48 protein-coding genes, 6 pseudogenes and 1 other annotated feature (1 of these 55 running past the window's edge) are annotated in these 57671 nt (G+C 59.3%); of the genes and pseudogenes, 27 read left to right on the plus strand and 27 right to left on the minus strand.

Features of this window, described 5'->3' with window-relative positions:
* From ACM14_RS03995 to ACM14_RS04005, 4 genes are all read left to right on the plus strand, one after another.
* Positions 1 to 1804 (plus strand): RHS repeat-associated core domain-containing protein (locus ACM14_RS03995; RefSeq protein ID WP_254661994.1); only part of this gene is annotated, 1804 nt, incomplete at its 5' end.
* Positions 1805 to 1813: 9 nt separating this feature from the next.
* A complete protein-coding gene (locus ACM14_RS31335; protein WP_139093366.1) occupies positions 1814 to 2167 on the plus strand; it encodes a hypothetical protein in 354 nt (117 codons plus the stop codon).
* Between the two features lie 284 nt (positions 2168 to 2451).
* Positions 2452 to 3105, plus strand: coding sequence for an Imm58 family immunity protein (locus ACM14_RS32605; protein WP_302621846.1), 654 nt, complete (start codon positions 2452 to 2454; stop codon positions 3103 to 3105).
* An 864-nt stretch (positions 3106 to 3969) separates the two neighbouring features.
* Positions 3970 to 4833 carry a DUF4034 domain-containing protein gene (locus ACM14_RS04005; protein ID WP_065345403.1) on the plus strand — a complete coding sequence of 288 codons (864 nt, stop codon included), beginning with the start codon at positions 3970 to 3972 and terminating at the stop codon, positions 4831 to 4833.
* A gap of 68 nt (positions 4834 to 4901) precedes the next feature.
* Here the strand turns inward: ACM14_RS04005 and ACM14_RS04010 are convergent, their stop codons facing one another.
* Positions 4902 to 6230, minus strand: coding sequence for a sulfatase (locus ACM14_RS04010; protein ID WP_065345404.1), 1329 nt, complete (start codon positions 6228 to 6230; stop codon positions 4902 to 4904).
* A gap of 85 nt (positions 6231 to 6315) precedes the next feature.
* Positions 6316 to 7293, minus strand: coding sequence for a tripartite tricarboxylate transporter substrate binding protein (locus ACM14_RS04015; protein ID WP_065345405.1), 978 nt, complete (start codon positions 7291 to 7293; stop codon positions 6316 to 6318).
* Positions 7294 to 7395: 102 nt separating this feature from the next.
* Between ACM14_RS04015 and ACM14_RS04020 the strand changes: the two genes are divergently transcribed.
* Positions 7396 to 7911 (plus strand): MarR family winged helix-turn-helix transcriptional regulator, encoded by a 516-nt coding sequence (locus ACM14_RS04020; RefSeq protein WP_065345406.1) that lies wholly within the window; start codon positions 7396 to 7398, stop codon positions 7909 to 7911.
* A gap of 58 nt (positions 7912 to 7969) precedes the next feature.
* Entirely contained in the window at positions 7970 to 8953 is a 984-nt protein-coding gene (locus ACM14_RS04025; protein ID WP_065345407.1) for an alpha/beta hydrolase, read from the plus strand.
* 13 nt (positions 8954 to 8966) lie between these two features.
* Here ACM14_RS04025 and aldA read toward each other — a convergent pair whose 3' ends face one another.
* From aldA to ACM14_RS04045, 4 genes are read right to left on the minus strand one after another with little or no spacing between them, the layout of a single operon-like run.
* A complete protein-coding gene (gene aldA, locus ACM14_RS04030) occupies positions 8967 to 10400 on the minus strand; it encodes an aldehyde dehydrogenase (RefSeq protein WP_065345408.1) in 1434 nt (477 codons plus the stop codon).
* 16 nt (positions 10401 to 10416) lie between these two features.
* Positions 10417 to 11226 carry an HpcH/HpaI aldolase/citrate lyase family protein gene (locus ACM14_RS04035; protein ID WP_065345409.1) on the minus strand — a complete coding sequence of 270 codons (810 nt, stop codon included), beginning with the start codon at positions 11224 to 11226 and terminating at the stop codon, positions 10417 to 10419.
* An 11-nt stretch (positions 11227 to 11237) separates the two neighbouring features.
* Positions 11238 to 12425, minus strand: coding sequence for an L-rhamnonate dehydratase (gene rhmD / locus ACM14_RS04040; RefSeq protein WP_065345486.1), 1188 nt, complete (start codon positions 12423 to 12425; stop codon positions 11238 to 11240).
* Between the two features lie 29 nt (positions 12426 to 12454).
* Complete coding sequence (locus ACM14_RS04045) at positions 12455 to 13750, minus strand: MFS transporter (protein WP_065345410.1); 1296 nt, start codon at positions 13748 to 13750, stop codon at positions 12455 to 12457.
* 205 nt (positions 13751 to 13955) lie between these two features.
* Between ACM14_RS04045 and ACM14_RS04050 the strand changes: the two genes are divergently transcribed.
* Complete coding sequence (locus ACM14_RS04050; RefSeq protein ID WP_065345411.1) at positions 13956 to 14975, plus strand: LysR family transcriptional regulator; 1020 nt, start codon at positions 13956 to 13958, stop codon at positions 14973 to 14975.
* Here ACM14_RS04050 and ACM14_RS04055 read toward each other — a convergent pair.
* A complete protein-coding gene (locus ACM14_RS04055) occupies positions 14963 to 16369 on the minus strand; it encodes a PLP-dependent aminotransferase family protein (RefSeq protein ID WP_013800164.1) in 1407 nt (468 codons plus the stop codon). The genes ACM14_RS04050 and ACM14_RS04055 overlap by 13 nt on opposite strands.
* A gap of 118 nt (positions 16370 to 16487) precedes the next feature.
* Between ACM14_RS04055 and ACM14_RS04060 the strand changes: the two genes are divergently transcribed.
* The 6 genes and pseudogenes from ACM14_RS04060 (at position 16488) to ACM14_RS04085 (ending at position 22920) form a co-directional block, all read left to right on the plus strand.
* Positions 16488 to 17777, plus strand: a complete 1290-nt coding sequence (locus ACM14_RS04060) for a hydroxymethylglutaryl-CoA reductase, degradative (RefSeq protein ID WP_016448615.1) — start codon at positions 16488 to 16490, stop codon at positions 17775 to 17777.
* Between the two features lie 41 nt (positions 17778 to 17818).
* Positions 17819 to 18244, plus strand: coding sequence for a hypothetical protein (locus ACM14_RS04065; RefSeq protein WP_016448616.1), 426 nt, complete (start codon positions 17819 to 17821; stop codon positions 18242 to 18244).
* Position 18245: 1 nt separating this feature from the next.
* Entirely contained in the window at positions 18246 to 19628 is a 1383-nt protein-coding gene (locus ACM14_RS04070; protein WP_065345412.1) for a tripartite tricarboxylate transporter permease, read from the plus strand.
* A gap of 178 nt (positions 19629 to 19806) precedes the next feature.
* Positions 19807 to 20799 (plus strand): annotated as a pseudogene (locus tag ACM14_RS32360) (YifB family Mg chelatase-like AAA ATPase); the annotation flags it as partial.
* 150 nt (positions 20800 to 20949) lie between these two features.
* A pseudogene (locus tag ACM14_RS31355) lies at positions 20950 to 21311 on the plus strand (IS3 family transposase); the annotation flags it as partial.
* An 88-nt stretch (positions 21312 to 21399) separates the two neighbouring features.
* Entirely contained in the window at positions 21400 to 22920 is a 1521-nt protein-coding gene (locus tag ACM14_RS04085) for a hypothetical protein (RefSeq protein ID WP_065345414.1), read from the plus strand.
* On the opposite strand, the pseudogene ACM14_RS30425 reads toward ACM14_RS04085, so the two are convergent.
* From ACM14_RS30425 to ACM14_RS30430, 4 genes and pseudogenes are all read right to left on the minus strand, one after another.
* A pseudogene (locus ACM14_RS30425) lies at positions 22914 to 23231 on the minus strand (integrase core domain-containing protein); the annotation flags it as partial. The gene ACM14_RS04085 and the pseudogene ACM14_RS30425 sit on opposite strands and share 7 nt — an antisense overlap.
* Before the next feature lie 60 nt (positions 23232 to 23291).
* Positions 23292 to 23678, minus strand: a complete 387-nt coding sequence (locus tag ACM14_RS04095) for a LysR substrate-binding domain-containing protein (RefSeq protein ID WP_065345416.1) — start codon at positions 23676 to 23678, stop codon at positions 23292 to 23294.
* Between the two features lie 40 nt (positions 23679 to 23718).
* Positions 23719 to 24634: pseudogene (locus tag ACM14_RS04100) on the minus strand (IS3 family transposase); the annotation flags it as partial.
* Positions 24533 to 24643, minus strand: a sequence feature (AL1L pseudoknot). (Overlaps the previous pseudogene by 102 nt.)
* 44 nt (positions 24644 to 24687) lie before the next feature.
* On the minus strand, positions 24688 to 25032 hold the full coding sequence (locus ACM14_RS30430; protein WP_084027301.1) for an H-NS family nucleoid-associated regulatory protein: 345 nt from the start codon (positions 25030 to 25032) through the stop codon (positions 24688 to 24690).
* Between the two features lie 372 nt (positions 25033 to 25404).
* Here ACM14_RS30430 and ACM14_RS32000 point away from each other — a divergent pair, with 372 nt between their 5' ends.
* Positions 25405 to 25581 (plus strand): hypothetical protein, encoded by a 177-nt coding sequence (locus ACM14_RS32000; RefSeq protein ID WP_175403238.1) that lies wholly within the window; start codon positions 25405 to 25407, stop codon positions 25579 to 25581.
* Between the two features lie 11 nt (positions 25582 to 25592).
* On the opposite strand, the pseudogene ACM14_RS31360 reads toward ACM14_RS32000, so the two are convergent.
* Positions 25593 to 25766, minus strand: a pseudogene (locus ACM14_RS31360) (IS3 family transposase); the annotation flags it as partial.
* Positions 25767 to 25869: 103 nt separating this feature from the next.
* On the opposite strand from ACM14_RS31360, the gene ACM14_RS04110 reads away from it, so the two are divergent.
* From ACM14_RS04110 to ACM14_RS04130, 5 genes are all read left to right on the plus strand, one after another.
* Complete coding sequence (locus ACM14_RS04110) at positions 25870 to 26502, plus strand: HAD domain-containing protein (RefSeq protein ID WP_254661995.1); 633 nt, start codon at positions 25870 to 25872, stop codon at positions 26500 to 26502.
* A 531-nt stretch (positions 26503 to 27033) separates the two neighbouring features.
* Positions 27034 to 28122, plus strand: coding sequence for an AAA family ATPase (locus ACM14_RS30435; protein WP_175403239.1), 1089 nt, complete (start codon positions 27034 to 27036; stop codon positions 28120 to 28122).
* Positions 28119 to 28892, plus strand: coding sequence for an HNH endonuclease (locus tag ACM14_RS04120; protein WP_065345419.1), 774 nt, complete (start codon positions 28119 to 28121; stop codon positions 28890 to 28892). Before ACM14_RS30435 ends, ACM14_RS04120 begins: the two co-directional genes overlap by 4 nt.
* 238 nt (positions 28893 to 29130) lie before the next feature.
* Positions 29131 to 30903 (plus strand): DUF262 domain-containing protein, encoded by a 1773-nt coding sequence (locus tag ACM14_RS04125; protein ID WP_065345488.1) that lies wholly within the window; start codon positions 29131 to 29133, stop codon positions 30901 to 30903.
* Positions 30900 to 33086 carry a DUF262 domain-containing protein gene (locus ACM14_RS04130; protein ID WP_065345420.1) on the plus strand — a complete coding sequence of 729 codons (2187 nt, stop codon included), beginning with the start codon at positions 30900 to 30902 and terminating at the stop codon, positions 33084 to 33086. The genes ACM14_RS04125 and ACM14_RS04130 overlap by 4 nt, the downstream gene beginning before the upstream one ends.
* 314 nt (positions 33087 to 33400) lie before the next feature.
* On the opposite strand, the pseudogene ACM14_RS30440 reads toward ACM14_RS04130, so the two are convergent.
* Positions 33401 to 33681 (minus strand): annotated as a pseudogene (locus tag ACM14_RS30440) (hypothetical protein); the annotation flags it as partial.
* 722 nt (positions 33682 to 34403) lie between these two features.
* Between ACM14_RS30440 and ACM14_RS04135 the strand changes: the two are divergent.
* The 4 genes from ACM14_RS04135 to ACM14_RS04150 are packed head-to-tail and all read left to right on the plus strand — an operon-like array spanning position 34404 to position 39890.
* Positions 34404 to 35462 (plus strand): hypothetical protein, encoded by a 1059-nt coding sequence (locus tag ACM14_RS04135; protein ID WP_139093368.1) that lies wholly within the window; start codon positions 34404 to 34406, stop codon positions 35460 to 35462.
* Positions 35459 to 35986 carry a hypothetical protein gene (locus tag ACM14_RS04140; RefSeq protein ID WP_065345422.1) on the plus strand — a complete coding sequence of 176 codons (528 nt, stop codon included), beginning with the start codon at positions 35459 to 35461 and terminating at the stop codon, positions 35984 to 35986. Before ACM14_RS04135 ends, ACM14_RS04140 begins: the two co-directional genes overlap by 4 nt.
* A 35-nt stretch (positions 35987 to 36021) precedes the next feature.
* Positions 36022 to 36447 (plus strand): hypothetical protein, encoded by a 426-nt coding sequence (locus ACM14_RS04145; protein WP_065345423.1) that lies wholly within the window; start codon positions 36022 to 36024, stop codon positions 36445 to 36447.
* An 11-nt stretch (positions 36448 to 36458) separates the two neighbouring features.
* The gene (locus ACM14_RS04150) at positions 36459 to 39890 is read left to right on the plus strand and encodes a DEAD/DEAH box helicase (RefSeq protein ID WP_065345424.1); all 3432 of its coding nucleotides are present in this window, start codon (positions 36459 to 36461) and stop codon (positions 39888 to 39890) included.
* A gap of 253 nt (positions 39891 to 40143) precedes the next feature.
* Here the strand turns inward: ACM14_RS04150 and ACM14_RS04155 are convergent, their stop codons facing one another.
* The 6 genes from ACM14_RS04155 to ACM14_RS04180 are packed head-to-tail and all read right to left on the minus strand — an operon-like array spanning position 40144 to position 44613.
* The gene (locus tag ACM14_RS04155) at positions 40144 to 40728 is read right to left on the minus strand and encodes an ATP-binding protein (protein ID WP_084027303.1); all 585 of its coding nucleotides are present in this window, start codon (positions 40726 to 40728) and stop codon (positions 40144 to 40146) included.
* Positions 40725 to 41192, minus strand: coding sequence for an ASCH domain-containing protein (locus tag ACM14_RS04160; protein WP_065345426.1), 468 nt, complete (start codon positions 41190 to 41192; stop codon positions 40725 to 40727). Before ACM14_RS04160 ends, ACM14_RS04155 begins: the two co-directional genes overlap by 4 nt.
* Positions 41167 to 42672, minus strand: coding sequence for a GNAT family N-acetyltransferase (locus tag ACM14_RS04165; RefSeq protein ID WP_217491954.1), 1506 nt, complete (start codon positions 42670 to 42672; stop codon positions 41167 to 41169). The genes ACM14_RS04160 and ACM14_RS04165 overlap by 26 nt, the downstream gene beginning before the upstream one ends.
* Positions 42673 to 42681: 9 nt before the next feature.
* Positions 42682 to 43179 (minus strand): GNAT family N-acetyltransferase, encoded by a 498-nt coding sequence (locus ACM14_RS04170; RefSeq protein ID WP_139093370.1) that lies wholly within the window; start codon positions 43177 to 43179, stop codon positions 42682 to 42684.
* An 11-nt stretch (positions 43180 to 43190) separates the two neighbouring features.
* Positions 43191 to 43574, minus strand: coding sequence for an ASCH domain-containing protein (locus tag ACM14_RS04175; RefSeq protein WP_065345429.1), 384 nt, complete (start codon positions 43572 to 43574; stop codon positions 43191 to 43193).
* On the minus strand, positions 43552 to 44613 hold the full coding sequence (locus tag ACM14_RS04180; protein ID WP_065345489.1) for an acetyltransferase: 1062 nt from the start codon (positions 44611 to 44613) through the stop codon (positions 43552 to 43554). The genes ACM14_RS04175 and ACM14_RS04180 overlap by 23 nt, the downstream gene beginning before the upstream one ends.
* Before the next feature lie 387 nt (positions 44614 to 45000).
* Here ACM14_RS04180 and ACM14_RS31370 point away from each other — a divergent pair, with 387 nt between their 5' ends.
* Positions 45001 to 45225: a hypothetical protein gene (locus ACM14_RS31370; RefSeq protein WP_139093371.1), complete on the plus strand. Its 225-nt coding sequence runs from the start codon at positions 45001 to 45003 to the stop codon at positions 45223 to 45225.
* Complete coding sequence (tcmP, locus tag ACM14_RS30445) at positions 45212 to 46447, plus strand: three-Cys-motif partner protein TcmP (RefSeq protein ID WP_084027304.1); 1236 nt, start codon at positions 45212 to 45214, stop codon at positions 46445 to 46447. Before ACM14_RS31370 ends, tcmP begins: the two co-directional genes overlap by 14 nt.
* Positions 46448 to 46474: 27 nt before the next feature.
* Here tcmP and ACM14_RS30450 read toward each other — a convergent pair whose 3' ends face one another.
* From ACM14_RS30450 to ACM14_RS31375, 4 genes are all read right to left on the minus strand, one after another.
* The gene (locus ACM14_RS30450; protein ID WP_084027305.1) at positions 46475 to 47770 is read right to left on the minus strand and encodes a three-Cys-motif partner protein TcmP; all 1296 of its coding nucleotides are present in this window, start codon (positions 47768 to 47770) and stop codon (positions 46475 to 46477) included.
* A 637-nt stretch (positions 47771 to 48407) separates the two neighbouring features.
* Complete coding sequence (locus ACM14_RS04190) at positions 48408 to 49187, minus strand: DUF5131 family protein (protein WP_065345431.1); 780 nt, start codon at positions 49185 to 49187, stop codon at positions 48408 to 48410.
* Positions 49184 to 49822 carry a LexA family transcriptional regulator gene (locus ACM14_RS04195; protein WP_065345490.1) on the minus strand — a complete coding sequence of 213 codons (639 nt, stop codon included), beginning with the start codon at positions 49820 to 49822 and terminating at the stop codon, positions 49184 to 49186. The genes ACM14_RS04190 and ACM14_RS04195 overlap by 4 nt, the downstream gene beginning before the upstream one ends.
* 151 nt (positions 49823 to 49973) lie before the next feature.
* Positions 49974 to 50384: a hypothetical protein gene (locus tag ACM14_RS31375; RefSeq protein ID WP_139093372.1), complete on the minus strand. Its 411-nt coding sequence runs from the start codon at positions 50382 to 50384 to the stop codon at positions 49974 to 49976.
* Between the two features lie 56 nt (positions 50385 to 50440).
* Here ACM14_RS31375 and ACM14_RS04205 point away from each other — a divergent pair, with 56 nt between their 5' ends.
* Together ACM14_RS04205 and ACM14_RS31380 are read left to right on the plus strand one after the other, a co-directional pair.
* Complete coding sequence (locus ACM14_RS04205) at positions 50441 to 50812, plus strand: hypothetical protein (RefSeq protein WP_065345433.1); 372 nt, start codon at positions 50441 to 50443, stop codon at positions 50810 to 50812.
* A gap of 214 nt (positions 50813 to 51026) precedes the next feature.
* On the plus strand, positions 51027 to 52886 hold the full coding sequence (locus ACM14_RS31380; protein ID WP_139093373.1) for a hypothetical protein: 1860 nt from the start codon (positions 51027 to 51029) through the stop codon (positions 52884 to 52886).
* A gap of 63 nt (positions 52887 to 52949) precedes the next feature.
* On the opposite strand, the gene ACM14_RS04210 is transcribed toward ACM14_RS31380, so the two are convergent.
* From ACM14_RS04210 to ACM14_RS04220, 4 genes are all read right to left on the minus strand, one after another.
* A complete protein-coding gene (locus ACM14_RS04210) occupies positions 52950 to 53828 on the minus strand; it encodes a hypothetical protein (RefSeq protein ID WP_065345434.1) in 879 nt (292 codons plus the stop codon).
* Positions 53829 to 54406: 578 nt separating this feature from the next.
* Entirely contained in the window at positions 54407 to 55360 is a 954-nt protein-coding gene (locus ACM14_RS32710) for a TniQ family protein (RefSeq protein ID WP_084027306.1), read from the minus strand.
* Complete coding sequence (locus tag ACM14_RS04215; protein ID WP_065345435.1) at positions 55357 to 56274, minus strand: TniB family NTP-binding protein; 918 nt, start codon at positions 56272 to 56274, stop codon at positions 55357 to 55359. The genes ACM14_RS32710 and ACM14_RS04215 overlap by 4 nt, the downstream gene beginning before the upstream one ends.
* On the minus strand, positions 56271 to 57671 hold the 3' portion of the coding sequence (locus tag ACM14_RS04220; RefSeq protein ID WP_065345436.1) for a Mu transposase C-terminal domain-containing protein. 570 nt of this gene lie beyond the right edge of the window; only the last 1401 of its 1971 coding nucleotides appear in the window; its start codon lies off the right edge, out of view — the gene reads right to left on this strand; it ends in the stop codon at positions 56271 to 56273. The genes ACM14_RS04215 and ACM14_RS04220 overlap by 4 nt, the downstream gene beginning before the upstream one ends.

A 57671-nucleotide genomic window follows, 5' to 3' on the forward strand; every position in this document is an offset into this window, starting at 1 on the left:
GCAAGCGCTGCAGCCCACTGACCTGACAGACACCGGCGCCCAGGTCCACACCCTCATAGGCCAGATCCTCGGCCGTCGCTACCACTACGACAGCCTGGGCCAGCTCGTCGCCATCGAACAGGCCGGCGCCCCAGGCCAGGCCGCACAACTGCTGCGCTACGGCTACGACAGCGCCGGGCGCCTGAGAGCGGCCACCGACAGCCAGGACCCCCAGATCACCACCCGCTGGCAGATCGACCCTGCCGGCAACCGCCTGCCAGCACCCGGTGCAACGGGTCAGACAGACTCACAAGACAACTGGGCCGCCCAGGTCCACGCCCACTGGCGGCAAACCGACTTCAACCTCATGGGCCTGGGCCACCTCGCAGGCCAGCGGCAAGGCCCCGTGCAGCGCTGGGAAGACAACCGCATCGGCTTCACTGAAGACTGCGTCTGGCGCTACGATCCCTGCGGCAACCGCATCGCGCAAATGCAGGCAGACCACAGCCAGCAGCAACTGCACTACGACGGAGCCCACCAGCTCATCGCCGTGCGCAGCAGCCAGATCCAGGGCAACGCAGAGCAACTGCGCCACCACAGCCGCTACACCTACGACGCCCTGGGCCGCAGGCTCAAGCAGCAAGTGGAAAGCGCAGACGGCAACCCCACCCGCACCCACTACTACGGCTGGGACGGCGACCGCCTCATCCACACCGAACGCCAGCAGCATGGCGACGACACCCGCCACATAGAACACACCATCTACGAACCGGGCAGCTTCACCCCCCTGGTGCGCCTGAGCACCACGGCCAGCGGCGACCCCCAAGACGAGCCTCACTTGCTGGTGCAGGCCATCACCGCAGGCCTGCCCGACCAGGAGGACCCCAACCACACGCCGGCCCTGGCCCTCATGCAAACCATGCTCAGTGCCATGCCGCGCGACATGCAGCAAGACGCCGCCCGCCACCTGCGCCACACCCTGGAGCACGGCCTGCCGCCCGGCGCCCAAGCCATGCTGGGCGAACAGGCCGAGGGCACGGCCCGCATGCTCAGCGGCATGCAGGCCAAGTTGCAGGAACAGGAAAAAGAACAGCACGCCCGCATCGCCATCCACCACTACCACTGCGACCACCTGGGCACGCCCATGGCGCTGACGGACCAAACCGGCCAGGTGGCCTGGGCCGCAAAGCTGGACCCCTGGGGCAATGTGCTGCAGGAGTACAACCCGCAGGGAATCCACCAGGCGATCCGGCTGCCGGGGCAGCACCACGACAGGGAAACGGGGCTGTATTACAACCGGCATCGGTATTACGATCCGGTGGTGGGGAGTTATGTGAATCAGGATCCGATTGGGTTGACTGGAGGTGCAAATATGAGCAGCTACCCAACAAATCCTGTGGATTGGATTGACCCACTGGGATTAAATAAGATGGGGAGAGGTAAAAGTGGTTTTTATGGGCAAAAGCCTAAACCTCCGGTAAAGCCAGATCCAACATCAACGGGGAAAATTGCTGAAGGCTGGAATCAGACGAAACAGAAAGTTTCCGATGTGACGGATTCATTTGCAGAATTGATGAACAAACTCTCAGGCAAGGATGATATGCAGAAGAGGACTGACGAAGCAATTGTTTGCACGAAACAGGAGAATAAAGAAACCAAAGAAGTTTCAATTCCCTCAGACATCATTACCCCGGACTCTAGAGGTGTTGGAGTGATAAGACCTCCATCTCCATCCGAGATCGGAGTTGGGGAAAAATGCATTAGCCAAAGGCTAAGAGTCATGCAGTCAGGGCCACTCCCAGGTTTGTCAGCGCCTGGTCAATAAAATATTTGTATGAGAAAATATATATATAAAGCAACAGTCATTGCTATATCAGTTTATGTAGGATATTGGCTGGGTATCTATAAAAACAATCAATACACTATGGAGTATATGAATTTCTTAAATAGTCAGTATATTGCAATAAGAGCAGCCAATGGAATTCATGGCATATCAAATATGAAAAACCATATTATGAATAAAAATCTTTTACTTTGCGAAATGAAAAAGGAAGTTTCTCGTCTTTCAGAAGATTGGATGGATTGCAAATCTGATAAAGCTTGTTCAAAAGAGGTTGAGGGTGGGTTTTTTTCAAAAATCGATGGAATAATATCTGAATTTAAAAATGAAACCTGCGAAGATAACTAATTACCAAAATACCATCAAATTCAATACTATATTAGCGAGCAGCATGCAATCCTAACTGTAAGCACAATACAAATAACAAGCAGATCATCCCTATCCACTACCAATAAAGCGCCCCCAAAAACAGAGGGGCCAGGTGGCCTGGGCCGCAAAGCTGGATTACTGGTGGCAATGTGCTGCAGGAGTACAACCCGCAAGGCATTCACCAGGCGATCCGGCTGCCGGGGCAGCACCATGACAGGGAAACGGGGCTGTAGTACAACCGGCATCAGTATTACGAGCCGATGGTGGGGAGCTACATCAATCAGGATCCGATTGGGTTGATGGGAGGCAATAATCACTATATCTACCCTGTAAATCCCACGGGGTGGATAGATTCGTTAGGCTTACAGCAAGCGTGCGTTGTTAATTTTCCAGATTATCCGGTTGAGTACGCCGAAGGTAAAAAAAGCACATGGCTTGGTGGGCATAGTGGTGTGTTGACATATGACACTTCAGTGAAAACACAATACTTCGAATACGGTAGATACAACCCAAATGCAAAAGGAATTATTGGCTCTAAACTACCCCAAGACGACGGGCAAGAGATGCCGCCAAAGCAGGTCAATAATTTCATGAAAATAAACAAATCATTTATCTTAATAATTGCCCTAATCTTGGTGATTATTTACTTATCATACTCGGTTGTCGATAAATCAATAACATTATCTTACTCAAATCAAGGGTGTGAATCAGCGCGCGCAGATATTGATAATGTCATTCCGCTCATCGAGCGTGAATGGAGAGGAATGGATATGGAGCAGATTAAATATAAGATAAAAACCGCATCAATAAATAAAAAAGAAATTGATCCTCAAATAAAAATGGAAAATGATTTGATATGGCATGGTGATGTTAGATTTATTTTCTCTTCGGACCGATTGGTAAAAGTTGAATATTGAAAATAATATGAAATTCCCTGGGGTCGACTTCTGATGCAGCAGCATTAGGAAGAGCGACATATGAGGCCCTTTTGGGCAACGACAGCGTTATTACAGGGTCTGCCTGGTGATGAAAGGGCAGATGGAAGCATTACTCTACGGTAAAGGCACAGACGATTTGATGGAGAAACATCCATCGGATATCAAACATGCACATGTTCAACTACATGCACGAAGAATCAATTGTGATGAAAATATACAAAAATGAATATGGAATGTTAGCTATGATAATAGTGTTTTAACGGCTGTCGTCGGTGGTGTTCTGGCTTTTTTATGGTTGCCGCGAGGCGGTGCCGTTGTTGGTTTGATTGGAGCTATTCTTGGAATTTTTGGGTTGATTATTCATTTTTCAACAAACGCCAAAAGCATATTTGGCGGCGATTAATTGAACCCATGGGATTTAATTAATATTGCAAATAGCTCTTGAACCCTTCATTGCTTCAGCGATTGCTTTCCGATTATCTATTCATGAATCAATCTAATTCCATCACTGGGTTTACGGAATAATGACTAGGGTATTTGCAATATTATTTTACATCACGCTATTTCTTCTTATATCTTCTAACTTATACAATTCCAAGTTCAGTCTTATTGGGAATTTATTTCAGACTGCAGTTTTCTTCGCATTCTTGTACGAGCATGGCTACAAGCTCTTCTGGAAGAATGGCGATGCAATAATGTTCCTTGCAGCATATCTTCTTCCATTTTTTATTGTTCTGCTTCTATTTCTCACGGCACTTTGATTTAAACAGGAGTTTGGAGAAATAAATATTGGCTTATTAGTTTTAAATCATTAAATAACACAACCATTTCCAAGAGGGACACATGACCGCAAAACCCACCCAAACCCTGATTCGCATCCTGCTCGCAACCCTGTCTCTCTCCGCAGCCACCGCCACCTACGCCGCGCAGTGCCCGCTGATTCCCGATGGCAATGCCACTCTGGAAGAGTCCGAGAGGGCCGCACTGCTCAGCGAGTTCAAGTTCGAGGCGCTGGACAAAGAGCTGGCCCGCAAGCACAAGAAGAATCTTTCTTCCTCGGGCGGGGACTTGTTGACCATGCGGGATCTGCTGGGACTGCAGCAACTGAGCCTGCAGGAAGAGAACGTGATGCGCATGTGGGCGGATCAGCAGCCCAAGTCGTTCTTTGCCCAGCTCAATGCGGGCCTCTATTACGGCAACAAGGCATTTGGCGCCCGTGGTGAGGCGCCGGCTTCCAGCGTGACGGGCAGCCAGTGGAACAGTGTCAAGCAGCTCAGCGCGAAGGCCCAGCCGTATCTGCAAAAGGCCATGGCGCTGGATGCCCGCTCGGCCTTGCCGCAGACGATGCTGATTGGATTGGCCGCGATGGAAAACCAGGTGGGTGGGCGTACTGCGGCGCAGTGGCTGCAGGCGGCCGATCAGGCCGATCCCAAGAACCTGGCGGCCCGCGTCAATGCCCTCAATTACCTGAGCCCGCGCTGGGGCGGGTCCTTGGAGGGCCTGGACCAAATGGTGTCGCAGGCCGTGAAGTCGCTGCCATCGGCCAGCGCCAGCTATCTCCAATACAACCTGGTGCTTGCCAAGGCCAGCCATTACGAAGTCGTCGACAAGGACAAGAGCAAGGCCCAGGCCCTCTACAAACAGGCCAAGGACATGTGCGACAACTCGGAGGCCGCACGGGCGGGCATGGTCAGGACGTACCAGTAATCAGGAAACAAGGCAGGCCCAAAGGCCTGCCTTGTTTTATCGCCCACAGCCTGCGGGCACACACACCCTCAAAACGTCGCCGAAGGCAGATCCTGCCGGCTGAACACCAGCGACACCTTGGCTTCTTCCGGAATGGGCGGCAATGACGCATCCCATTGCTGCCAAGCCTGGCGCAGCTCGGCCAGGCGCTGGGGCTCGCGGTCGCGCAGGTTGGCGCGTTCGCGCGGGTCCTGGGCCACGTTGAAAAGGTATTCCACGCCTTCGATCTGCAGGTATTTCCAGTCGCCGCGCACCAGGGCGCGCTGGGCGCGGTGCTTCATGCGCCAGCACAGGTCGCGCTCGGGATTCCAGGCGCCATCGTCCATGAGGGGCAGCAGGCTGATGCCGTCCAGCGGGTAGTCGGCGTGGCCGTCCACGCCCGCGGCGGCCAGGAAGGTGGCCGACCAGTCCATGGTCAGGTTGGGCGTGTCGCTGACGGCGCCTGCCGGCATGCGGTCAGGCCAGCGAGCCACCAGGGGCACGCGGATGCCGCCTTCGAGCAGGTCCATCTTCTGGCCGATGAAGGGCCAGTTGTTGGAGAAGCGTTCGCCGCCGTTGTCGCTGGTGAAGACGATGAGCGTGTTCTCGGCCATGCCCTTTTTCTCGAGCGCGTCCAGCACCCAGCCAATGCCTTCGTCCATGTGGTGGATCATGCGCTGGTAGGTCTCGATGGTGCCGCCGTCGGTGTGCTTGCCGAAGCCGCCGATGCGCCGCGACTCCTCCAGGTCGTCGCGCGTGAGCCAGGGCCAGTGCGGGGCGCTGTAGTGCAGGGACAGGTAGAAGGGCTTGTCGGCCGTCTGGCGCTCGACGAAGTCCACGGCGCGGCGGCTCAGCAGGTCGGTGAGGTAGCCCTCTTCCTCGTGCGGCTCCTCGTTGATCCAGAAGTCGGGGCGGCCGCGCGGGTCGCAGTGGGCGAAGTAGTCGGCGCCGCCTGCATGGAAGCCGTAGAACTCTTCATAGCCCGACATGCGCGGGCCGAAATGCGGCGGGTAGCCCAGGTGCCATTTGCCGACCAGGGCGGTGGCGTAGCCGGCGTCGCGCAGCAGCGAGGCCACGGTGGGATGGTCGGGCGGCAGGCCCAGCACCTTGTCGCCGTGGACGCTGGCGATCGGCTCCTCGGCCGCGCCGCGCAGGCGGTACTGCCAGCGGCCCGTGGCCAGGGCAAAGCGCGTGGGCGAGCACACGGCCGAGTTGGAATAGCCACGCGTGAAGCGCATGCCCTGCGCGGCCATGGCGTCCAGGCGAGGCGAGACATCGGTGGCGCGGCTGTGCGCATCGCGCGCGCCCGTGCAGCCGAGGTCGGCATAGCCGAGGTCATCGGCCAAGATGAAGATCAGATTGGGGCGCTGGGTTGCCATGGGAGCCAGAAGACAGTGGATGCGTTGGGAAAGGGAGTATCGCCAAAACGGCGGTGCCTCAGGGCCACAGGCCCTAGTGGCGGCTTCAGTCGTTGGTCAGGTGGATGCGCTTGACCAGGGCGGCCCACTGCGCGGACTGGCCCTTGGCGCGTGCCTGGGCCTCGGCCACGGTGGAGCCGACCATCTCGATGTCCAGGGCCTTGGCGCGTTCCTTTTGCTCGGGCGCGCGGATGGCCTCGTTCATGGCATCGACAAAGCGCTTTTGCACGGCGGGCGGCACGCCCTTGGGCGCGGCCAGCAGGATCCAGAAGGTGCCGTCGAACTCGGGAAAGCCCGATTCGGCAATGGTCGGCAGCTCGGGCGCCAGCGCCGAGCGCGTCTTGCCCGAGGTGGCCAGGGCGATCAGCTTGCCGCTCTGGACCTGGGGGAAGACCGTGGGGCCAGCCAGGAAGCCGCAGTCCACCTGGCCGCCCAGCAGGTCCTGCATGGCCGGCGCCGGTCCCTTGTAGGGTACGTGGACCATCTTGGCGCCCGAAGTGGCCAGCAGCGATTCCATGACCAGGTGGCCCGGCGAGCCCGCGCCGCCCGAGGCATAGGTCAGCTCGCGCGTCTTGCTGGCGGCCACCATGTCCTTGACGGACTTGAAGCCCGTGCCCGGGCCGCAGACCAGGGTCTGCGAGAAGCGCGCGGCCACGACCAGGGTTTCCAGCGCGTCGGCCTTGTAGCCCATGTTCTTGTAGACATGGGGGTTGACGGTGAGCACCGGGTCCATGGCCCACAGCCAGGTGTAGCCATCGGCGGCAGAGCGTGCGACCTCGGCCGCGCCGATGTTGCCGTTGGCGCCGGGCTTGTTGTCCACGACCACGGCCTGGCCCAGCGCGGCCTGCATGGCGGCGGCCACGGGGCGCAGCGAGATGTCGGACGGGCCGGCCGGCGGATTGGGCACGACGATGCGTATGGGCCTGGCCTTGGGCCATTCCTGGGCCAGGGCGGGCGCCGCGCACAGGCCGGCGGCGACCAAAGCCAGGGCGGCACGCGCCAGGGCTGCGAGGGGGCTGGGCATACTTGTCTCCTTGTCGTTGTCTTGCGGCCAATGTACGCAGGCCGCCGACAATGCATCTAATCCATCATCCCTAGCGTAAACCCGAAACCGGCCCGCGAGCCCATGACCGACCTCCACCGCTGGCGCCACCCCGCCGTGCTCGACGACATGTTCCTCTACCACCTGGCGCGGCTGCAGGCGGCCGCTGGCAGCCGCGTGGTGCGCCTGTGCGAGGGCCGCTACGGCATCACGCGGCGCGAGTGGCGCATGGTCTGCCTGCTGGCCGAGGCCGGGCAGCTGCAGCCCTCGCAGCTGGCCGAGCAGGCGCAACTGGACCGCACGCGCACCTCGCGCGCGGTCACGGCGCTGCTGGCCAAGGGGCTGTTGTGGAAAGAAAGCCAGGTGGGCGATGCGCGCCGCGCGCTGCTGCGCCTGAGCGACACGGGCCGCGCCCTGCATGCCGAGCTGTTCCCGCAGGTGCAGGCCATCAACCGCGAGCTCATGGACGCCGTGCCCGAGCCCGAGCTGCAGGCCATGGCCAGCGCCTTTGCCCGCATCCGTACCCGGGCGCGGGAACTGGAGGCAAGCAGCCCGCCGCCCAAGGCGCCGCGCAACCGCAAGCGCACGGCTTCGACCTGACAGGGTCGACAGACAAGCATGCTCCAATGGCACGCAGATCAACTCTGCGGCCTTTCCCATGAAAGCTCTACTCCTCGGCCTGGCGGCCGCCATCTTCGCAAGTACCACCATGGCAGCACCGGCCACGGCCGTCCTTGGCGAAAAGCCGCTGCAGGCAACGGGGCCACTTGACCCACTGCGGGGTGTTCTGCTGACGCCGAGCCAAAGCGCGCCGCCGGTCGTACTGATCGTCCCCGGCTCAGGCCCCACTGACCGCAACGGCAACAGCCCGTTCGGCCTCAAAGCCTCGACCTACCAACTGCTCGCACAGGAACTGGCCACCCAGGGCATTGCCACCGTACGCATCGACAAACGTGGCATGTTCGAAAGCTACAAGGCCGTGGAAGACCCCAATGCCGTGACCATCCAGGCCTATGCCGAAGATGTGCATCACTGGGTGGACGCCATCCGCAGCGAGACCGGTGCCCAATGCGTCTGGGTGCTGGGGCACAGTGAAGGTGGACTGGTCGCCCTGGAGGCTGGCCAGGGCCGCTCCGATATCTGCGGACTGATATTGGTAGCAGCTCCTGGTCGCCCAATGGGGCAGACGCTTCGGGAACAGCTCAAGGAAGACCCCGCCAATGCACCGATCCTGGACCAGGCGTTACCGGTCATCGATGCTCTGGAAGCAGGCAGGCGCGTGGATACCCGCCAGATGGACAGGCCGCTCAACACCATGTTCCATGCCAGCGTACAAGGCTTTCTCATCAACACCTTCGCGCTGGACCCCACTCGCCTGATAGCGGGCTATTCCAAACCCGTGCTCATCATTCAAGGTGAGCGCGACCTGCAGATCAAGCCAAAGGATGCTCAGCGTCTGGCCAAGGCTGCACCGAACGCCAAGCTTGTGCTGTTGCCCGCCACCAACCATGTGCTCAAGAAGGTGGAGACCAACGATCGCGCTGCCAATCTTGCAACCTATGACAAGGAGGGGCTGCCGCTAGTGCCCGGGGTTTCCAGCACCATTGCCCGGTTCATAACGTCAGCCACCGTGAAGCGATAGGCGAACCGTTGGCTCACCCCTGCAGGTACACCACATGCGTGTGCGTGTACTCGTACAGGCCGTGCTTGCCATCAGCCCCGCCCACGCCGGACTTGCGCACGCCCGCATGGAAGCCCTGCATGGCCTCGAAGTTCTCGCGGTTGATGTAGGTCTCGCCGAAGTCGATCTCGCGCATGGCCTGCATGGCCTTGGACAGGTCACGCGTGTACAGCGACGAGGTCAGGCCGTACTCGCAATCATTGGCCAGGGCGATGGCCTCGTCCAGGTCCTCCACCACCTGGATGGGCAGCACGGGGCCGAAGATTTCCTTGCGCATGATCTCCATGCCGGCATGGCAGCCGGCCAGCACCGTGGGCTGGAAGTGAAAGCCCGCGCCCAGGTCTGCGGCCTGCCCGCCCGTGACCAGTTGCGCGCCGTCGGCGATGGCCTGGCGCACCTTGGCCTGTACGCTGTCCAGGCCCTTTTGGTTGATCAGCGGGCCCATTTCCACGTCGGGCCGCGCAATCGGGTCGCCGTAGCGCGTGGCTGCCATGGCCTGGGCGATGCGGGCCGTGAACTCCTCGGCCACCTGGCGCTGCACGTAGACGCGTTCGGCGCAGTTGCAGACCTGCCCGGTGTTGATGATGCGCGAGTCGCGGATGGCGCGCACGGCCAGGTCCAGGTCGGCATCGGCCAGCACGATGGCCGGGGCCTTGCCGCCCAGCTCCAGGTTGAGCTTGGTGATGTGGGGCGCGGCGGCAGCCGCGATGCGCTCGCCCGTGGCCACGCTGCCCGTGAAGCTGACCATGTCCACGCCCGCATGCCCGGCCAGCGCAGCGCCCGTGCCGCCCTGGCCATAGACCACGTTGAACACGCCGGCCGGCAGCTCGCACTGGGCCAGCAGCTCGGTGAAGGCATGGCAGTTGATGGGCGTTTCCTCGCTGGGCTTGATGACGATGGTGTTGCCCGTGAGCAGGGCCGGCGCCATCTTGCGGGCGATCAGGAAGAAGGGGAAGTTCCAGGGCAGGATGCCCGCGACCACGCCCAGTGGCTTGCGCAGCAAAAAGATCTGCTCGTTGGCCCGGTCGCTGGTGATGACCTCGCCCTCGATGCGGCGCGCCCATTCGGCCATGTAGTCCAGATAGTCGGCGGTGAAGTTCACCTCCACCTCGGCCAGGCCCAGGACCTTGCCCTGCTCCTCGGTGATGGTGCGCGCAATGCGCGCGGCGTTGTCGCGGATGCGGGCCGCCACGCGGCGCAGGTACTGCGCGCGCTCCACGGCCGGGCGGCGCGCCCAGGCTTTGTGGGCGCCGCGCGCGGCGGCGATGGCGCGGTCCACATCGGCCTGGCTGGACAGGGGCGAGCGCGCCAGCACCGCGCCCGTGGCGGGGTTGGTCACCTCATGCAGTTCGGCGCTGTCGGTGAAGCTGCCGGCGATGAAATTGCGCAGCACGGGAAGGGATGCCATGGAGTTCTCCTTGGGTTCAGTAGGTGCGGGATGCAGGGGCCGCCTGGTCCGTGGCTTGCGTGGCGCGATAGCGCCCCAGGTTGGCCAGCGCGGCCTGACGCAGCAGGCTGATGTCTATGCCTACGGCGATGAAGCCGCAGCCCCAGTCCGCATAGCGGCGCGCATCTTCCTCGCGCGGCGCGAGGATGCCGCAGGCCTTGCCGGCGGCCAGCGTGGCCTCGACGGTGCGGCGTATGGCCTCCTGCACCTCGCCCTGGCTGGCGTCGCCCGCATGGCCCATGCCCGTGGACAGGTCGGCGGGGCCGATGAAGACGGCGTCCACGCCATCGACGGCCGCAATCTCGGCCGCATTGGCCACGCCCCGGGGCGATTCGATCTGCACGATCAGGCACAGCTGTTCATGCGCCGTGCGGATGTAGTCGGGCACGGCATCCCAGCGCGTGGCCCGCGTCAGGCCGCCGCCCACGCCGCGCACGCCGTGGGGCGGGTAGCGCATGGCGCGCACCAGTTCGCGCGCCTGTTCGGCCGTCTCCACCATGGGCACCATCAGCGTCTGCACGCCCACGTCCAGCAACTGCTTGATGAGCACGGTGTCGCCCTGCACGGCGCGCACCACCGGGTGCGTGCCGTAGGGCGCCACGGCCTGCAGCTGGCCCAGCAGCGTGGGCACGGTGTTGGGGGCATGCTCGCCATCGACCAGCATCCAGTCGTAGCCCGTGGTGGCGATGATCTCGGCCGCATAGGGCGTGGCAAAGCCGGCCCAGATGCCGTACAGCGGCTCGGCGCGCCGCAGCGCGGCCTTGAAGGGGTTGGCAGGCAGTTGCATGGCGGGCTCCTTCAGTGCGTGTACGGGCGGTGCAAGGCGCACTCGGGATTGAGCTCCACGCCGAAGCCAGGCCTGTCCAGCGCCGACAGGCGCATGCGGCCGTTGACGGGCACGGGCTCGCCCAGCAGTTGCGGATGGAACATGGGCACGACCTCGTCGGCCTTGGGGGCCATCATCAGGAACTCGGCAAACGGGCTGTTGTGGCGCGTGGCCACGAAGTGGTAGCTGTAGACGCTGGAGCCATGCGGGATGACCAGGGCCTGGTGGGCATCGGCCAGGGCCGAGATCTTGAGCAGTTCGGTGATGCCGCCGCACCAGCCCACGTCGGGCTGGATGATGTCGCAGCAGCCCATCTCCAGCAGCTGGCGAAAGCCCCAGCGCGCGGCCTCGTGCTCGCCCGTGGTCACCAGCATGCCGGTGGGCACGTTCTTGCGCAGGGCCGCGTAGCCCCAGTAGTCGTCGGGCGGCAGGGCCTCCTCGATCCACTTGAGGCCATGGGCCTGCGCACCCTGGGCCAGGCGCGTGGCGTAGTTCACATCCAGGCTCATCCAGCAGTCCAGCATGAGCCAGAAGTCCGGGCCCACGCGCTCGCGCATGGTGGCCAGCTCCTGCAGGTTGCGGCGCAGGCCCTCCTCCCCTTCGGCCGGGCCGTGGTGCAGCGGCATCTTGCCGCCGATGAAGCCCATCTTCTGCGCCAGGTCGGGCCGCGCGCCCGTGGCGTAGAACTGCAGCTCGTCGCGCACGGCGCCGCCCAGCAGCTGGTGCACGGGCTCGCCGCGCACCTTGCCCAGCAGGTCCCACAGCGCCAGGTCCACGCCGGAGATGGTGTTGATGACGATGCCCTTGCGGCCGTAGTACAGCGTGGACAGGTACATCTGGTCCCAGATGCGCTCGATGTCGGTGACCCGGGCGCCTTCGAGGAAACGCGCCAGGTGCTTTTCGACGATGTAGGCCGCAGGCTCGCCGCCCGTGGTCACGGCAAAGCCCACGCGTCCGGCGCTGTCCTCGATCTCCACCACCAGCGTGCCCAGCACGTTGATGCCGAAGCTGCGGCGGCTTTGCCGGTACTCGGGGTACTTGGCCATGGGCGTGGCGATGTGGTCGTCGATCCAGTGGCCGTCGGACTGGTCGTGGTAGTCGGCACCGCCGCCCTTGAGCGTGAAGGCGCGCACCTGCTTGATGGTGGGGATCTGTGTCATGGGATGGTTCTGCTCCGTGTGCAAGGGGTTCAGGCGGCCGACGGTGCGGCCAGGGCCGGCGCCAGGCGTGCGCGCACGCCCAGCACCAGGGCCGCAGCCAGCAGCGTGGTGCCGGCCAGCAGGTACAGGCCGGCCGCCGGGGAGTGGAAAAAGCCCTCGGCCCAGTTCTTGACGATGGGGGCGACGAAGCCGCCCACGGCGCCGAGGGAGTTGATGAAGGCGATGCCGCCAGCGGCCGCAGCGCCGGCCAGCGTGTTGGCGGGAAAGGTCCAGAACACGGGCTGCACGGCGATGAAACCGGCCGCCGCCAGGCACAGCGCGGCCACACCCAGCAGGGGGCTGGAGAAACTCACCGATGCAGCCATGCCCACGGCAGCCATCACCAGCGTCAGGCTGGCGATGCCGCGCGGCTGGCCTGTTCGCTCGGCATGGCCCGGAATCCACCAGGCAGCCAGCAGCGCGCACAGCCAGGGAATGGCCGAGACCACGCCCACCAGCAGGCCCACCTTGGTGCCCAGCAGGCCCGCCACCTGGCTGGGCAGGTAGAACACCACGCCATAGACGCTGGCCTGGATCAGCAGGTAGATCAGCGCCAGGTAGAGCACGCGCGGCTGGCACAGCGCGGCCAGCAGGCTGTGGCCGTGGCCGCCCTTGGCGCGCTCTTCGCTGTCGAGGATGTCCTGCAGCAGCGCCTTGTCCTCGCGGCTGAGCCAGGTGGCGTCGGCGGGGCGGTTGTCCAGGTGGAAATATGCCCAGATGCCCACGGCCACGGCCATCAGCCCCTCCACCGAGAACAGCCACTGCCAGCCGTGCCAGCCGCCCATGCCGTCCAGCTCCAGCAGCAGGCCCGACAGCGGGCTGCCGAAGATGAAGGCCAGCGGCGCGCCGAAGTAGAAAAAGCCCATGGCCTGCGCGCGGTGCGCTGCCGGGAACCAGTAGGTCAGGTACAGGATGACGCCGGGGAAGAACCCCGCCTCGGCCACGCCCAGCAAAAAGCGCAGCACGTAGAACGTGGTCTGGTCGTGGGCGAACATCATGGCCGCCGACACCAGGCCCCAGGTGACCATGATCCGGCACATCCACATGCGTGCACCCACGCGGTGCATGATCAGGTTGCTGGGCACTTCCAGCAGCGCATAGCCCGCGAAGAACACGCCCGCGCCAAAGGCGAAGGCCGCATCGCTGATGCCGGTATCGGCCTGGAAGGCCACCTTGGCAAAGCCCACGTTGGCCCGGTCCAGGAAGGCCATGATGTACATGAGCAGAAGAAAGGGCAGCAGGCGCCAGGAGATCCTGGCGAGCAGGGGAGCGGGGAGTTTTTTCATGACGGTCCTGAAGGCGATGGAGAGCCATCACGCCCACAAAAATGGGGGCGATGAAGGCGTGCTTTTTCGGAAGGCGAGAGGCGGCTGCGGCTTGAGTGCCGGTCGCATCAGCGCGTCATGAAACAGGCGATGGGCTGTGCATGTCTTGTCTCCTGGATTGGGTCTGTTTTTTCTTGTCGCAGGGCCAATGTACGGCGCATGATCGATGCTCAACAAATCGAATTTCGGTCACATCCGATACCTTGCGCTTATGCCTGACAAGCCGCCCGAATCCACCCCGCCCGTGCTGCACCGCAGCCTGCTCAACCGTCTGCGCTACAAGCACCTGCACATGCTGGTGGCGCTGGGATCGAGCCTGAACCTGCACCGCGCATCGCTGAGCTTGGCCATGTCCCAGCCTGCGGCCACGCGCATGCTGCGCGAGATCGAGGACATGTTCGGCTGCCAGCTGTTCGAGCGCCTGCCGCGCGGTATGCGGCCCACGGCGCTGGGCGCGCAGCTGGTGCGCTTTGCCGAGGCTTCGCTCAACAGCCTGGACCGCTGCGCCGAGGACCTGGCCGCGCGCCGCCAGGGCGGCTACGGCTACCTGTCCATCGGCACCATCATGGGCGCAGCACCCGACCTGGTGATGACGGCCGTGGCCCGCATGAAGGCGCAAAGCCCGCAGCTGCGGTTGCGCATCATGGGCGACACCAGCGACCAGGTGCTGCGCCTGCTGGACCAGCGCCGCATCGACATGGCCATTGCGCGGCGCAGCCCTGCGGCCCACAGCAGCAGCTACAGCTTCGAGGAACTGGGCAACGAGCGGCTGCTGGTCGTCGTGCGCAGCGGCCATCCGCTGACACGCCGGCGCAAGCTCGGCTGGCAAGAGCTTGTCGGCGACTGGCCCTGGATCCTGCAGCCGGCAACCAGCCCCGCGCGCATCGCGCTCGACCAGCTGCTGCAGCGCCTGGAACTGCCCGCGCCGGCCGACATCATCGAATGCAGCTCGGTGTACTCCATGCAGCAACTGGTGCAGCTGACCGACGCCGTGATGCTGCTGTCCGAATCAGCGCTCAAGGACTATCTGCGCATGGGCCTGGTCAGGGCGCTGCCGGTCTGCATCGACGTGCCCATGGCGCCCTTCGGCATCCTCACCCGCACCGACGACGCGCCCACGCAGGAGCAGCAGCGCTTCATCGCGCTGCTGCGTGCGCAGGCCCGGGGGCTGGCTCAGGCGGGTTGAGCCAGCACCTGCCCCATCGCGGCCTGGAACCTCGGATCCAGCATGGCGCTGACGTTGCACCGCGACCAGCGCGAGACGGCCGAGGGATCGACATGGAAGACACGGCCCGGCGCCATGCTGAGCTTGCGCGGCACCAGTTGCTCGGCCAGCCGCAGCGAGTCCTGCACACCGGGGAAGGCCACCCACAGGTACAGGCTTTGCGGGCTGCGCGCAAAGACCTCGCAGCCGTGGGCATCGAGCCAGCCCAGCGCCTGGGCCGTGGCCTGGCCCAGCTTGTGGCGCAGGCGCACCAGGTGGCGCTCGTAGTGGCCCTCGCGCAGCATCACGTCCACCATGCGCTCGCAGTACTCGGAGCCGCTGACGTGGATCAGCGCCTTGAGGTCGGCCAGGTCGCTGGCCAGCGCGTCGTTGCAGGCGATGAAGCCCACGCGCAGCGCGGCCGAGAAGGATTTGGAGAAGCTGCCGATGTAGATGGTGCGCTCCAGCTGGTCCAGCGTGGACAGGCGCACGGCCGAGGTGGGCTTGAAGTCGGCCAGCGGATCGTCCTCGACGATGAGCAGGTTGTGGCGCTCGGCCAGCTGCAGCACCTTGTAGGCCTTGGCGGCCGAGATGTCCGAGCCCGTGGGATTGTGGGCCAGCGACTGCGTGAAGAACAGGCGCGGCCGGTGCTGGGCCAGCAGTGATTCGAGCGCGGCCACGTCGGGCCCGTCGGCCAGACGCGGCACGCCGACCACATGGGCGCCGGCCAGCCTGAGCTTGCCGAACAGCGGGTAGTAGCCGGGCTCGTCCACGAGCACGGTGGCCCCCGGCGGCACGAAGTAGCGGATGACCAGGTCCATGGCCTCATTGGCGCCATGGGTCAGCACCAGCTGGCCCGGCGTGGCCTGCAGGCCGAAGTCACCCAGCTTGCGCACCAGGCTGTCGCGCAGCGGCGCATAGCCGTAGCGGCTGCCGTAGCGGAACAGCGATCCCAGCCCCGTGCGCACCACCTTCTGGTGGTAGCGGTCCAGCCGCATGTCGGCCAGCCATTCCACGGGCGGAAAGCCGTCGCCCACGCCCACGCAGTCGGGCTGGGTCTTGAGCTGCTCGCGCATCAGCCAGACGATGTCCATGGCGCGGCCCAGCTGGCCCGCGTCCTCATCGGTGCGCTGGGCACCGCGCCCCGTGCCCAGCACGTAAAAGCCCGAGCCCCGGCGCGGCTCCACGATGCCGCGCGAGACCAGCAGGTCAAAGGCCGAGACCACGGTGTTCTTGGCATAGCGGTGCAGCTGCGCCAGCTCGCGCAGCGAGGGCAGCTTGTCGCCAGGGCGGTACACGCCGTCGGCGATCTGCTGGCCGATCAGGTCGGCCAGCTTCTCGGCAATGGGGGCCGAGCGCCCTCTGGTGTCTGCCATGCGCCCTCCGTTCATGTTGCAGTGCGATGGTACTGTTCCCCGAAACTGTACCTTTTGAAAGCGGTACAGTTTTCCTACAGTCCGGCGACCAGAGTTTTGATTCGAGGAGATGTCTTCCATGGTTGCCGATTCGCGCCTGCCCAATTTCCGTGCCCTCACACCGGCCCAGCGCCGGGATTTCCTGGCCGATGCCTGCGGCCTGTCCGATGCCGAGCGCGCCCTGCTCGCCGCCCCCGGCGCCCTGCCCCTGGCACTGGCCGACGGCATGATCGAGAACGTGTTCGGCAGCTTCGAGCTGCCGCTGGGCGTGGCGGGCAACTTCCGCGTCAACGGCCGCGACGTGCTGGTGCCCATGGCGGTGGAGGAGCCCTCGGTGGTGGCCGCCGCCTCGTACATGGCCAAGCTGGCGCGCGAGGACGGGGGCTTTCAGACCTCCAGCACGCTGCCGCTGATGCGCGCCCAGGTCCAGGTGCTGGGCGTGACCGATCCGCACGGCGCACGCCTGGCCGTGCTGCAGGCACGTGCGCAGATCATCGAGCGCGCCAACAGCCGCGACAAGGTGCTGATCGGCCTGGGCGGCGGCTGCAAGGACATCGAGGTCCATGTCTTCCCCGACACGCCGCGCGGCCCCATGCTGGTGGTCCACCTGATCGTGGACGTGCGCGACGCCATGGGCGCCAACACCGTCAACACCATGGCCGAATCGGTGGCGCCGCTGGTCGAGCAGATCACGGGCGGCAGCGTGCGGCTGCGCATCCTGTCCAACCTGGCCGACCTGCGGCTGGCCCGCGCCCGCGTGCGGCTCACGCCGCAGACCCTGGCCACGCAGGAGCGCAGCGGCGAGGAGATCATCGAAGGCGTGCTGGACGCCTATACCTTCGCGGCCATCGACCCCTACCGCGCGGCCACGCACAACAAGGGAATCATGAACGGCATCGACCCCGTCATCGTCGCCACGGGCAACGACTGGCGCGCGGTCGAGGCCGGCGCCCATGCCTATGCCAGCCGCAGCGGCAGCTACACCTCGCTCACGCGCTGGGAAAAGGATGCCGGCGGCGCCCTGGTCGGCAGCATCGAGCTGCCCATGCCAGTGGGCCTTGTCGGCGGCGCCACCAAGACCCATCCGCTGGCACGCCTGGCGTTGAAGATCATGGACCTGCAGTCCGCCCAGCAGCTGGGCGAGATCGCCGCCGCCGTGGGCCTGGCGCAGAACCTGGGCGCCCTGCGCGCCCTGGCCACCGAAGGCATTCAGCGCGGCCACATGGCCCTGCACGCCCGCAACATCGCCCTGGTGGCCGGTGCCACGGGCGACGAGGTGGATGCCGTGGCGCGCCAACTGGCCGCCGAGCACGATGTACGCACCGACCGCGCACTGGAAGTGCTGGCCGCGCTGCGCGCCAGGGCCTGACCAGCGCGCGGCCCCACAAACAAAAACCCAAGGAGACACACATGACAAGCAAGGATCCCGCCGACTGGCGGCTGGCCGAGGTCTGGGGCGACACCGTGGACCTGCGCCACCTGGCCTGGGCGATTGCCATCGGCACCGGCATCAGCGTGCTGGGCTTCTACCTGGCCAGCCGCTGGCTGGCCACGGTGGTCGAGTCGCGCCAGCTGGCCCACGCCTACGCCATGCTCGCGGGCCTTGCCGGCTGCGTGATCGCCGGCGTGATCTGCGCACGCGCCTTTCCGCCCAAGCGGGAAGTGACCGAGCTGGACACCTCGAACGACCCCGAATGGCGCCGCGAAGTGCTGGAGGAGCTGGCGCGCCAGCCCGGAGGCCTGGGCACGGTGCAGGACCTGCCGCCCGCCGTGGTGCAGGAACTCAAGGAGCTCAAGCTCTACGAACTGTTCGCCGACAAGGCCGGGAGGGCATGAGATGGAAACCCTGCTGACCAATGACATCGCCGTCGCAGCCGCGATGGGACTGATAGGCGCCGTGGTGTTCGCCGCCATCGGCCTGGTCTCCGGCACGGACGAGACCACCACGCTGGCCCCGCTCACCCTGCTGGTGGTGCTGCTGGGCGTGCCGCCCGCCGGCGTGTTCACCTTCTTCCTGGCCGGCGCCGTGGCCAAGCACATGACGCATGCCGTGCCCACGGCGCTGCTGGGCATTCCCGGCGACACGCTGGCCACGCCGCTGCTGCAGGACGCCAACATGCTGCGCAAGCTGGGCGTGCCCCACATCGCGCTGCGCAAAATGGTCTCGGGCGGCATCGTCGCGGCCTTTGTCGCCGTGCCGCTGGCCGTGCTGTTCGCCGTGATGCTGGCGCCCTTCGGCAGCATGATCACCAAGACGGCGCCCTGGATCTTCCTGGCCGCCGCCCTCCTCATCGCCTACTTCTCGGCGGGGCGCTGGGCCTCGGTGATGCTGCTGATTCCGTTCGTGGTGGTCATCATTGCGCTGCAAAGCCTCACCGCCAAATACGAGGTCAAGCTCAGCATCAGCTACTTCCTGGGCATTGCCATCGGGCCGCTGATCGCCGACCTGTTCACCGTGATCTCGCCGGCCGGCCGCCAGCGCATGCTGCGCGACAAGGTGCGCCAGTTCAACCTGGCGCCCGACGTGAAGGGCTGGTCAGGCTACTTCCCCAACCCGCTCAAGGTGCTGGACCGCGTGCAGACGCGCTGGACCCTGGCCACGGCCACCATCTCCAGCGCCACCTTCGTCTTCAGCCCCGTGGCCATGACCGTGGTGCTGGGCGAGCTGGTGGGCTCGCGCATCAAGCATGCCTACCACCGCCTGACCACGGTGCTGAGCGCGCGCAACGGCGTGACCGAGGCCACCTACATCGCCGAGGCGCTGATCCCGCTGATCGCCTTCGGCCTGCCGCTGAGCCCGGTGGCCGCCGGCCCCGCCGCGCCGCTGTTCAACGCGCCGCCGCGCTTCACCGTCGATGCCGCCACGGGCCAGGTGAACAACCTGCACAACCTGCTCAGCCACTGGGAGTTCCTGGGCTACGGCATGCTGGCCGTGCTGCTGGCGGCCATCGTGTCCTACCCCTTCGCCATGAACTTCGCGCGCAGCGCGGCGCTGTTCGTCTCGCGCCGGGTCAGCCACGAGGCCATCATCGCCACCTTCGTGGGCCTGATCATCGTCATCAGCGTCTGGGAAGGCCAGTTGCTGGGCCTGCTCGTGATCCTGACCATGGGCCTGCTCGGCGGCCTGCTGTCACGCGGCTTCGGCTTCAACACCGGCGTGCAGTTCATGGGCTACTACACGGCCGTGCTGAGTGTGCCGGCGCTGGTGAAGCTGTTCTGATTTTTGCGCCGCAAGGGTCAGAACATTCTGAGATTTGGGGGCAGCGCCGCACCCGCCGCCCACAAGGTCCAAGGCCGTTGCCATACTGGGTCACCGAGGCCGCCGCACCGCTGGCGGCCTCTTCCTTTGTGTCTGGCTTTGTGTCTGTCTTTGTGTCTGTCGTTTCTGCGAGGTGCCCATGGGTCTGGCCCTGGTTCAAAGTCGTGCGCTGCTGGGGCTGGCCGCCCCGCGTGTCACCGTGGAAGTGCATCTGGCCAACGGCCTGCCGTCGTTCACGCTGGTGGGTCTGGCCGATGTCGAGGTCAAGGAAGCGCGTGAACGCGTGCGCTCGGCACTGCTGAATTCCGGGCTGGAGTTCCCGAGCAACAAACGCATCATCGTCAACCTGGCGCCCGCCGACCTGCCCAAGGATTCGGGGCGCTTCGACCTGCCCATTGCGCTGGGCATTCTCGCGGCCAGCGGCCAGATCAATGGCGATGCACTGGCCGAGTATGAATTCGCAGGCGAGCTGTCGCTGTCGGGCGCGCTGCGGCCCGTGCGCGGCGCGCTGGCCACGGCCCTGGCCCTGCACCGCCAGCAGGACGGCGCCCGCCTGGTCCTGCCGCCGGGCAGCGCGCAGGAGGCGGCCTTTGTGCCGTCGGCCCAGGTGTTCTGCGCGCACCACCTGCTGGACGTGGTGCGCCGCTTCATCACTCGCTCGGCCAATGCCCTGGTGCAGACGGAGCAGGACACGGACTGTGCCTGCTGCAGCGACGAAAGCGAGGACACCGGCGAGACCGACGAAACCGACGAAACCGACGCCTTGCCGGCAGCAGGCGACACCCAGACATGCTCCGGCCCGGGCTGGCATGCGGTGCAACCACAGCCCGCTGCCCCAGTGCGCAGCAGCCTGGACCTGGCCGAGGTGCGTGGCCAGGCACAGGCGCGGCGCGCGCTGGAAATTGCGGCGGCCGGAGGCCACGGCCTGCTGCTGGTGGGGCCGCCGGGTTCGGGCAAATCCATGCTGGCCCAGCGCTTTGCCGACCTGCTGCCGCCCATGAGTGACGACGAGGCACTGGAAGCCGCCGCCATCGCCAGCCTGGCCGGCCGCTTCACGCCGGAGCGCTGGCGCCAGCGCCCCACGGCCAGTCCGCATCACACGGCCAGTGCCGTGGCCCTGGTCGGAGGCGGCTGTGAGATATCAAATTAGTTGAGACAACACATAAATAGATGAGACTAGATCACATCTAAACATTCATGCTCCATAAGATCGTTTGCCGGCTATGAACCCCGAACGTAGAGCGTGGGGGCGCCCCGAGGGGCAATGCCCAACACGTCTATCGCGCCATGCCGGGGCCAGCCTCTCCGCTCGCATGAAGGCTGGGAGGCGGTCTCCGCAGCGACCTGCGACGGTGCTCCGATGGTCTGGAAATCAAGTGCTACTCAGGCCTGGCCATAACGACCACCTTCACGAAGGATTGCTGCGACCATGAGGTGATGGCTTGGCGCGCATGAGAGAGCAAGGGGCTGCCATGCGAGCCGGTGCGCGATATGCTCATCGAGGCTGTGGAGCGCCGCTTCGGTTCAGTCGATGCAGTCCAAGCGGACCATGCACTGGAATTCTTGCGTGACAACGACGGTACCTACATCGCCGCCGAAACGAGGACACTGACACGCGTGCTGGGCCTGAAACTTGCACACACATTCAAGCTCCCCTTGCTTCTGCGCAAATCCCGAAGCTGTACCTGCAACGGCCGAATAAATGTTGACGCCCACAAACCCTAAACGGATCATGGGCGCCGAACTTCACCTGGAGGGGATGATGGGAACCAAGTTGCATCAGCTCGTCGCATCGCACGCTCAGACGGACCCAGCAATAGTGATCAGCGACCGCCTGCTGATTGATCTCCTGACGCGGCGCCTGGTCGTCGCGCTGTCGCGGTTTGTTGGCCAGTACCAGCAGTACCCGGATGTTCCGGTCGTTCAGATAGGGTTGGTGGGTTGCAGCTACCAGCCCAAACAGGTGAATTGGAAGGTGACATTGCCTCCAGATGGTGGCACCACCGGCAGATTTCTGATCGAGAGCACAGCCTCTTTTTCTGCCCGCTTCGGGGTCACCAAGGCTGGGGATACGTCAGTGGGCTTGTTCGAGGTAGATCTGGAGGTCGTTCGGGTGAGCACCACGGGCACAGCGAGCAAGAACACGCTGGCGCTGGGCGAGGTTCACCTGGATTTCCGGACCACCATCGATACGGACCCCAACGCGGCTGCGAATGCCACCGCACTAGGCTTGAGCGACAGAGAAATTGCTCGGCTGGAAGGGCTAGTGGCTGGGTCCGTCGCCCCTACGGCAGTGCGCAAAATCTTCACGGGCGCCCCCAAGATTGACCTGCAGAAGATCTTTCCGACCGTTCAGTTCACAGGGGCTGGAGAGCTTGTGGTCATCCCGGATGGCCTGCTCATCATCGCGAAGAACGGATGGACCCTCGATGAGGGCCAGCGTTGCGAATGTGGTGCGACCGCCCCCGAGATAGTCATCACCCCGCCTGATCGCGTGGAAGGGGAGTACGACGGAGCCCCTCTTCCCGTCAATGTCAGTATTCCCCCTCCCCGCAATCCGCCCTGGCCAGTAGACACGCCCGTTGCGGCCGACGTGGGGCTCTACATCCCCCAGGCGACCGTCAATGCATTGACAGCAGGCCCCTACCCAGCCATCAACGACTACGAAGAGGACAATGGCTTCTTTGGGTGGACATTCGACTATTCGATTGGCTTTTCGAACGTCAAGGCGAGCCTGAAGGACCCCCGGGCGACGATTGTGCTCACCATCGATTTCTACGTCACTGGCACAGGCAGCGTGAACGTGGATATCCCCTGCGTGGGTAGAGCAACGGCGGGGATCTTCTGGGCGCACAACCGTAAAACTGGCCCGTCATCGATCAGTTTCGGCATCACGCCACGCCTGCAGCCAGACGGGAAAATCGTACTGATGCCTGAGCTGCTGAACCTGGACATCACACCGTTCAGCTGCGAGTGCGTGATCGGGGCGCTCTCAGCCCTGTCCTACTTTGGCACCGTGGGAACCATTGCGGCCTTTGTCATCAACGAAATAATCCGGCGAGTAATTGCCCATAACCTGCCCAGCCTGATCTCTTCCAGCGTCAAGGAATCGATGGGCAAGCAGATGTGGACGCTGCTGGACCTCACAAAACTCGACGTCGGGGCGATATACGGTCACAACTTCGGGGTGCGTGAGGCTTTCAGCCGCGAACCCGACTCGCTACTGGTTGGCCTGGCACCGCGCGACTACTGATGGAGGTGCCGCTGGTGAGTCGTTTTCCCGGGGGCCAACCGGTTGATGTTGCCCCCGCATTCCCGACCCCACCCTATTAGCTCGTCAGCCCCTGCAGCCTGTTGTCGCCTTAACTCCCGAGGCGACCGCATTTTTAGCGAAGAATGCGGATGCACCTCGTTGAAGTGCTCGAAGGCCGCTGGCGGTTGTGCCAGTACCGTCTGCGCGTCACTTAGGTCCATGCGCGCCACATAGTCGCGCTTGAAGGTGTTGACGAAGCTCTCGGCCATGCCGTTGCTCTGCGGGCTGCAGACGGGCGTGTTGAGGGCTTCATGTGAGATATCAAATTAGCTGAGACGCGGCGTGTGTCAAGGTAGTTCTTGCGTCAGTCGTCAGGCCGCTCGCTTGCTCATCTCGTGTTGCGCACGCTCCGGATTTCGCAATGCACTTGGTGACCAGACCAAGTGATAGCTCAGCGTTGTTCGACTAACCGGTGAAGGGATTTCAACCACGGTCCTGCGCTGCAGAACATCTGCACACAGGTACATCGGCAACACAGACCATCCGAAGCCGCCGATGATCAGATTGCGCAAGGTTCTCAGATCCTGACCGATCAGCGCAGGGCTCAGCGGATTGCGCTGAAGATCATTGGCCAGCAGCCACTGCTCAATCGGCGGCAGCTCGAAGCTGTAGGCCAGCATCGGCTCGGAGGAAAGGGCCTGGTCAAGGCTTCTTGCGGCTTGCAGCCGCTGTGCCACGTCGGGTGCAACGACGGCCAAGTGAATCGCCCCGGGCTCTGCGGAGGCCAGGTGGTTTAAGTCAGACGGTCACGGCCTTATCAGCGCGTTGTCGATGGTAGTTGGCTTCGAACTCGGCAGGCGGGACGTGGCCCAGCGGCCCCATCAGCCGATGATGATTGAACCAAGCCACCCATTCCAGCGTCGCCAGTTCCACCGCCTGTTTGGCCTTCCACGGCCCGCGCCGATGAATGACCTCGGCCTTGTAGAGCCCGTTAATGGCCTCGGCCAACGCGTTATCATAGCTTTCGCCCTTGGAGCCCACTGAGGGCTCGATCCGGCCTCGGCCAAGCGTTCGCTGTAGCGGATGGACACTTATTGCGAACCCTGTCAGAGTGGTCGTCAGACGGTTTGCGGTCGTACAGCGCCTGCTCCAGCTCGTCGAGCACGAACTCGGTGTGCATCGAGCTGCTCTGCCGCCAGCCCACAACGCGCCGGCTGAACACGTCCACCACGAATGCCACGTAGACCCATCCCTGCCAGGTCGAGACATAGGTGAAGTCCGAGACATAGAGCTGGTTGGGCCGCTCGGCACGGAACTGCCGATTGACCTGGTCCAGCGGGCATGGCGCCTTGGAATCAGGAAAGGTGGTCCGCACCGCCTTGCCGCGGCGCACGCCCTGCAGCCCGAATTGGCGCATCAGGCGCTCGACGGTGCAACGTGCCACCGCAACACCTTCGCGGTTGAGCTGGCGCCAGACCTTCTCGACGCCATAGACTTGGTGGTTGGCCTGCCAGACGCGCTGCACCTGCGCCAGCAGCTGTGTATCGCGCTGGGCTCGCAACGAGCGCACGGCCGGGTTGCGCTGACACGCGGCATGGCGCCAGTATGCCGATGGGGCGATTCGCAAGACGCGGCAGATCGACTCTACCCCACACTGCTGGCGGTGCTGGTCGACGAATGCCTTCAGGACTTGATGCGGCGGTCGAGCTCCGCCTGATAGGTGGTGCTTGTCTACCGGACCAGGGGCAGTCCACGCCTCAAACACGCTCAGGCTCTGCTGCGGTCTGCCGCAGCAGCCATCTCTGCGAGGAATGGGCCTTCGTGTTGGGCGGGTTGAGCGATGAGAAAGTCGCTGCGGTCCTTGCCAACTATCCATGCAGGAGGCTTGCCCCGCCCTGTCCATGTAGCGCCTGTGGCAGCATTCCGGTACATGGCCACACTTTGCTTGTTGCTTTTTATGGGTAGCAACGGGAAGACTTGTTGAGAGGTGAGTCCAAACTCGGTAACGAGCTCTTGCACGCGGCGTAGCGCGGTAGTCGCTTCAGCTTTCTTTGCCTTGACGATTTCTGCTTCCAGAGCAGCTTTTGTGGCCAGTAGTTCGGTCAAATTCATAGTTGTGCCTAGTCGGTGGACGACCGCCCCCATGTGGTGTGCCGACAATTATCGGACCTACTTGGAGCGGACTGAGCTGTTCAGCGGGCAGGAAGGCTCAGGTAGGCGTGGGTGTTGTATCTCAGTGAACAGACACGCTTGCAGCCCACAAATTCATCCGTCTGGGGCTGCAAGGGCAGTAGCGATCTCCAGTTCACGCGCTTCATCGATGGTCAAGCGCGGCGCGCGTCGCACAGAATCCTTCTCTGCCGCATGAGGGAACATCGCACCTAGGCAGTGATTGATGACTGACTTCGGTGCCCCTGCTGAGTGCACTTCGTCATCATCTTTCTGGTGGCCGTGGACGCAAGCTTCCGATGCCCAGCGGCTGACATGAATATCTACTTCGCCTTTGCCGTGTTCGGCAAGCCCATTCGCTACGTGGTCCAAGCAGTGCTGCCCGCCATGGTGGCAATCTTCATAGGTACAGTGCTGATTGCGATGGTACCGGCGTTGTCCACAGCTTTGCCAGTCTGGTTGATGGCATCAGCAGGGCGTCTTGTGCCATGACGGCATAGGCATGTGCGCTGGCGGTTTACCAAGGCACACGCACGTCGGTAGCCATGGCTGGGAAAGTCCGCAATCTCCTGGCGCAATTCGGCGAGCAGCCCGGCGTCATCGCTGGGCGTGTGACAGCTGCGACCATCGGCCCAGTCTTTAACGCGCCCAAGCAGGCCGCGCACATGTGAGTGAGCTGAGGCAAAGTTCTGAGCGCGCCAGGAAGGAAGGTTTGCGACCGATTGGAGCCAAATCGAGTGGACATGCCTTTCTCAGGCATTCCTCTTAGACATCGCTTGGATGCTCAACGACAAAGACTCCATCCTGCCTGAAAATACCCGCATGACCAGCACGTCCGCAGGCCTCTCAACCCCCTACATCCCTGCGTCTTCGCCTCGCAGCGCTGACGTGGTTTTGTATCTTGACCTTGACGGCGTAGTTCACCATGAAGCTGTGCTTTGGCATCCACGGTTTGGCATCTACATGAGCCCATACCAAGCCGCCGGGCACTCCTTGTTCGAGTGGCTCCCCCTTTTGCAAGAAGAACTCGCCCCCTACCCGCAAGTCGCCCTTGTGCTCAGCAGTACCTGGTGCATCCGCCCTGGTTATGTAAAGACGCTGCAACGGTTGCCGGAGCAAATGCGTAAACGTTTCATCGGCGGCACTTTTCACAGGCGTGTCCATGGGGCGAACCCCTGGCTCCTGGCGAGCTTTCAAAACACTTCGCGTGGCCAGCAGATCCTGGCAGACGTGACACGCAGAAAGCCCAGGCAATGGCTGGCCTTGGACGACGACATTGAGGACTGGCCTACCACCATCCTAGACCGCCTGGTGGCGTGTGATGGCAGGAAAGGACTTTCCGATCCGCAGACGCGCCAGACGCTTCGCCAAATGCTACAGAAATGTCATAACGCATTAGTAAGCGACCGGTAAATAGTACCTGACACATCTTCAGATGTATTGACCCAGCAAAAACCTGCTCAGGACAAGCCGCTGATGGAAACACCTCAGCGGAGGCTCTCATGTTCAGAGCCTAATGTGGGCACCAGTCGTTGTAGAAGCGGACGGCAGACCTCCTAGTCAATCGGCGGCGGTAGATCCGGTCAGTTGAAAGGCGGCTGCGCTGACCGCTTAAGATATCAAAGATAACCACAGTCAGGGAGGCCTATGACACTCGTTCGTTCCTTCGCGCTTCCGTTTCATCCGGATCAGAGCATTAGACTGAATGGGACCAGTCCAAAGAACCGAGTATCCGTGCTTTTGGGCGTCAATGGGACTCAGAAGAGCTCGGTGCTGCGCGGTCTACTCGAGGATGCGCTCGACAGAGCCCCGGACGACAAGCGCCGGTCTGGTCTACCAACATGCGCCACGGGATGGACCACGGCCCCTCCGGACCGAGTGGTGGCTGTATCGTCGTCAGCGATAGATCGGTTTCCTGCGCGCGCGAACTTTGGCGAGACACGCATGCTGACCAGATATGACATTGCACAATATGCGTACGTGGGGCCTCGGACAGGCAGGAACCTCGTCAGCCGAACTCAGAGTGTTCAGACCTTGTTGGCTGAGGTGCTGCAACTCGACTCGGTTCCGGATTCAGTCTCAGCTTTCATTTCAGAACTCTCTGAGAAGACCACGGTCCCGTACAAGCTGAGCGTGCAGTTGGTGCGCCGCCCGACAGCAGCGCCCAATAGGCGCCATAACACCGTCCCCACACTTGACGCGTTTTTGAGCGATGCCTCTTCCCCTCCAGGAGTAAGTAAGCATCCTCGTTTCCACGATCAAATCCATCGAGCGCTCAGTGACAACGCATTGTTTCGTGAGGCAGAACAGCTATACCTATTCACAAAAGAACTGCCAGGGGGGCGGATGCAAGTCAACTTGGACCTCAGTGCGGCTCATCCAGCAGCCGGAGCACAGTTCTCTCCCCGCGCCATTCACTTTGGACTCATCGCCGGGTTTCTGCGTCTCGAGAACCTCTTGCTCGTCGACAGTCACGGCGAGGAGCGAAACACTGAGGCATATAGCGCGGGCCAATGGGGATTGTTCTCTTCGCTTGCGACTGCCGCGTTTGCCGCGCGGGACCACTCGTTGTTCCTAGTTGATGAGCCTGAGAACGCTCTGCATCCGGCCTGGCAGCGGGAATATATCTCGGACTTCCTGAAAGGCATATCTCACTGCGAAGGCTGCCATTTATTCCTAGCAACCCATTCACCCCTGCTTGTCAGCAGCCTGGGAGCGAAGGACGCGGACTTGATCGGCCTGCGCCTTATCGATGGTCGAGCGGTGGAAGTGGGGCTTATGGACGTGCCTGTTGGGTGGCAGGCGACGGATGTGCTCGAGGATGTGTTCGGATTGCCCAGCACACGAGCGACTGCCGTCGTTGAAGAAATAGAGTCGGCAATGGCCTTGATCTCAGACGGAGCCTCAAGGAATGCAACTGCGCTCAAAAAGATCGCAAAGCGCTTGATTCCGCTCCTAGAGACATTGCCGGAGGACGATGTCGCTCGCCAGGTGATCGCGTCCATCTGCCGTATCAGTGGGGTAAAGCCTTGAGTGCGCCAGGGTACGAAAAGCTTGCGATCTGCTCCTGGAGTGCTACTGACCAGACAACGGTTGCCAAATACACAAAGAAGAAGAAGGCGACGGACTGGGTCAAGCCGACCCTCAGCGATCTGCGGACACGCCTCAGAGCCGAATTGATCAAGCACCAAGGCAGCGCCTGCGCTTATTGTCGAAGGAAGATTTCAGAAGAGCTTGGGCTCCATGACCTGGATCACGTTCTGCCGAAGGGAATTGCCCTTTACGCGCGATTCACCTACGAGCGGATGAACTTGGTGGCGAGTTGCAAGCGATGCAATCGGAACAAGCTGGACATTGACGTGCTGAAAAACGGACCTCTCGCGGCCGGCGCTTCGTATCCGCTCGAGCCTGACGATTACCTCTGGGTGCATCCCTATGTTCATCGCTACTCTAGTCACATTCGCATTCGCGAAGGACTGCTCTTTGAAGCAAAAGGTACTGCGATTCAAAGAGCACGCGCTAACGCTGTGATCAAAGCTTGCGGCCTGAAGACATTGGCCGGGGTTGAGCACAGGCGGGCTGCAGAGACCGCCATTTATGCAACCGACGTGATAGACGCGATCACAACCACAATCGGAAACCATCGAAATCTGAAAGAGGAAGACATCGTTGCCATCCTACGCAGGGAGCGCACGGAGCTAAAGGCACTAACAGATGATAGCGTCCTTCGGATGGTTTCTGCATATCGGCAAACTAAATTTGCCGAGTTTGAGCGAGAGCTCAAGCGGCACAAACTGAAATGACTTCGCTACCATCGTCACAGGCAGTGCGATGAACTCCTCTGCCTTGGAAACCTAATAAATGCTAACGCCTCGAGCCACCTTGCATCAGCGATGAACGACGTCGACAGTGATGACGTGTGCCATGGCAATCTTGGCGACCAAGTGCGATGTTGACCATGCGACAAGTGGCAGAATCCTCGCGGAGAGGAGCATCGGCCGATCGGCAGCGTACCTCGCGGCGTACATTACTAGGGAATACATGAGCACTGATGATCTTCAATTGCGCTCGGTCAACGAGCTAATGACGGATTCGTTCTTCATTCCCGCTTATCAGCGAGGATACCGTTGGACCTCCAGGCAGGTGACAGAGCTGCTTGACGATGTCGCAGCTTTTACCCTGCGGCCAAAACCCGTCCAAGGGGACTTCTACTGCCTTCAGCCGATCGTAGTGACTCAGCGCGGCGACCATTGGGAGCTTATCGACGGGCAGCAGCGATTGACAACGATCTTCCTGATCCTTTCCTACTTTAACAACCGCCTTGTTGAGGATGAGCGTTCCGAGCTCTTCTCACTCAGCTACGAGACTCGGGCGAACAGTGCGGCCTACCTGAAATCCCTAAATGAGAAGGTGCGCGACGAAAACATCGACTTCTTCCACATTTGGCAGGCATACCAAACAATCCGCGAATGGTTCAAGAGTCGGATCAACCGTCTCAACTACATCCAGGGCGCCTTCCTAAACGAAGTTAAGGTCATCTGGTACGAGGTCGACCACTCGATCATACCCATCGACGTTTTTACGCGTCTCAACATGGGCAAGATCCCGCTGACAAACTCGGAGCTCGTGAAGGCGCTGTTTCTCAAGGGCAGCAACTTCGACGGCGATGGCTCACGAGCCAAGCAATTGCAGCAACTCAGGATCGCGCAGGACTGGGACGAAATTGAGCGACGCCTGCAGGAGCCTGGGTTCTGGTACTTCGTGACGAATCGTCAGCAGGAGGCGAACCGCATCGAGCTCGTTCTGCAGCTCCGAGCCGAGGAACTTGGCCGCGCGGCCCCTCAATGGGACATCAACAGCATGTTCCTCACATTCAATGCGCACTTGGCCGGGGAGGACGTCGATGTCCCCAGAGATTGGGATGCGGTGAAGAGAATTTTTTTGCAGCTCGACGAGTGGTACAGGGATCGCTTCCTGTATCACGTTGTCGGCTACCTTCTCACCCAGGACGTGAAGATCGCACAGATCCGCAACCTGGCCCGGAAGTCGGACTCGAAGACTGCATTCAGGTCAGCGCTCATCGGGGAGGTATTAAGAATTTCCCTAGGCACGTCCATGCCGGAAATGGAAATTACCAGCTTTGTCAAGGAGCGCGTCGCCGCGCTTGACTACGATTCGCATGGGCAATCCATTCGTCGTCTGCTTCTCCTCTTCAACATCGCTGCGCTTTTGGAACTGGGGGATAGTGGGCCGTGGTTCCCTTTCGATCACTTCAAGAGAGATCAGTGGGATCTCGAGCACATTCGATCGGTCAAATCGGACATGCCACAGCGCGTCGACGCGCAAAAGGCATGGCTTGGGCAAGCTATCGAATACTTCTCCGAGCCAGAAGTGGTAGCGGGCAGCTTGACCAGCTCATCAAACCAGGCGCTGCGCGAGCGCTTGCGCTCACTTCTCAAGCTAGAGCCCTTCGACTCCTTGGCGTTCGAGGCTGCTTTTAACGACGTGATTGATCGATACGACCCGGGGTCTGATGTCGAAACCGATAACAGCGTGGGCAACCTAACGTTGCTGGATGCATGCACCAACCGAAGCTATGGGAATGCCATCTTTCCGATGAAGAGACGTCGCGTCATTGCACTAGATAAGGCAGGGCGCTTTGTTCCCCCATGCACTAAGAATGTCTTCCTGAAATACTACAGCAGCAAGGTCGACGAAATGCTCGTGTGGACGGCCACTGATGCCAAGGAGCATCAAGACGCACTCGTCACTACTCTGGTCAGGTTCTTCAAAAAACACGGAGCAGCGATATGAGTCATGCCCGCCAACACTCGTTCGCTAGCCTCTTCTCGGCCGTCGATACGGTCGAGATCCCCATTATCCAGCGTGACTACGCCCAAGGTCGCAAGCAGTCCGCTGATGTCCTCGACGCATTCCTGGTGTCGCTGCGTGGCACTTTACAAGGCGAGCCCGGGCAAGCTCTGGATCTTGACTTCATCTATGGGACCTTCGGGGACGATAGAGGCAAGATTTTTTCTCTGCTCGACGGACAGCAGCGGCTCACAACCCTCTTTCTGTTGCACTGGTATATCGCGATGTGCGAAGGACAACTGCAGGACTTCAGGGAGCGGTGGACTCAGCGTGGGCGCTCGAGGTTCACCTATGCAACACGACCAAGCTCACTGGAGTTTTTCGACGCATTAGCAAATGCGGTGCTCGAACCGCCGGCCGACGGCAGCGGGTGGAGCGGCAAGCTGTCTGCAGTCCTGATCGACAGCAATTGGTTCTTCTTGTCCTGGCGCAGCGACCCCACAGTTAAAGCGTGCATGGCCACGCTCGACACGATTGCCAGGGTGTTTGGCATCACCAGTGGCCTTTACCAACGCCTTATCGATGAGGAGCGGCCACCGATCACGTTCCACTTCCTCGACCTAGAGCGCTTTGGCCTGACGGACGACCTGTACATCAAGATGAACGCCCGCGGCAAGCCGCTGACGCCGTTTGAGAACTTCAAGGCGTGGCTGGTCGGGCGAGTGGCCAATGAGCCGTGGGCCAAGGGTTTCGACTTGGCACTGGACCAGAAGTGGATGGACCTTTTCTGGCGGCTGGCACCGAAACAGAACATCGCAGCGGTGGCATCGGTTGTCGACGACCTCTATCTGCGATTCATGTACGTCATGGTGTTCTTTAATGCCTGCATCCGGCTAGAACGCGGCTACTCGGCCCCCAGGGCAGCGGTCGATTGGCTTCACAAGCTGCGCCAAGCACGCGGATACATCCCCCTTCGCGAACTAGAGGCACAGGGCGCATTCGCCGCTCCAGCGGTCCAGATCGCTTCGATCGTTCTGGATCACTTCTCAGGGCCTGCTTCCCCTGCGGACATAAAGACACTTGAGCGAGCCCTGTCCCCTACAAGCGACTATGCGGATCTGGTTCGCCTATTCAGCGTCGTTGCTTGGGTAAGCAGTGATGCGGTAACGTCCAACAGTCCTGGCTTGGTGTCTGAGAGGTGCAGGTGGGATCGCGTGATGTCAAATCTCATCGCCAACCATCGCATCGATGACGTGTATACGGCAAACACCACTCTCAAGGGCGTACAAGCACTGGCCCAACATGCGGGCGATCTTTACGATGCACTCTCGAAGGCTACCGCAATCCCCGGATTCGGCCTGGACCAGGCGAAGGAGGAAATACGGAAGGCCGGCCTGATCGTCGAAGACCCGACGCGAGAGTCGCTCTTCACCGAAGCCGAGTTGCACCCGTACCTGCAAGGCAGGATCGGATTCTTGCTCGACTTTAGCTGCACTCCCGGAGCGTCCTTCGACCGCGATACATTTGTCCGCTACTCGCAACGCGCTCGAGCCGTGCTTGATGAAAGCATTCGCGCTTCAGCTGAACACCTGCTCGAACGAGCAATGTTGTCCATCGAGGACTACCTCATCGAACGTGCAGCCTCCAAGTTCTCCTTCTGCAGCACAGACGGGGGCACGTACCGCGAGAGATCCGAGAACTGGTTGAGGGTTGTCGGTCGGCCCGCCTTTAAGGTGCTGCTAGATGGCATAGATGGCGACGCGCGTGATTCGCTCTACGCGCTGATCAGTGCGGCGACTTGCACGGATTGGCGCCGGTACGTAATCGCCGAGCCTCGCCTCATCGACTATTGCAAGGAGCGTCTCATACACCGAGGTGCGTTGGATGAGATCTACTTGGTGTCGCGCAAGCGGCTGTCCGGGTATCACGCCGAACTGCGAAGCTACGCACTGTACTGTGCACTGCAGGCACGTCCGAGGGAAGTCTTGCCAGGCCTTGGCTGCCGCTATGAAGAGACATACGACGAGACCCAGCCGGGGCTGATCGTCCAAGTCGATGCACAGGACTTGCGCGTAACCTACCGCTCCAGCTCTTGGAGCTGTTCAGGTCCTTCGGGGCAAGTGCCCTTGCCCCCTCCACTTGTCGAATTCATGGAGTCGCAAGGCTTCACCGAGCTCAAGGCCTAGGGGGCGTTTCGGTGTCACTGCAGAGGCGGCAGTTACCGGATCTCCCAGTGTCTCTTTACCGGACCTCCGAGTGTGTACAGCGACTCGGTAGCGTAGAGACATCGGTGTCGGCGGCGGTCATTTGACGAATGAATCCCCTAGCGAAGCGCCTCGCAGCCAAGAATGGCTGCAGTGCTTCTCGGACCGGCCGTTCATCTGGCCGCGTGACGGATAGAGCAATGACAGAAATGCCAGCAGTGATGCTGCCTCCGTATTCCCGACCCCGCTCTATCCACAATAAAACGCCTAGTCAGGCCCCTACACCTGTTACCGACTGACTGAAGCCGGCGAGGCGCCTTGGGTAGCAACAGAGCGGCTTTTGTCATGACGCAATAGACGCGTCTGGCATTACCCCGCATCATCGCTGGGTGTGCGATGGCTGCAGCCACCGGCCCAGTCTTCGCCGCGTCCAATTAGGTCGTGCGCGTAGTCGATACGCCTTTCTGCCAAGCGACCAATAACACGATCATGCCTGGCTCGTAGGTTCGGTGCATCAGCGCAGCCTTCTCTGCGAGGACCAGCGCCTGCGGCGCTGGCCCCTCACGACTACCTCTATTTACTTCGCATGCCTAGTTATATGTACAGTCCTGTTCGTATCTTCAAAGATAAGCTATAGGACGGTGACGGAAAATCAGGAGGCAATCTCATCGCGCACGTTATTTTTATATTGATAATTTAGCATGTTAAAAATATCAAAATCAAAAATCCAATTACCCCATTTTGGATTTTTTCTCAACTTCTCACTTTCAGAAATTGCCAACCTTCTCTTTTTCTATAAAAGATATGAATTTGCTGCATCCTCAGGCCTCAAGCCCTTCAGAAAATAAACCCTTGCAATATATCCAGACTTATCAATTCTTCCATTGGGGATTTCTTGAAGAATTAATTTAAAAAAATGATCAATTATAAATTCAAAAAGCAATCCAGCTAGGGGCCGGCTCCTATCGGTCCTTGGCCAAGCTCCATGGCATCAACCCCAAGACTGAGGCCAAGTGGTGCGCGCGCACAATTGTAAAGATCTCAAGTAGCCAGCGCTGGCGCTTTACAGACCGTTGGCATAACTATGATGTCCCTACGTCAGCGCCATTGCCCGAGCTTCTGCGCCATGCACTGCAATTCTCTGCAGGGCATAAGAAAGTCACTGAGAAAGGACTTATGCTCAGCACCGATCGACTCTGCTCTGGCAGAATCGGTAGGAGTTACTCCCACACAGCGCGCGGATGGCGGGTCAAGAGAGCACCGGTCAGTTTGGTCGATTCAATGCATGAAAAACAAGACGTGATCCAGGTCAACGAAGCTGTAACTCTGCTACTGCCATTCCAGTGTCACACCCTCAGGCTGTCGCATCGGCTGCTGAAGAGTCTGGGCGGCGTATCCCGTTTCATGTTGAGAGCTCTGGACGACGGCCTGACCTTGGGACAGGTGGCCGAGGTGACCGGTCTGCACGAGGCTGCACTGGGGCGCCAACTGGTATTCCTTTCCCAACACGGCTTCGTGGATGAGCCAGCCGAAGGGCGGGCTCCTGCCCTAGGCGAGCGCGGTCGACGCATGCTGGCGGTTGAGCGACTGCTGCATCACGACAGACATTCCATTTGGCTAGACGCTTTTACGCTCAGGCAGCAGGTGGTGTTCATGCTGGCGGGGCTGGAGCCAGCGGCACTACTTCCTGAGCCGCCCGCCGCGTGCCAGAGCCTCGCAGCGGTCATGCCCTGCAGGGCGCAACCGTACTGGCACTTCGATGAAATGAACCGCCTGCGCACACTGCTGGACGCGCAGGTGCTGACTGCCCTGCTAGCTACGTTCTGGCCCGGCGCGGACACCTTGATCCACGAGGAACTGGACAACTGGGACTATGAGTTGCTACGGGTGGTCGAGCCGCAGGTGCAATACCTGCCTTTGGCCTTCCCTGCTGGCGGTCTGCGCCTGTCTAGCGGCGGAAGCGGCCGGGACCCGGCGTGGCCGCTAGCCTCTCTGCCTGTGCTGGAACTGGAGACCCGATTCAGCTGCGACCAGGCACTGCCTTGGCCGGTTGAGGTACCCGAGGCACAGCACCACCTAATCGAATTGGTGAGCAACGGCCTGCTTGAGCATCGATGGAGTCCGGCCAGACTGCTGCCCGATGGTCGGGTCCTGACCCTGCCGGTACGCACTCAGGGCGCCGCGCCGGACCTGACGCCCGTGGCACTGCCTGCGGGCGTTGCCGCTTTCGTTAAGGCCAGACCGCATCGGCTGACCTGCAGCCTGGATGGAAGCGCCATTGCGGCCCGCTTGGCGCAGGCTCATCCTAATCAGGCTTTCTGCAGCGACGGGCGCAAACGCGAGGAGATGGCGGCATGAGAACGGTGCGGCTTTTCGCTGATACCTTCGACTGGAGCGAGCACACCACTGACCGCGCAAAACGCGCGATGGAGTCGGCGGCGCACGGGGTGGGACGCAAGGCCGCTGGGCCCGTGGTGGTGCTGGACGCACTGATCTCGGTGCTAGACGCGATCGGCGCCTATGCACGCCTCCGCCAATCCCGCGAGATCACCTGTCAGCTCGAAGCCGAGGGCGAGACGCTGAGGCGCCAGTTGGAAGAGCTGCTGCAACAGCACAAGCTGAAGTGCAAGGCTGCAGATGCCCGGGTACAGGCCAACCTGAAGGAAATGCGACTTCTTTTGGCGCAGCAGGCGCAAACACTTCAGTTCGACGCGGACGAGTTTGACGCGCTCTCGCGACATATCAAGAAGCTGGGCCAGTTGATCACGGCTCAGCGTCCGGACGCTCCGCCCAACTGCCAGCCATTGGTCAAGCTGGAGGACGCCTACTACCGGCTGGTGGACCTACAGCTGCACACCCTGATGGAATCCGTTGGCGGCTGAGGCCGTCTCAACATGTGAAGGAAAAAGGAGAGACCATGAAGTCACCCAAGAACCCTGGCAAGCCCGGCGGCAATGCCAGCGCCGCTAATTTTGGCAAGGCGCTGGATGCGCTGAAGGTGGGGGCGTCAACGATTGGCGACATTGCTGGAGTGTTTGCCGAGAAGGAGCGCACCCGGCGAGCGCTTGCAGAAGGTCACGCGCAAGTCCGTCGGGCAGAGGAAGACACAAGGCAGGTGGGGATGAAAACCTATGCGGAGATCGCCCAAATCGACGCTCAGGTACACGGACGTAAGCTGGATCACATCGAGACGATGCAACGCATGAGCGATGCCCACGCCGAAGAGATGGCGCGCCACAGGCAGCGCGAGCGCGTGCTGGACAAGCTGCTGGAGTCGCCCCACGGTGACCCGGAGCAGTTGGTGGACGGTCTGCGGGCCCTGCTTCCCGAAAACAGACGCTGAGGCGCATCGCGATGTGGCCAGTCATCCTTGTATCGTTGGGTGCGGCGGCACTGGCGTTTTACCTTGATAGCCAAACTGACTCGGAGGAGCGCTATCACGTTGAGCTGCGCCGTTCCAACGAAGATCTGCGTTCCCGCATCACCCGCGCGATGCAGGAGCAAGCCGCACCCCGCGACATAACGCGAATGGCACGCCAAATGTCCGGTGAATGCGCCGTTGCCATGGAAAGTTACCTGGCTCGGCTGAACAGCGTAGACGGGGAGTTCGCGGCCTTGCGCGCGCGGCTGCGCGAAGACCTGGCCGATGTGTCGATTAGCCCCTTTCGCCGCAATTCCCTGCAACTGCTGCAAGCCCGCCTGGACGACGCATGCAACCGGCTGGTGGCGTACCGCCTATACGGTAGCTGGTACCTCGAGCGACAGAAGCAACTACTGGATAGTGGCCGCTACGCGGATCTGCTGGACCTGGGAGTGCCCGGCTCGCGGTTGCCGGAGGACTGGTTTTACGATGGCAAGTTGGGGTTAATCGAGGTACCGGAGATCGGTGAGCGCAATCGCTATGGGCAGGTTCTGCAACTCCTGCAGGACAAGCACGGCGAACGCTACAGCGATGCCGTCCAGCGCGCGCTGCTGCTGCAGCATCCCGACCAGGACGCCATCCCTGTGCAGTTGCTGGCCAGCAAGAACCCACGCTACTTCAAAGCTTGCCTGCTGCGCGGTGCGCTGTACGTGGAACACATCCTGCCACGCCGCCCTTGCCTAGGAATCGTCACGCGTTCCATCGGCTCCGGTGCTCGTGGCGAGGGCTATGAAGTCCGCTGCTTCCCCAGTCTCTTCACAGTGAATGGTCAGTTGGTCCTCACAGGGGGCGTGCGCGCCTTTCTGCCCCTGTCCGAAAGTGCCTTCCCGGGCAAGCGCTATCACGCAGGTGAAAGACTGGAAGTCTTGCTGCACCACCACGGCCTGCTGCTGCAAGGGGCGGTGACACTGACCCAGCAACCCGAGTCACTGGACTTGGGCAGCAGCAGCACTGCACCGGTCTTCGTCGTGGCAAACGCCGCGCTGCATGACCTGGCACCGCTGCTGCGGGAGGCCGAGCGTTCGTCTTGGCAACTGCGCGGCTGCCAAGAGGTCGGCAGCGAACTAGTCGTCAGCCTGCAGCTAGGGCCTTGGCGCGTCGATGCGACCTTTGCGACCGATGAAGGCGTCCTGCGCGTTCAAGCCCTCAGCCCCGTGGGCATAGACACCGTGATGCTGGACACGCTGCCTTTTGCACTGCGGTTCATTGACGATCGCTTCAGCGGCCGCGTGTATGTCGATGCCCTGCGCTTCGGCGAGTTCAGGCAGTTCTGTCGGCAACAAGCCTTGTTTGGCGGTGACCAGGAGGTGCGCCGCGCGGCAGGCGAGTTTTTCGAGCGATGGAGCCGCGTCAATGACTATTTGCGGGACCGCAAGGGCTACGAAACCTTTGCGCTGGTGCCGAGGGCGGAGCCCGAAGACCGGTCGTGGGACTGCGCCTGCCAGGCAGGGCTGGTGCGGCGGCTGAAGAAGGAGGATGAGGAGGCCGGAAAAAAGCAGCGATCCATGCCACGCCTCTATATCGAGGAACTGCACACTGGCGCCGCTGGCGAGCGCTGGCTGCGTATTGGTGAGCTCAAGGGCATGCCCGAGGAGCTAGGCTCGGGCGTGGTCAGGCTGCCCCATGGGGGTATCCAGCGCACCGCGCCCGAACGCGGCCTGCGACCCATGGAGCCACCCCGCCTCAGGCTGCGCATCCCCGATGGGCGCGAACTAGCCAACCTGGAACGGCAAAGTGTGGCGCTGCAGGCCTTCATGGCCGGGCGGCTGGTCAATCCCACGCTGCAGCAGATCTTGCTGACGCCAGGCCGCTACGAGCCAGTTCCCGACCCCACCTGGGCCCGACGCGTACAGGCCGGCCTTTCCTGGCACAACTCTGCATGGCAAGCGTCGCAGGCAGCCCAAAGTGCCAAGCGCATCGTGGAGGCGGCCCTTGTCGAGTCCAACTTGTACCTGGTGCAAGGGCCGCCGGGCACAGGCAAGACCACCTGTATCGTGGAAATGCTGTATCAGATCTACGCGGCCAACCCGGAAACGCGCGTGCTGGTGGTGTCGCAGCAGAACACAGCAGTGGACAACGCCTTGGCGCGCTTCCTGCAGAGCCACCCGGCGCAGGCAGCAAACATCCTCCGCATTGGCAACGATGCCGAGAAAATTCAAACCGAATTGAAGCCCCGCATGGCCGATGCCGTGCTGAGCGACTATTTCATCGGCCGCCAGCAGGCCTACAGCCGCGCGGCCGCACTGGGGGAGGACCAGAAGGCGGCCTGGATACAGTTGTGGATGGAGCGCATTCACCAGCCGCGAGAAGGTCGCTCGCCCTACGACGAGGAGCTGGCCGAACTGCTGGTTGAAGGCCACCCGCTGGTTGGGGCAACCTGTGTGGGCCTTGCGTCGCGCCGGCATGGCTGTGACCGTATGGAATTCGACCTCTGCATCATTGACGAGGGAGGGCGGTCCACCGTGCCGGAGATGCTCATCCCGCTGCTGCGTTGCCGCAAGGCCATCATCATTGGAGACCACTTCCAGTTGCCGCCCAGCGTGGCCGGCGAACTGATGGAGGCCGAATCCCGCGAGATCCTGCCCTTTCTCGAGGACGCCTTCCTCAAGACCAGCTTCTTCGAGCGGCTCTACGAGGACTTGGCTGAAGGCTGCCGGGGGCGGCTCACAGAGCAGTTCCGCATGGTCGAGCCAATCGGCGACTTGGTATCGGACTTGTTCTATACGACGGCGGGGAAGCGTGGACTGTTCAACGGCAAGCGCCACGACCGCCGCGGCTTCCTTGACCCCGATCACCCACTGCGCTGGCACGATGTGCCGCAGGGCCGAGAAGAACTTGAAAATGGCAAGGGCCCCAGCCGGCAAAATGTCGGCGAGGCGCGGGCTATCCGCGACTTCGTCGCGGTCGCGGCAAGCGCATTGCGGACTCGGGAGGAAAATGCGTCGCGCAGGAAGACTGTGGCAGTCATCACACCCTATGGTGCGCAGAAGCGCCTGATCCGGCGATTGCTGGAAGAGAGCGCGAACGTTTCGGACGTGCTGGACATCGAGGTCGACACCGTGGACAGCTTTCAGGGCAGCGAGGCCGACATCGTGCTGTATTCGACGGTCCGCACCGCAGGCAGTATCCACTTCCTGTTGGACTGGCGGCGACTGAACGTGGCCTGCTCTCGTGCCCGGGAGAACTTGGTGTTCTTCGGCTGCTCTGAGTTCCTGCTGAAGCGCGAAACCCGCAGCGAGAGGCCTCTCTTCACGCTCATCCATGAACGTGCCACCCGGACTGCAGTGCCCCAAGCTTCAAAGCCTGAGCGTAGGGAGTGGGCTGGGACGCAGCGAAACTTTTCGCGCGGCGCGAAACGATCCTGAGACGGGGCGTTGGTCTCGGCTCATCACCTGGCGTAGTTGCCGGCGGGCAGCTCCGCACGGCCTACGGGACAGCCAGAGGACCGGTGCTGCTACGTGATCGATGCCGTTAAGCGGCTCATGCGATCACCACGGATGGTCCTTGCTATTGGTAGCGACTGGCCATGAAGCGCCGGCGCGGCGCAGCACGAGCTCCACCCCCATTACGCTCAACAGTTTGAGAATGCGATCAGCACTTACGCTCTGCGCGTTCCTCTCAAGATGGGACATTTTTTGCTGCGTCAGGCCCATGCGCTTGGCTACCTCGCATTGAGCTCTTCGAAAAGTAGTCCTGAGCGGCCTGGGCAAACGCCTGCTCAGTCGGAGCCCGAAGAATATTCAGTGGCAACCCGAGTTCTTTGCAGACCACTTCAGCGCGTGACCGCTCAGAGTCCATTGCCGCCTGCAGCGCATCAAGCGATTGCTCAATGCCGTCTCGACCGGCAATTTGCTGACGAATAATCTGCGGGTCATTCTCCAGCAGGATGACACCGCTCAGATTGAGAGACGCAAAGACATCTGTCTTGATCTCGGTTAACTCATCAGCACTATTGCGCAAGAGAAAATGTCCATCGAGCAGGATGGGCGTATTCGCCTTCGCATACCGTTGAATTGCCGCGATCAACGCAAGCTGGTTACCATCTATATCGGATACCAGCTTGTTTGCATTCCACTCGGGTAACGCCAGCTGCTCCTTGATCAACCTGCTCGCTGAGGCATGAGTGAATCCATGAGAACTGACAGCGTGCTGGCAGAGATAGGTCTTGCCCACACCGTGGACTCCGGCAACAAAGATGTTCATTTTTGGCTCTTAAAGGGAAACATCGACTGAAATATCGAGTGGTATTTGAGTGGGTCGAGGTACATGTATGACTGCGGGGGGGTGAACTCTTCAAATACCTCCTTCGGATCGAGTTGGATCTCAGCTACGTCGACCGACTTGATCATGATTCCGAACGTCTTGCGCTTACCGGCAAAGTAGTCGTCGAATTCTTCGCGAGTGACTCCGCCGCCAAACTGCTCGGCCAGCTGCCACAACTTGTCAGGAGGCTCTGTTCGCACCGTGTCGATATAAGCGACCCCCACAAGCCTTTGGACCGGCGCCGATGAGTAGAGAACAAGCACACCGATGTCTTCATCGGGCCAGGAACGTCTGAGTTCGATGCGCTTGGTGCCAGCCAGGATGAGGTCGGCATATTTCGGCTTGATGGACAGAAGCGCCGCCCTTCCGCCTGGACTATCAGATGATTCTGGAAAAAGACTCATCGTCTATCCTCGTGATTGATTGAATGGGACCATAGACAATTCGCTGATCAAGCAACGTCTGGTAGGAGATCGGCGTGTTGAAGTGCTGTATGTGCCTGAAGAGCATGACCTTGGTGGTCCGCTTGGCCATTTCCTCGATTTGCTCCTGCGAATAGACCGTCCGACGCCGTACCGCCTTGACGATCTCATCCACATCACACGAGGCAAGCACCCTTTCAACGACACCGAGCGAAGTGATGGCTTTGGTATCTCTGCTGCGATAAAACAAGATCACATCACCCGGCTGAACCAGATTGGAGGGTGCATGCGAGAGGTAGGCGAGCTTGATCGCATTGCCGAGGTGCGCCAACTGTCCTGAACAACCGGCCCCTCCATTACCTGGATAGTCCGGAAAAATGATGTCGTGGAATTGCGGCTGAATAGGAACGATGAATTTTTGAATGGCGTTGTCGCTGCGATAGTGTGGGAAAAATCGCCGCAGAAAATCCACCGGAGGCGCAAGCGATGCCGGTGGATTGATAGGATGCTCTTTCACGAAGGCCTGATCATCACCATAGGTACCTTGCTGCGCGAATCCGAAGCCGATAAGCAGATCAATCAGAGGTTGCTGAACCACTGGATTTGCGTGAATGAAGATGTTCTCGCACCGAGCACTGGTCGCATAGAGGAAGGCCGCTTTGAGCAACAGCTCACCAATTTTTCTACCGCGCACCTCGCTATCCACCTTGAATGTGCACAATTTGAGGGCTTTTCCGCGCAGACGAGTGCCAGCGTCGTTGATCACCTCATTTTTTTGGACATCGTAGATGCACAGCGCGGCCACCGACCCGCCTTTCGCCCGGTAAACCCAGGCACTGCGGCCTTCTCTTGCCTTCTCTCTGAACCAAGCGTCAAATTCGTAGCTCGCACGCAAGCTGTCAAAGAACGGGCCAGGCAACTGATCGGTGAACGTGTTGAGCTCGACGTCCTCGATATTCAGAAGCTTCGGTGCGGGCGTGACATGCAGGCGAGCAAGCAGATCCTCTGCTGTCTGTATCGTGTACACCCTGTCATCAAGGGCGCGCGCCCGGGCCTTCGCAAGCAGCTTCTGATCTTCGGTGACGAGTACGTGGGCCGCATCCCGCTCGATCGCATAGAGAATCTCATTGTCGCACTGATCGTTGACAGATGCCCCTGCCGGGGACCAAGGACAGGGAGCGGCGTCAGGTAAGCGGGTGTACTGCGTCAGTCTCTGCAGCGTCCTGTTGCGCCGTTCCTCATTCCGGTCGCGTTGGATGTCCTTCACCGAGGCCGGATGGTACAGGAGTTGGTGATGGCCGATACTTGCTAGCCTGACGAAATTCGCCAGATTGGGCGTGAGCACGGCCAGAGAATCGTGCAACGGGATCAGAATATTTGTGTCCAGCAAGAACCGCATTTTATAAATCTCCCCACTTCCATTTTTCTCCGCCGCAATCACCGTCCAAACCGATGACTTCATCGCATACCGCTAACGTCCCTCCGGGCCATCGGGCAGTAGCAACGTCCCGTTGAAGCTGTACTCCACACTGTTCGCACGGTACAGATCTGTGTACTCTGCACCGACCTGAAATCCAAAATACTCGAAGACTTTGTCGAATATCGGGAGTCGCTGATCGGCCACTGACAGCAATGGATGCTCAGTGCCCAGCTCTTCGAAGGCTTGCTTGAAAAGCCGCACGCCTACACCTGTTCCCTGAAACTCCGGCAGCACACGAAGGCAGCAGAGTTTTCGCTCCTCTGCGATCTTCAAGACGGCAAGGCCGGCCAGTCGCCCCTGTGAGGCGCGCAGGAGAATCTTGCGCTCCCCTGAAAGCAACCCAGGCTCGACTTTGCTCTCGTACCACTGGACGAAGCCGGGGTAGAGCCCGCTGACCGCAAGCAGGTGAGACTTAGCCAGTGCGCTGAGCGAAACGAAGCGTCCCGGATCCTGGACGGCCATGACACGGTCGATGACTGCAGATTTCATAGCGGGGGTAGCTACTCGAGAGCCCGAAGATACCGGTACGACTGGGGAGGCGTGATGTCGGGGCCGAGGGTGGCAAGCTCCATGGGCTCGTCGTACTTCGTAACCGTACCTACCGCAATCGCATAGGCGGTGTCCCGGTTTTGGTAATACTCATCGAAGAAGCGCTTGTTGATGCCCGCATGATCCTTGGTCTTCTCCCAGATGCGCGAAGGCTCATCCTTGTGGACCTCAACGATGGAAAATTCCCCCACAACCTTCCCGACTGGCTTAGTTGCGTAGATCACAACGGTCTCTACATCCAGCGAAGTGAAGCCGCACTTGCGAAACTCAAACCTCTTGGTACCATCCAATATCTTTTCCGCGAAAGCGGGCTTAATCGACAAGATAACTTTCATGCGCCTGTCCGAGTTCGAAGATGAGGTCGAACTGTTCCCTTGTTAGTTTGAAAAAGTCCCAGCGCTTGGTGCCAGCCGCCAAGCCGACCTCTTCGATAAGCCTCCGGCGGATCAGCCTTCGCCTGAAGGCAATGTTGTAGGTGAATTTGATCATGTTGTGATGCTTCTTCTTCGCATACAACTCGGTCAGCTTATCTTTGGGAAAGATACTGTATGGCCCCGCATACTTAAGGAACTCAGTCAGTGTTGCAAAGCTTTTTATCCGACGAACTTCTTCAACTACACCAATAGAAGTTGCAACAGATCGGTAGAGTGCTGGCCCTTTGCCGTCCGAAGTACGGTACATGACCAGAAGGTCTCCTCGCTTAAGCTTGCCCGTTGCGGGGACTCCAGAGACGTAGATCTTGTGGATGCTATTGGCGTGGGAGACATCGTCAAGGATGCTGAAGTCTTCAGTTTTGAGGATCGAATCTGGCAGGAATTTTGAGTGGTACTTGGGATAAATGGCCAGCAGCCCGATGGTCACATCATCGGCCTTGATGCGAGGGTAATCCAGCAGGATGTCGTCTTTCGCCTTGTGAAAACTTTTGAGCAGAACCATCTCTTGGCCGTTTGGACCGTCCTTCACGGCATGTGGCTCGAAGCCATACCGCGTATAGAGGTCAATGAGCCCTTGGTGCTTGGCAAAGACGGTCACGTAAGCATCATCGGCCTGAACTTCAAAGGCATGATCGAAGACCTTCTTAATGAATCGCTCACCCAGCTTAGTTCCGTGGGCGTCAATCTTCATCGTTCCGATCTTAAGGTGCACCCCAGCTTTCAGAGGCGGAACGGTGTCTGTCACCTTACCATGCTCAATTTTCACATAGAGAAACCCGACAAGGCCCTTCGTCTTGGTCTTGTACAGGTAGGCCGACTCTCCTGAATTGACTTTCTTCTGGAACCAAATTGGAAATTCCGAGTAGTCGGCCTTCAGCGAATCAAAGAACGGCTCAGCGAGACTAATCTCACTGAACGATGTGCGCACCAGATTTGTCATCCATCCCTCGAACATCAATTTCGTGTGTAGCCGTCAGCCACGCTTGCTCGTTAGCCCAGTTAGCGCAGCACAGCCGCACCGTATAGCCTCTTCTGTGGTCAGAGCGACAGGGTAGTGGCGTACCAAGCTTTTGTACAGAAAAAAAATAGCGGCGAGTTGGGATTTTTACGCCGTAGAGCAGTGCCAGCACCTCCAATCGTCGAGATAGATCTTCTTGGTCTGCCCCCAGCCCCGGCCGGCCCCTCGTTCGTAGACAAATCTCAACCTTGCGCCGAGGTCCGTTCAAACGCCCAGCACTCGGCTAGCAAAGCCGGATAACGAGGCTGGACACCAAAGCCAAAGTTCTTTAGCGTTGTGATCCACCATAGCATCTGGCAGACTCAAGACATGACTCGATCGTCCAAGCGTTCCATGAAGCCTCACGTGCGCGAAAATGTGGCTTCAGTCAATGAATTCCTGCGAACCGTCATCAATACCACGATTCGGCAAGTTGGCCGCACTGGCGGAGACGGCGTCATGTTCCCTGTCTTGTCGCAAGCGGAAGTCGCAGATTTGATGATGGCAGCGGTCATTGTGGAAGGCAATGGAAAGTTTATAAATGACTACAGCTGATGTATTGGACTCGCATGACGATCCAACAGGCGCGCTGAAAGCCGCTCATTCCGCCATCCCACCGAGCTACTGGGGCCGTGAACAGGCATGGATCAAGCACCAACTGCTGCAAAGTTATCTTGAGAAACTCCTGCTAATCGTTGGTATGGCGGCCAAGCGGCAGGGGAAAATAGAAATCTGCTACGTCGACTGCTTTTCTGGTCCTTGGGGAACTAGCCAGCTGGAGAGCACCTCCATCGCTGTGTCCTTACGGACAATGGCCAAGTGCCAACAAAAGCTTGCCCAGCTTGGCGTGAATGCCACCATGCGAGCCCTCTACATTGAACGCGACGACGAGGCTTTCTCCAACCTTCAAAACTACCTTGTCAATGAGACTCCTGCCGCCGTGAGCGCACAGTGCTTGCACGGGGACTTTGTGGATCTACGCGACCAGATCCTGAAATGGAGCGGACTAGAGGCATTCACTTTCTTTTTTATCGACCCAAAGGGATGGAAGTCGATTGGCATAAAAAAATTACAGCCATTGCTGCAACGACCACGGTCGGAGTTCTTGATCAACTTCATCTACGATTTCATCAATCGAACAGCCTCAATGACCGAGTGGCAGTCGGAAATCGCTGAATTTTTAGGTGCACCTATTGAAGCGGTGCAAGAACTCGATAATCATTCACCGCAAGAACGGGAAGAGAGACTACTTGGTCTTTATCGGAACAGCCTTAAGGAATCTTTGCCACCTCAGAAAACCCCTTACGTTGGTCGCACAGCTTATGTGCGCGTCCTTGACCCAAACCGTGAGAGGGCAAAATACCACCTAGTCTATCTTAGTAGCCATCCGAAAGGCACAATCGAATTCATGACCATTTCTCATGGAGTCGAAGCTATACAGCAGCGCGTGCGTGCCGACCGCAGAAAAGATGCACGAGAGCAGGCCAGTCGTATTAGAGATATGTTTGCGGACGAAATGCCGATGTTACCGCCCGGAGTAGTTGATGAAAAAATTGTAGATCAGTACTGGCTAGAAATTCTCAGAAAGCATCCAGTCGTAGTCAATGAAGCAATTTTCGCCGACATATTGGAAGCAACCAACTGGATGCCTCAAGATCTACAGGCGTCTCTACTGCGATTGATAAAGGCCAGAAAGATTAAAAATCTAGATGCTCCGCACCCCAGAAGCAGTAGACCATTGCATCCAGAGAAATCAGAGAGGCTTGTGTTACTATAGATTTCTTCATCCTCAATCTCCTGTTCTTTAAGGAAGATAAATTAAAGAACGCTGCTTTGGAGCTGACAGTGCGTCGTCTGACTGCAAGGAACTGCCCTTCATTCGTCGGCCACCATCTCTAGTATTTACAATAATATCTCCACTGCGAATAGCCTCATCTAGCGAGAGCTTCAGCATTTTTTCTGTGGCAGGAGTATTACTGCCCACATCATGCGCAAGTTGACGAAATGTGACGGACTGATCGCCCTTGCCGAACACCCACGGTACAAGCTTACGCTCCAGCCCAGAAGTGCATTTCTGCGCAGCGATGTTGTCGAAATGGAACTCTTCGCCAAACACAAGTGCGTCTTGTCCTGTGACTTCCTTGTCCTTGCTTGCAGAGTAGCCGAGCGTAAAGATATCAGGCTCCAAGTAGTGCGAGAACTGGTTGGATTTTGTCCAATGTATCTCCATCATGACGTCACGCGCCTTATAGTTGTTTGACAGATGTACGAGCCAGTACGTCCAAGGTGTGCTGCCTAGTGGTGTCACATAAAAAATAGTGGAGTGCTGGGCACCGCTGGTTCGGATCAGTGCATTAGCCAAGTTTCGCTGAATGGCTGCCCGCCAGGCAGGCCCACTAGTGCCTCGCAGGGATTCGAGTGCCTCCCAATCGATGTATTCAGCAAAACCCATTTTTGCCATCTTCTCTCGGCTCTGGTGATTGTCCGCAAGAAATGAAACTAGGCTATCGACTGCGAAAGTCAGAATTACTTCTGCTCCCTCGATAGTGCTGAATATCTCCTTCAGCAAGGCACCTGAAACTTGGTCCCATGAGTATTGATCAAGCAGAAAAATTGACCGATGTTTACGGGACCTACGCTTAATATCATCCCGGATACCGGAGAAATTCTTCTGGAAACTTCCCAGCAAAGGTACAACGTCTTGTCCTATGCGATGCGCTCCATACCGAGTAGTCAAAAGAGCATTAAGATACTCGAAACTTGAGCGAATCTTTTCCACGAAGTAATAGCGGACATCCAAAGTACGGGGTTTTTCACGGCCAACGTTCAAAAGCACCTCTTGCTCGGTCAAGGCGTCGATCACTATTTGTGGTGACCCAGGCACGAACTCGCCATTTTTCTCATCACGATACTCACCACCACCCGCAAACCCATCCACTATAGATAAGACAAGCCTGTCAATAACGTAATTACTCATCAGCACCTGGACATAACGACTCAAGTACTCTCGGACGATTTCGTGCTTTACAACGCTATGCGGGTCCAGGGGAGGCGGCGAAGAACCGACTACCCAAACATACTTATCAGAGCGTTTGACCATTCTTGGCTATCAATGTGCGGGGGTCATGCATGATAGCGTGGACCATGAGCGCAGTTGAGCACACATCGGACGTGCATCTCAGCAGTACATCAGCAACGGTGACTTATTATTTTATATATTTGCATATAATTATATAATAATATTTTCGACAAACATTTGCATGCTTACCATTTCAGGTTATTTTGGCTAAAAGAAGCTTCATTGGTAGACGCATGACTCGGCGTGACGAGACTCCGGCAAGGCAATAGAACTGCCCGACACCGACGGGACACCTAAAGGTGGCTTGGAAGAGCAACATCTACAAGCACCAGCACATGATAGAGAACAACACACCTTGGCGAACAGACCGATGATGGCCTGATCCCACGCATCGCCCGCTCAACTTGCCGCACAAAACCAGGACTAGCGCTCAGCCCTTTGGGGTGCGACGCATATGGATAGACCGCGCCGGCTGCCTTGAAGCTCCATTTTCCAGTGCGTAGCGCTTCAACTTTCATAGCTTGAAGGCGCCATGCCGTGAACAGCGCAAAGGCCCCGCTTGGCGCCGCTTACTTCTTCAGCCTCAAAGCGCTTTGCATGCATGCAGGCGTAGCGTCATGCCCAGCTGTCAGCACATGGATGATGCATGCAAACAATTCTAGGCGCGTTGTTCGGGTCCCTGCGGGTTGCTTACACGCTGGACAACGGTGGTCGGCATTTCGTCCCAAGTACGTCCATTGAGTTCGCGTCCGTTAGCGGCCTTCGCACGCTTCTTACCGTCGGCACCCCAGCCGCCCCACTGCTTAAAGAAGAATGCAACTTCTTGCTCCTGACATTGGACACGCACCGCCTCCGCCCACTCCGTCTTCATTGGACGTGCCTTAGGCCCGGACTCCCCACCAACGATGACCCAATGTATGTCTGTGAGATCTAGTTCGCCAACATCAGACAGCAAAGGCTCCACGGACAGGAACCGAATGCTCGCAGGCACTTTGCGCAAGTGATCGATGCGAGGTACACCGTACTTCCGATCCTCAACGGACACCCCTAGCCAGGCGTTGCTTGGCACGGCACGCTTTCTAAAGTAGCGCTCCATCCGTGCCGCCCGTTTGGTGAGAATTTGGTAAGTATGGTGAGGAGTCTGTGCGATCACCTCAAACACCTTGTCTATGTAGTCATTCGACACGCGCTCATGAAAAAGATCCGACATCGAATTCACAAAATAGACGGTTGGCTTCTTGCGTTTGAGCGGATCGTTGAGCCGGTCGGGCAAAAGCGTAAGCGCAAAGCCGTTCTCGTATCCTGGCGTACCCATTGCCTTGAGCCTTTTTGCCATGGCTTCCGCATAGCAGTGCTTGCATCCAGGAGATATCTTGGAGCAGCCCACTGTTGGATTCCAGGTTTGCTCAGTCCATTCGATTTTGCTGGTCGTTGTCATAGCGCTACCCTCAACTTGGTTAGCTTAGCCTTGCCGGCTGGCAGTGGTCTAAAACTTCTAACGATCCCCCTGACCACGCCAATGATGTTCAGTGATTTCTGCGGCGCCAAGGCCTGCATGCTTGTGTTGTGAGGCACCAGGTGAGGCCGTCCCGCAAACACCTGAAATTCCTTCACCGTAACGTGTCCATCCATCTCTGCCACCACGATATCGCCCGGCACAGCCTGATGCACGATCTCTACTGCTGCAATGTCTCCGCTCAAGATCCCAGCGTCCACCATCGAATCGCCACGCAGCTTGATGAAGACGGTGCTTGACGCCCTGGCCACCAACATCTGGTCCAACGCCTGAGCTTGCATGAGACCCGAGCCTACCGACTCCGCGCCGAATCCAGCACGCACCTCGTCATCACTGAGATCCAAGGTAAAAAACATCTCACTTGGCGCCACGCGGCCCCCAGGGGTTTTGAGTAAATAACCACTAGAGATGAGCCTGTTGACTAGCTTGAACGCTGCGTTCTTCGCCTTGAACCCGAGATGGACAGCGATCCTGCTGTAAGACGGGAAACAGCCCGTGCTCTTGTAGAGCTCTCGAAGACTGCGCAAATGCATCGTGTCGCGATTGGTACGGGCCATGTCAGGTAGTTTAGTGAACATCCGTCCACTAATCAAGGTGATCGCGAGATGGTGTCCGAGGCTTGTCGAACCTGCAGCGCCTTCCCGCAAAAAAGTCTGTGCTGTTTGTCGGTGCTAGCCGCTACCATGTGGTTAAGCACATCACACGAGATCACTTATGCGAATTTTTGCGTCCGGCGAAGGCCAGAAGCTGAGTGCCCCAGGCGAATTTTTGCCACAGGGGTCGATGGGTAGGGTTGTCGGCTTGGTAGATTTGGGACAACACAATGGCGCCAATGATTTCGGCTGGTCTGGCCTTAAGGCAGTCATTCACTTTGATGGCAACGACTATGTTCTGGACTTCCCAGATCACACCCGCCTCGAAACTGATGATGGAATCGTGCTCACGCAATCCGATGCAGGGGAAATGGCCAGTTGGTCCCCTCTCCTGAGTGATATTGAGCGCTACGGGTTGAAGTGGATCGAACCAGTTTCCGTCAGCGCTTCGATGCGGCGAAACGACTAGACCGAGCTCGGTTCGCGAGAACGCTGGGCGCATCAGGGCAAAAGTGGACAGCCCCATGTAGCGTTTTCTTCTGTGTGAGATGTGCGTCTTGGGGAGTACTGCAGGGAACGGACATGATCATTGACCGAGCCAACTATCCAGGGATACCACCTGACTTTCCCATCAGCGAGATGATTTCCGCAGTTGCCGGTGCTCACCCCAAGCTGGGCCTGATCGAGGAAGGCGGGAAGTTCTATGCACCCGGCACCTCACCGTCTGAGGTGTTGGATGCTTTCGAGCTGTGTAAAGATCTCATCGCGCAGATGGTCCCGTACTGCCAACGCAAGCTGGCTCAGTTCGATGGCGACGAGACGGCTACGGCGAGGGCCGCGTTTCGAGGGTTGCTGGACAAGAACTGGTGCACCTCCGCGCAAAGTGGATGGGTCATGCTCAAAACACTAGAGGAACTGGGGTGGAAAATTCATGAGCGCGACCTGCATCCCTGAGAAACATCAGATGATGCCGTTGGTCAAAATGCTCCTAGTCTTGTTTAGGCGGCATAGGGCACATCTGCCACAGCTTTGAGGTACTACCAGGGGCGGCAGAAGGAGCAAATGTTGTCGATTCTGAACTGATAGCTTGCCTGTGGCGCAGCCTCTCACAGCTTCAGGCTTGCTCCTTCTCGCTCAAGCACCTTTACGAGGGGTGACTCCAGCTACCATGAGCCGCATCGGCTTGCATCGAGAAGTGCAGGTGAACTATCCTGAATTGACGTCGCGTTGGACTTTATTTGTGCTCAATATTTCAGATACAGAAATCTCACCAAAACAGCAAAAAATCGACCGCCATGCGCTTCCCAAGGACGTCGACTACGTACTGCTCTGGTATGGGGCCAATGCTCGGTCCCGTAGCCCAGGAGAGGTTCCACGCATCTATGTCTGGTTCCGCCCCATTGATCAGAATGGCACACTAGGCAAATGGTTGTCGCTCAGGGTACCGATGAACTTGCTGGGCCAGATGCGAATCGGATCAATTTGGCGCAATGGAATTTCTTCTCGACAACTTAAGTTCACCGAACTACATTTCAAGGGCTCTTTCGATGCGAACCATTGGAGCGACACAACATCGCACAAGGACTATGGCCCCGCACTGATCCCAGAGCATAATTATTATTTACCGTACGGTAGACACGACCACAGCAGGCTACTACGTTTCAAAAATCAGAACAGAACGCTACTAGTTCCATGCATGGAATTTTTCACTAGATGCTATGCGCGCAATGATGAGTTGAACCGGATCTTAATTACGTACGAGCGAGGGGAAGTCCAAGAGCGGTTAATGCTGCGCGAGCCTGTAGAAAGCAGTTCACCGAATCGTTCGATTTGGATACCGTGGCCTATCTCAAAGGCTGATGCCCATCTCTTAGCTCAACTTCGTTACGATGAAGAAATAGCTAGGAAAATAGCAGGTCTACGAGCATTTCTTGACAAAGAATTCAAAGCCCGCAATCAGTCAATTACATTCTTGGACATTGGGCCTTGGCATTACGGCCCCGCCCAGTTGAAAGTAGAGGGGGTGCAGTTGGACAGCGGCGACTTCTTAGGCCTGCGCATCACCGGCCATTCATTGCCAGAAAAACCTCAAATCCACGCATTTTACATACAACGTGAATCCCGGAACTCAGAATGCCTGTCACCCTATCCCTTACCGCACCGAGAAATAATTGACATACCTGAGGATGAAGCAATCCAGGTGGATATGGAGCGAAGCGCAGATCGAGACACAGACATTTATCGCACCAAGGACCCCGCTATGGAAATTCTTGGCAACCCTGCCACCGTTTACCCAGTCGCCATGAAAAAAGAGAGCGGCAAAACGGTCAGAATTCCCTCACAACCAAGCGATACTGGTGCACCTGGGGAGACTGAGGGGACGGGCAAGGGCATTGGCCAGTTACGCAATGAATCTGATGCAGTTTTACCGTCAGAGGGAGCGATTCTTGATTTATGGAATGGCTTGATTTATCTCAAAGAAGCCAACCCCAACATCATAAATTCAGTTGAATGGTACAACCAGAATGGTGAATTTTCCAAGTCTTCACCGCCAGGCTCGCGCGTATCTCTCCCTGAATTAGATGAAAATGCAAGCGAGATTGAGCGAGATGCAACTTACTCGTGGATAAATAAAAATGTCCTTCCCAACCCAAGATCTGTTTTCATATTCAAAATCGAAACGCAAAACTTGCAAGGCTACATTTTTGAGGTTCAACGCGCAAAGCGCAAAGACGACAAAGGCATAACTAAAGAGGAGTCTTTTCGCGGCCTAGTAGCGATACCCGCGACTGGAAGCGATCTTACAAAGTGGCTGGGGGCAGTAATTTACGCCATCAGCGCCGAATGCGGAATGATGAAAAAAGTAATTAGAAGAATTCTTCCAATTTCCTTGCATACTGAGCACTACAAACGCACAAAAAGAGGGATCGATAGCGAAGCAGGGCATGCAACAGCGTTCAATGCGCTGGAAAAGCTAGGCATTGAAGGACTGGCATACTTGAAACCCAATAAAGAAACACAAACTTGACAATTCAATTGATCATGAATTGAACCAAGCTCAGAATTACTGAGTCGCTGCCCAGGTGATCAATCAAGATTTTTGCCATATAAGTTCTTTATCAAGACCTCGATGGGGAGGGAGCGGAATCCAATACACGCTGTCATCAACGCGTAGCTCCATTCCGTCGTCCAGACCGACAGCTGTGGCATTCTTTCTGACCTCCAAGGCTTGACGTTTGGTAAGCCTGTGAAAATAGCGCAGCGCTGTCAGCATCCACAACTCCATGGCTTTGGCATCTCGCTTGTCGGTGTTAGCGAGCAATGCAAGAGTGGTCCCAAGTCTGCTTCGAGTTGCGGCGTGCGTCCTTGCGGGCTGCAAACGTGAAACCAACTCGATGCCATAGCGGGACCTTAAAAATCCGATGAAGGTTGAAGCTGTTGCGCGCTGGCCAGGGGCCTTATGAAGCAGGGAATCCAACGCCTTTTGGTCCGGTGGCACCTCCCCTTGAGGCGACGCCGCCACTAGCATGCTCAATGCCGGACGCAGGGCCATCCGCATAGTCCTGGCCTTGATCTTTCCGGCAGTCACACGCTCATGCAACTCGTCGTAGAAAGCTTGGAACATGCTTCTAGCCATCGAGCCTGGGGGTAAAGTTTCCAGCAGCTGACGAGACCTATGGGCTTCTGCGTTGCCGAGTTTGGCAACTTGGCTGATCTCGATCTGATGCGTCAATTTCAGCCACCGCATCGGCAGTTCGTACCTGCGGAGTCCAGACGTCCCAAGCACGTCGAGCAGAAATGCACCATCCCAAGCTGCCCCCGGATGCCTGTCCAGAATTACAAAGAAGTCCACGTGCCGCTTCATCGCAAGGCACAACCGCTTAGCATCTGTATGGGCAACGGCCCATAGCACGTAGTCAGAGAAGGCCTGGCGCACCGGCTCATGATGAAACAGTTCGGCAAGCTGCACTCGGCTGACTTCACAACGCCGCTTCCAGTAGCAGGGCTCGCAGTGCCCGTTGCGACCTGGTGCAACGGGAGCCTTGCACAAGAAGCACGAGGTGTGGGGCGTGCTTGCACATTTTTGGCAAACCCATGACCCATCATCTCGTTGCGAGCAGGATCTGTACTTCCGGCACACGCCGCACGTCTTGTGGTCAGAGCCAGCGCAACGATCACACACGACTGCATGCGCTTCGCCCTTGCGACCATAGCGCACAGCCATCTGACTGCATACGCTACAGCGCTGAGGTTCCCGAAAGTGGACGTAGCATGAGTTACAGACTGGCCCTTCAGGGAGTTGCAATGCGACCGGTCGCCCGCTGCGCTTGCAGCGAATACAAGGGCGCTTACCCATGCATCGGCGGCAAAGCGCGGCAGGATCCTTCGTCAGCAATCGACTTAGGAGGCCACAACCAGGACAGTTCTGCGGCCTGAAGCAGCGTGCGTAGCAGGTGGCGCAGTAGCGATGACCTTGTTCTACCCTCTTGATCCCAGGGACAGTGCGCCCGCACTCATCACATTCGCACTGGGTGCTATCCAGCGGCCTCACCACAATCGATTCCTCCGGAGCCAACGCTCCCAATCGGCCTGAACGAGCTCTTTTGCTATAGGCAACGCTCCCGCGTTACGAGATGAACGTGACCGGGCATTCAGCCGGAAAGAACTGGGGGCCCTCAGGTCGGCACTGTGACACAGATGCACGCCTAGACGGCACAGTCGCGCTTCTCGCTCCCGAGGAGGCTGCATCTCCAGCACCAGGTCATTTGGGCGCAAATCTGTGGCGCTGTGCTCTGGTCGCACGACCTGGCAGCGAGATGGCGTAATCAGCCTTCGGACACAGCGAAACCAATCAATTCGCGAGACTGGGGTGCCCTCCCACTGACCTTCCCCGGTTGCCAAGACCTGCATGGCGACGCGTTGAAAGCCCAAGGCATCTGCGTCAACCAAGGGTGGCACAAAGCAACGTAAATCGATTCCACAGGCAGCACACCGCCCCAAGCTCTGCAACTTGGCTATGCACCGGTGCGGCTCGATCAGAGCACAACAGCCAGGACAGCGATCGATCAGACGGGTGCCATGCGTTTCGCATCCCACGACGAACGCCAAACGCCAGGTCCGCCGAAAAAAAGGCTGCGGGTCGATAGCCAGGCACAGTGGACAACATGGCAGGCCTGCGTAGTGCAGGCGGTTGCGGCAACCCAGCGCGACGATCCAAGGCATCACCGGCAGGTGCATGTCGCCTCGTCCGAGGATGCGCTCACAAAGCCCCCGCAATGTGGTTTGATGGACGGCCTCTGGACTGCACTCCAGCCAGTGGGCGGCCTGCTCGGCACGCATCGGACTTACGCCCCGGTCCACATCAAGCGTCCAAGCGCGCCACTTTGGCCAGATGACTCCAGTCAGAGTCAGCGGATCGCACCCGCTATGCACTGCTACCCTGGACAACCAAGACGAGAGCAACTCATCGTTAAACGGCAGATGCCAGGGTACAGCGGTCATGGCTGGACTTCACGAATTCCTTTGGTGGGCTTGACCCATGCCTTGGAAGTCACGATCTCGCGCGTGATGCACTCCTTGCCAGTCTCTATGGCCACTTTGCTGCATTCGATCAACAACCGGTGCAGGTCGCCCAGGTTTCCTTCGCAAATGTCGTGCAAAAGTGTGGCCATCTCCGGGCTCGCCAGATGGGATGGCTGCTTCAACGGCAGCACGCTTTCAAACCCTGCCAGCAGCGTCTGAAACTCAGGATCCAGCTTCCATAGGGGCAGAGCGTAGACATCGAATCGGCTAGCGTGCTGAGGGTCCGAATGCAGCACGCGCACAGCGTCTCGGGTACCAACCCCAACGATCGGGATGCGTAGCTCATTGCATAGCATCTTGATGGTGTTCATCACCATGCGTAGCTTGGCGGCAGGTCCGACCAGCAGGGAGTGGATTTCATCCACGATCAATATCTCTGCCCTGCACAGCCGCAAGCGAGAGATAGCGTCGTACCGCAGCTCTGTCACCGTACCGTTCTTCTTATACGGCGACCAGAACTGACTGAGGATGGATACGTATAGGCCCTTCTCGTCTGCCGAAGGAGGTGACTCCACTACGATTACCGGACGGATCGATTCAGAGTCCTCGCTCACAAACCCCTGCCCATGCAGCTCCTTGAAGCGCTCGATGACCTTGGTCTTTCCATTGTTGGAGTCGCCAACAATCAGCATGTTGCGCATGCGTGCGACCTTGGGCATACGCAGGAGCGCGGCCATGTCATCGAGGATGAGTTTCGCGCGCGCATAGCCAATCCAACGAGGCTCGTATAGGAAGCGAACCCGCTCCTGTGGACTCAGTTCGAGCACGCCCCTAAAGCCCTCGTGAATGTGCTTGGCCTCTGGCGAGGAGTCCGGTTTGATATCAATGTTCATGCGATATCACTTCCACGGACAACACCCTGCACCAAACTGCTTGGCAACTGAGTCAAGGTGCTCCGTAAGCTGGCCGAAGCGGGCCGTTGGGCAAGGTCTCGGTCGCCGCGCGCAGCGGACTTTTGCGCCTGCACTGGGGCCGGTCCTTCCTCAGCAATCCGCTGATGCTCTGCTTGCCGCTGTGCCGCCCTGCGAGCCTGCTTTGTCCTCGCAGCACTCTCTTTCGTCAACTCGCGGCGCTCAGTGATCGAGCGCAACACAGCCTTCGAATCCGATGGATCAAAGCCCGCTGCTTTGACCTGCTGCTTTGCCAGCTGGAGCTCCCAGATGCTGCAGCTTGGAAAGCTAGGGTCTGCGAGCGGGATCTTGAAATACTCCTTCAGATCAGGGTCAAAAAACCAGATGGAGCTGATGTCGCGCGGGTCCCGCCGAAACGGGTGCTTGAGACCCTTGCCCGTCTCAGGATCGAGGGCACCAATCCAAGGTCTCAGCACATCGGCGTAGTAACGCTTGTCGATCTCCACACCGTCGTTCTGAACGGTACGCCAGATCGTTGGCAAGAAATCGATGTAGATGGACATGTAGTCTGTCGGTCGTGGAGGCATCCCTGTTCCGGGATTCCCTCCATGGCCAAAGACGCCCAGCTCGAACTGACGCAAAGGAGGCATCCCAAGCGATCGGTGTTCCCGACGGTGGTACTCGTTGCAAATGATCCTGAGAAGCTGGTTTTCCAACTCGGATTTGGTGAAGACTGCACGCCCTTCTGAGTCGTACTCCTGACGCTGCTCTACGTTCGAGAAAGTTGTACCGGGCAGGTCATGCAGTTCTCTTAGCAAGGAGCCTTGCAGGCGCTCGATGTATCCGCCGTAACGCGGCACTTTGACAGGGCGGAACTCGACATCAATGTTGTAGAGATTGCAGGCATCACGGACGCTGTCTGATCTGAAGTCAGGCCCGTTGTCCCAGCGAACTTTTTTGGGGCGCCCCCAGATGGGCCACTCGGCGTCTATGCCATGCTTGAGCAACCACATGTCCTTGGGTACCAGGGCGTTGGCCAAACACATGCCCACTGACGTAATCGAAGGCGCATCAAAGCTCATGTAGTAGCCAGCCACCATGCGGGAATACTCATCGATAGCGATAGTGAGCCATGGGCGCCCGATGGGCTTGCGATGCTCATCGTCCACGACGATCACATCCAGAGGTGTGTGATCGATTTGGTAAATGGCCAAGGGATAGTCGCCACCTGGCGTCGTCCCAGGAGTTGGCATGAATTTAGTTTTGGCGCGTTCCCGTTGCCCACGCATGCGCAGCCGCTCTCGCTCAGGGATTCGGTCAATACGCTGGCGTACCGCTGTGGCGCTTGGAGCATCCACGCCACTGTTCAAGCATATGCG

Source organism: Delftia sp. JD2 (genome assembly GCF_001682645.1).
Classification (GTDB): domain Bacteria; phylum Pseudomonadota; class Gammaproteobacteria; order Burkholderiales; family Burkholderiaceae_C; genus Comamonas; species Comamonas acidovorans.

Coding starts and splice junctions, on each gene's coding strand:
- ACM14_RS04015 (WP_065345405.1), bottom strand. CDS start 7,293: ATGCCCAGCCCCCTCGCAGCCCTGGCGCGTGCCGCCCTGGCTTTGGTC.
- ACM14_RS04110 (WP_254661995.1), top strand. CDS start 25,870: ATGCTCAACGACAAAGACTCCATCCTGCCTGAAAATACCCGCATGACC.
- ACM14_RS04190 (WP_065345431.1), bottom strand. CDS start 49,187: ATGACAACGACCAGCAAAATCGAATGGACTGAGCAAACCTGGAATCCA.
- ACM14_RS30435 (WP_175403239.1), top strand. CDS start 27,034: ATGCTGACCAGATATGACATTGCACAATATGCGTACGTGGGGCCTCGG.
- rhmD (WP_065345486.1), bottom strand. CDS start 12,425: ATGACACAGATCCCCACCATCAAGCAGGTGCGCGCCTTCACGCTCAAG.
- ACM14_RS31335 (WP_139093366.1), top strand. CDS start 1,814: ATGAGAAAATATATATATAAAGCAACAGTCATTGCTATATCAGTTTAT.
- ACM14_RS04180 (WP_065345489.1), bottom strand. CDS start 44,613: ATGACAAATCTGGTGCGCACATCGTTCAGTGAGATTAGTCTCGCTGAG.
- ACM14_RS31370 (WP_139093371.1), top strand. CDS start 45,001: ATGACTCGATCGTCCAAGCGTTCCATGAAGCCTCACGTGCGCGAAAAT.
- ACM14_RS30450 (WP_084027305.1), bottom strand. CDS start 47,770: ATGGTCAAACGCTCTGATAAGTATGTTTGGGTAGTCGGTTCTTCGCCG.
- ACM14_RS04070 (WP_065345412.1), top strand. CDS start 18,246: ATGGAAACCCTGCTGACCAATGACATCGCCGTCGCAGCCGCGATGGGA.
- ACM14_RS04145 (WP_065345423.1), top strand. CDS start 36,022: ATGAAGTCACCCAAGAACCCTGGCAAGCCCGGCGGCAATGCCAGCGCC.
- ACM14_RS31380 (WP_139093373.1), top strand. CDS start 51,027: ATGAGCCGCATCGGCTTGCATCGAGAAGTGCAGGTGAACTATCCTGAA.
- ACM14_RS04170 (WP_139093370.1), bottom strand. CDS start 43,179: ATGAAATCTGCAGTCATCGACCGTGTCATGGCCGTCCAGGATCCGGGA.
- ACM14_RS32000 (WP_175403238.1), top strand. CDS start 25,405: ATGAATATCTACTTCGCCTTTGCCGTGTTCGGCAAGCCCATTCGCTAC.
- ACM14_RS04060 (WP_016448615.1), top strand. CDS start 16,488: ATGGTTGCCGATTCGCGCCTGCCCAATTTCCGTGCCCTCACACCGGCC.
- ACM14_RS04140 (WP_065345422.1), top strand. CDS start 35,459: ATGAGAACGGTGCGGCTTTTCGCTGATACCTTCGACTGGAGCGAGCAC.
- ACM14_RS04010 (WP_065345404.1), bottom strand. CDS start 6,230: ATGGCAACCCAGCGCCCCAATCTGATCTTCATCTTGGCCGATGACCTC.
- ACM14_RS04085 (WP_065345414.1), top strand. CDS start 21,400: ATGGGCGCCGAACTTCACCTGGAGGGGATGATGGGAACCAAGTTGCAT.
- ACM14_RS04195 (WP_065345490.1), bottom strand. CDS start 49,822: ATGGCCCGTACCAATCGCGACACGATGCATTTGCGCAGTCTTCGAGAG.
- ACM14_RS04065 (WP_016448616.1), top strand. CDS start 17,819: ATGACAAGCAAGGATCCCGCCGACTGGCGGCTGGCCGAGGTCTGGGGC.
- ACM14_RS04045 (WP_065345410.1), bottom strand. CDS start 13,750: ATGAAAAAACTCCCCGCTCCCCTGCTCGCCAGGATCTCCTGGCGCCTG.
- ACM14_RS04165 (WP_217491954.1), bottom strand. CDS start 42,672: ATGAAGTCATCGGTTTGGACGGTGATTGCGGCGGAGAAAAATGGAAGT.
- ACM14_RS04020 (WP_065345406.1), top strand. CDS start 7,396: ATGACCGACCTCCACCGCTGGCGCCACCCCGCCGTGCTCGACGACATG.
- ACM14_RS04005 (WP_065345403.1), top strand. CDS start 3,970: ATGACCGCAAAACCCACCCAAACCCTGATTCGCATCCTGCTCGCAACC.
- ACM14_RS04150 (WP_065345424.1), top strand. CDS start 36,459: ATGTGGCCAGTCATCCTTGTATCGTTGGGTGCGGCGGCACTGGCGTTT.
- ACM14_RS04175 (WP_065345429.1), bottom strand. CDS start 43,574: ATGAAAGTTATCTTGTCGATTAAGCCCGCTTTCGCGGAAAAGATATTG.
- ACM14_RS04215 (WP_065345435.1), bottom strand. CDS start 56,274: ATGAACATTGATATCAAACCGGACTCCTCGCCAGAGGCCAAGCACATT.
- aldA (WP_065345408.1), bottom strand. CDS start 10,400: ATGGCATCCCTTCCCGTGCTGCGCAATTTCATCGCCGGCAGCTTCACC.
- ACM14_RS04125 (WP_065345488.1), top strand. CDS start 29,131: ATGAGCACTGATGATCTTCAATTGCGCTCGGTCAACGAGCTAATGACG.
- ACM14_RS04130 (WP_065345420.1), top strand. CDS start 30,900: ATGAGTCATGCCCGCCAACACTCGTTCGCTAGCCTCTTCTCGGCCGTC.
- ACM14_RS04025 (WP_065345407.1), top strand. CDS start 7,970: ATGAAAGCTCTACTCCTCGGCCTGGCGGCCGCCATCTTCGCAAGTACC.
- ACM14_RS04160 (WP_065345426.1), bottom strand. CDS start 41,192: ATGAGTCTTTTTCCAGAATCATCTGATAGTCCAGGCGGAAGGGCGGCG.
- ACM14_RS04205 (WP_065345433.1), top strand. CDS start 50,441: ATGATCATTGACCGAGCCAACTATCCAGGGATACCACCTGACTTTCCC.
- tcmP (WP_084027304.1), top strand. CDS start 45,212: ATGACTACAGCTGATGTATTGGACTCGCATGACGATCCAACAGGCGCG.
- ACM14_RS31375 (WP_139093372.1), bottom strand. CDS start 50,384: ATGGGGCTGTCCACTTTTGCCCTGATGCGCCCAGCGTTCTCGCGAACC.
- ACM14_RS04050 (WP_065345411.1), top strand. CDS start 13,956: ATGCTCAACAAATCGAATTTCGGTCACATCCGATACCTTGCGCTTATG.
- ACM14_RS32710 (WP_084027306.1), bottom strand. CDS start 55,360: ATGACCGCTGTACCCTGGCATCTGCCGTTTAACGATGAGTTGCTCTCG.
- ACM14_RS30430 (WP_084027301.1), bottom strand. CDS start 25,032: ATGAATTTGACCGAACTACTGGCCACAAAAGCTGCTCTGGAAGCAGAA.
- ACM14_RS04055 (WP_013800164.1), bottom strand. CDS start 16,369: ATGGCAGACACCAGAGGGCGCTCGGCCCCCATTGCCGAGAAGCTGGCC.
- ACM14_RS04035 (WP_065345409.1), bottom strand. CDS start 11,226: ATGCAACTGCCTGCCAACCCCTTCAAGGCCGCGCTGCGGCGCGCCGAG.
- ACM14_RS04155 (WP_084027303.1), bottom strand. CDS start 40,728: ATGAACATCTTTGTTGCCGGAGTCCACGGTGTGGGCAAGACCTATCTC.